50 protein-coding genes and 1 pseudogene (2 of these 51 cut by a window edge) are annotated in these 56006 nt (G+C 62.1%); 27 read left to right on the forward strand and 24 right to left on the reverse strand.

Going from position 1 to position 56006, the window contains the following annotated elements; genetic code table 11:
* From ACMDCR_RS04880 to ACMDCR_RS04895, 4 genes are all read right to left on the reverse strand, one after another.
* On the reverse strand, positions 1 to 1025 hold the 5' portion of the coding sequence (locus ACMDCR_RS04880) for a Gfo/Idh/MocA family protein (protein ID WP_413991439.1). It extends 13 nt beyond the left edge of the window; the window shows 1025 of its 1038 coding nt (coding positions 1-1025); the start codon lies at positions 1023 to 1025; its stop codon lies off the left edge, out of view.
* A 7-nt stretch (positions 1026 to 1032) separates the two neighbouring features.
* Positions 1033 to 1866: a carbohydrate ABC transporter permease gene (locus ACMDCR_RS04885; protein WP_413991440.1), complete on the reverse strand. Its 834-nt coding sequence runs from the start codon at positions 1864 to 1866 to the stop codon at positions 1033 to 1035.
* Positions 1867 to 1868: 2 nt separating this feature from the next.
* Entirely contained in the window at positions 1869 to 2786 is a 918-nt protein-coding gene (locus ACMDCR_RS04890) for a carbohydrate ABC transporter permease (protein WP_413991441.1), read from the reverse strand.
* A gap of 311 nt (positions 2787 to 3097) precedes the next feature.
* The gene (locus ACMDCR_RS04895) at positions 3098 to 4537 is read right to left on the reverse strand and encodes an extracellular solute-binding protein (RefSeq protein ID WP_413991442.1); all 1440 of its coding nucleotides are present in this window, start codon (positions 4535 to 4537) and stop codon (positions 3098 to 3100) included.
* A 386-nt stretch (positions 4538 to 4923) separates the two neighbouring features.
* On the opposite strand from ACMDCR_RS04895, the gene ACMDCR_RS04900 reads away from it, so the two are divergent.
* Positions 4924 to 6192, forward strand: a complete 1269-nt coding sequence (locus ACMDCR_RS04900; protein ID WP_413991443.1) for an ROK family protein — start codon at positions 4924 to 4926, stop codon at positions 6190 to 6192.
* A 197-nt stretch (positions 6193 to 6389) separates the two neighbouring features.
* Here the strand turns inward: ACMDCR_RS04900 and ACMDCR_RS04905 are convergent, their stop codons facing one another.
* Complete coding sequence (locus ACMDCR_RS04905) at positions 6390 to 7163, reverse strand: SDR family NAD(P)-dependent oxidoreductase (RefSeq protein WP_413991444.1); 774 nt, start codon at positions 7161 to 7163, stop codon at positions 6390 to 6392.
* Between the two features lie 319 nt (positions 7164 to 7482).
* On the opposite strand from ACMDCR_RS04905, the gene ACMDCR_RS04910 reads away from it, so the two are divergent.
* From ACMDCR_RS04910 to ACMDCR_RS04935, 6 genes are all read left to right on the forward strand, one after another.
* Positions 7483 to 8316 carry a DeoR/GlpR family DNA-binding transcription regulator gene (locus tag ACMDCR_RS04910; RefSeq protein WP_413991445.1) on the forward strand — a complete coding sequence of 278 codons (834 nt, stop codon included), beginning with the start codon at positions 7483 to 7485 and terminating at the stop codon, positions 8314 to 8316.
* Positions 8317 to 8328: 12 nt separating this feature from the next.
* Complete coding sequence (locus ACMDCR_RS04915) at positions 8329 to 9129, forward strand: BtpA/SgcQ family protein (protein WP_413991446.1); 801 nt, start codon at positions 8329 to 8331, stop codon at positions 9127 to 9129.
* Between the two features lie 93 nt (positions 9130 to 9222).
* Complete coding sequence (locus tag ACMDCR_RS04920; protein WP_413991447.1) at positions 9223 to 10722, forward strand: FGGY-family carbohydrate kinase; 1500 nt, start codon at positions 9223 to 9225, stop codon at positions 10720 to 10722.
* On the forward strand, positions 10719 to 11366 hold the full coding sequence (locus tag ACMDCR_RS04925; protein WP_413991448.1) for an HAD family hydrolase: 648 nt from the start codon (positions 10719 to 10721) through the stop codon (positions 11364 to 11366). The genes ACMDCR_RS04920 and ACMDCR_RS04925 overlap by 4 nt, the downstream gene beginning before the upstream one ends.
* A gap of 110 nt (positions 11367 to 11476) precedes the next feature.
* On the forward strand, positions 11477 to 11794 hold the full coding sequence (locus ACMDCR_RS04930) for a hypothetical protein (protein ID WP_413991449.1): 318 nt from the start codon (positions 11477 to 11479) through the stop codon (positions 11792 to 11794).
* 127 nt (positions 11795 to 11921) lie between these two features.
* On the forward strand, positions 11922 to 14186 hold the full coding sequence (locus ACMDCR_RS04935; RefSeq protein ID WP_413991450.1) for a N,N-dimethylformamidase beta subunit family domain-containing protein: 2265 nt from the start codon (positions 11922 to 11924) through the stop codon (positions 14184 to 14186).
* A 105-nt stretch (positions 14187 to 14291) separates the two neighbouring features.
* On the opposite strand, the gene ACMDCR_RS04940 is transcribed toward ACMDCR_RS04935, so the two are convergent.
* Positions 14292 to 15752, reverse strand: coding sequence for a PLP-dependent aminotransferase family protein (locus ACMDCR_RS04940; protein ID WP_413991451.1), 1461 nt, complete (start codon positions 15750 to 15752; stop codon positions 14292 to 14294).
* Between the two features lie 217 nt (positions 15753 to 15969).
* On the opposite strand from ACMDCR_RS04940, the gene iolE reads away from it, so the two are divergent.
* The 7 genes from iolE to ACMDCR_RS04975 all read left to right on the forward strand — a co-directional run bounded on the left by iolE (position 15970) and on the right by ACMDCR_RS04975 (position 23064).
* Positions 15970 to 16869, forward strand: a complete 900-nt coding sequence (iolE, locus tag ACMDCR_RS04945; RefSeq protein ID WP_413991452.1) for a myo-inosose-2 dehydratase — start codon at positions 15970 to 15972, stop codon at positions 16867 to 16869.
* A 15-nt stretch (positions 16870 to 16884) separates the two neighbouring features.
* Positions 16885 to 17784 carry a polysaccharide deacetylase family protein gene (locus ACMDCR_RS04950; RefSeq protein WP_413991453.1) on the forward strand — a complete coding sequence of 300 codons (900 nt, stop codon included), beginning with the start codon at positions 16885 to 16887 and terminating at the stop codon, positions 17782 to 17784.
* A gap of 170 nt (positions 17785 to 17954) precedes the next feature.
* Positions 17955 to 18944: a sugar ABC transporter substrate-binding protein gene (locus tag ACMDCR_RS04955; RefSeq protein WP_413991454.1), complete on the forward strand. Its 990-nt coding sequence runs from the start codon at positions 17955 to 17957 to the stop codon at positions 18942 to 18944.
* A 147-nt stretch (positions 18945 to 19091) separates the two neighbouring features.
* Positions 19092 to 20213 (forward strand): ABC transporter permease, encoded by a 1122-nt coding sequence (locus ACMDCR_RS04960; protein ID WP_413993536.1) that lies wholly within the window; start codon positions 19092 to 19094, stop codon positions 20211 to 20213.
* Positions 20213 to 21031, forward strand: coding sequence for an ATP-binding cassette domain-containing protein (locus tag ACMDCR_RS04965; RefSeq protein WP_413991455.1), 819 nt, complete (start codon positions 20213 to 20215; stop codon positions 21029 to 21031). The genes ACMDCR_RS04960 and ACMDCR_RS04965 overlap by 1 nt, the downstream gene beginning before the upstream one ends.
* A 207-nt stretch (positions 21032 to 21238) precedes the next feature.
* Complete coding sequence (locus tag ACMDCR_RS04970) at positions 21239 to 22342, forward strand: Gfo/Idh/MocA family protein (protein WP_413991456.1); 1104 nt, start codon at positions 21239 to 21241, stop codon at positions 22340 to 22342.
* 158 nt (positions 22343 to 22500) lie between these two features.
* Positions 22501 to 23064: a hypothetical protein gene (locus ACMDCR_RS04975; RefSeq protein WP_413991457.1), complete on the forward strand. Its 564-nt coding sequence runs from the start codon at positions 22501 to 22503 to the stop codon at positions 23062 to 23064.
* Between the two features lie 109 nt (positions 23065 to 23173).
* Here the strand turns inward: ACMDCR_RS04975 and ACMDCR_RS04980 are convergent, their stop codons facing one another.
* From ACMDCR_RS04980 to ACMDCR_RS05005, 6 genes are all read right to left on the reverse strand, one after another.
* Complete coding sequence (locus ACMDCR_RS04980) at positions 23174 to 24664, reverse strand: HAL/PAL/TAL family ammonia-lyase (protein ID WP_413991458.1); 1491 nt, start codon at positions 24662 to 24664, stop codon at positions 23174 to 23176.
* Between the two features lie 272 nt (positions 24665 to 24936).
* Positions 24937 to 25719: an ABC transporter ATP-binding protein gene (locus ACMDCR_RS04985; RefSeq protein WP_413993537.1), complete on the reverse strand. Its 783-nt coding sequence runs from the start codon at positions 25717 to 25719 to the stop codon at positions 24937 to 24939.
* 11 nt (positions 25720 to 25730) lie between these two features.
* Positions 25731 to 26453: an ABC transporter permease gene (locus ACMDCR_RS04990; RefSeq protein ID WP_413991459.1), complete on the reverse strand. Its 723-nt coding sequence runs from the start codon at positions 26451 to 26453 to the stop codon at positions 25731 to 25733.
* Positions 26454 to 26461: 8 nt separating this feature from the next.
* On the reverse strand, positions 26462 to 27115 hold the full coding sequence (locus ACMDCR_RS04995) for an ABC transporter permease (protein ID WP_413993538.1): 654 nt from the start codon (positions 27113 to 27115) through the stop codon (positions 26462 to 26464).
* Positions 27116 to 27514: 399 nt separating this feature from the next.
* Positions 27515 to 28372: a transporter substrate-binding domain-containing protein gene (locus ACMDCR_RS05000; RefSeq protein ID WP_413991460.1), complete on the reverse strand. Its 858-nt coding sequence runs from the start codon at positions 28370 to 28372 to the stop codon at positions 27515 to 27517.
* A gap of 41 nt (positions 28373 to 28413) precedes the next feature.
* Positions 28414 to 29808 (reverse strand): formimidoylglutamate deiminase, encoded by a 1395-nt coding sequence (locus ACMDCR_RS05005; RefSeq protein WP_413991461.1) that lies wholly within the window; start codon positions 29806 to 29808, stop codon positions 28414 to 28416.
* A 113-nt stretch (positions 29809 to 29921) separates the two neighbouring features.
* On the opposite strand from ACMDCR_RS05005, the gene hutC reads away from it, so the two are divergent.
* The 4 genes from hutC to ACMDCR_RS05025 all read left to right on the forward strand — a co-directional run bounded on the left by hutC (position 29922) and on the right by ACMDCR_RS05025 (position 34794).
* Positions 29922 to 30716 (forward strand): histidine utilization repressor, encoded by a 795-nt coding sequence (gene hutC, locus ACMDCR_RS05010; RefSeq protein WP_413991462.1) that lies wholly within the window; start codon positions 29922 to 29924, stop codon positions 30714 to 30716.
* A gap of 183 nt (positions 30717 to 30899) precedes the next feature.
* On the forward strand, positions 30900 to 32573 hold the full coding sequence (gene hutU, locus ACMDCR_RS05015; RefSeq protein WP_413991463.1) for a urocanate hydratase: 1674 nt from the start codon (positions 30900 to 30902) through the stop codon (positions 32571 to 32573).
* A gap of 307 nt (positions 32574 to 32880) precedes the next feature.
* On the forward strand, positions 32881 to 34038 hold the full coding sequence (locus tag ACMDCR_RS05020; protein WP_413993539.1) for an ATP-grasp domain-containing protein: 1158 nt from the start codon (positions 32881 to 32883) through the stop codon (positions 34036 to 34038).
* Between the two features lie 3 nt (positions 34039 to 34041).
* Positions 34042 to 34794 (forward strand): esterase family protein, encoded by a 753-nt coding sequence (locus ACMDCR_RS05025; protein WP_413991464.1) that lies wholly within the window; start codon positions 34042 to 34044, stop codon positions 34792 to 34794.
* 327 nt (positions 34795 to 35121) lie between these two features.
* Here ACMDCR_RS05025 and ACMDCR_RS05030 read toward each other — a convergent pair whose 3' ends face one another.
* On the reverse strand, positions 35122 to 35334 hold the full coding sequence (locus ACMDCR_RS05030) for a hypothetical protein (RefSeq protein WP_413991465.1): 213 nt from the start codon (positions 35332 to 35334) through the stop codon (positions 35122 to 35124).
* A 90-nt stretch (positions 35335 to 35424) separates the two neighbouring features.
* Between ACMDCR_RS05030 and ACMDCR_RS05035 the strand changes: the two genes are divergently transcribed.
* Positions 35425 to 36306, forward strand: coding sequence for a LysR substrate-binding domain-containing protein (locus tag ACMDCR_RS05035; RefSeq protein ID WP_413991466.1), 882 nt, complete (start codon positions 35425 to 35427; stop codon positions 36304 to 36306).
* A 15-nt stretch (positions 36307 to 36321) separates the two neighbouring features.
* Here ACMDCR_RS05035 and ACMDCR_RS05040 read toward each other — a convergent pair whose 3' ends face one another.
* Positions 36322 to 36753, reverse strand: a complete 432-nt coding sequence (locus ACMDCR_RS05040; protein WP_413991467.1) for a DUF1772 domain-containing protein — start codon at positions 36751 to 36753, stop codon at positions 36322 to 36324.
* A gap of 50 nt (positions 36754 to 36803) precedes the next feature.
* On the opposite strand from ACMDCR_RS05040, the gene ACMDCR_RS05045 reads away from it, so the two are divergent.
* A complete protein-coding gene (locus ACMDCR_RS05045; protein ID WP_413991468.1) occupies positions 36804 to 37268 on the forward strand; it encodes a MarR family winged helix-turn-helix transcriptional regulator in 465 nt (154 codons plus the stop codon).
* 166 nt (positions 37269 to 37434) lie between these two features.
* Here ACMDCR_RS05045 and ACMDCR_RS05050 read toward each other — a convergent pair whose 3' ends face one another.
* Positions 37435 to 38208, reverse strand: a complete 774-nt coding sequence (locus ACMDCR_RS05050; RefSeq protein ID WP_413991469.1) for a LuxR C-terminal-related transcriptional regulator — start codon at positions 38206 to 38208, stop codon at positions 37435 to 37437.
* Positions 38209 to 38785: 577 nt separating this feature from the next.
* Here ACMDCR_RS05050 and ACMDCR_RS05055 point away from each other — a divergent pair.
* The 3 genes and pseudogenes from ACMDCR_RS05055 to ACMDCR_RS05065 all read left to right on the forward strand — a co-directional run.
* Positions 38786 to 42037, forward strand: a pseudogene (locus ACMDCR_RS05055) (adenosylcobalamin-dependent ribonucleoside-diphosphate reductase); the annotation flags it as partial.
* 323 nt (positions 42038 to 42360) lie between these two features.
* A complete protein-coding gene (locus tag ACMDCR_RS05060) occupies positions 42361 to 43023 on the forward strand; it encodes a glutathione S-transferase family protein (RefSeq protein ID WP_413991470.1) in 663 nt (220 codons plus the stop codon).
* A 40-nt stretch (positions 43024 to 43063) separates the two neighbouring features.
* On the forward strand, positions 43064 to 45079 hold the full coding sequence (locus ACMDCR_RS05065) for a putative bifunctional diguanylate cyclase/phosphodiesterase (RefSeq protein WP_413991471.1): 2016 nt from the start codon (positions 43064 to 43066) through the stop codon (positions 45077 to 45079).
* A gap of 65 nt (positions 45080 to 45144) precedes the next feature.
* On the opposite strand, the gene ACMDCR_RS05070 is transcribed toward ACMDCR_RS05065, so the two are convergent.
* Positions 45145 to 46011 carry a helix-turn-helix domain-containing protein gene (locus ACMDCR_RS05070; protein ID WP_413991472.1) on the reverse strand — a complete coding sequence of 289 codons (867 nt, stop codon included), beginning with the start codon at positions 46009 to 46011 and terminating at the stop codon, positions 45145 to 45147.
* A 1185-nt stretch (positions 46012 to 47196) separates the two neighbouring features.
* On the opposite strand from ACMDCR_RS05070, the gene ACMDCR_RS05075 reads away from it, so the two are divergent.
* Together ACMDCR_RS05075 and ACMDCR_RS05080 are read left to right on the forward strand one after the other, a co-directional pair.
* Positions 47197 to 47568, forward strand: coding sequence for a hypothetical protein (locus ACMDCR_RS05075; protein WP_413991473.1), 372 nt, complete (start codon positions 47197 to 47199; stop codon positions 47566 to 47568).
* Complete coding sequence (locus tag ACMDCR_RS05080; RefSeq protein ID WP_413991474.1) at positions 47565 to 48557, forward strand: putative bifunctional diguanylate cyclase/phosphodiesterase; 993 nt, start codon at positions 47565 to 47567, stop codon at positions 48555 to 48557. The genes ACMDCR_RS05075 and ACMDCR_RS05080 overlap by 4 nt, the downstream gene beginning before the upstream one ends.
* Before the next feature lie 665 nt (positions 48558 to 49222).
* Here the strand turns inward: ACMDCR_RS05080 and ACMDCR_RS05085 are convergent.
* The 5 genes from ACMDCR_RS05085 to ACMDCR_RS05105 form a co-directional block, all read right to left on the reverse strand.
* Complete coding sequence (locus ACMDCR_RS05085; RefSeq protein WP_413991475.1) at positions 49223 to 49411, reverse strand: hypothetical protein; 189 nt, start codon at positions 49409 to 49411, stop codon at positions 49223 to 49225.
* Between the two features lie 175 nt (positions 49412 to 49586).
* Positions 49587 to 49904, reverse strand: a complete 318-nt coding sequence (locus ACMDCR_RS05090) for a hypothetical protein (protein WP_413991476.1) — start codon at positions 49902 to 49904, stop codon at positions 49587 to 49589.
* A gap of 327 nt (positions 49905 to 50231) precedes the next feature.
* Entirely contained in the window at positions 50232 to 50813 is a 582-nt protein-coding gene (locus ACMDCR_RS05095) for a hypothetical protein (protein ID WP_413991477.1), read from the reverse strand.
* A 286-nt stretch (positions 50814 to 51099) separates the two neighbouring features.
* Positions 51100 to 51372 (reverse strand): hypothetical protein, encoded by a 273-nt coding sequence (locus tag ACMDCR_RS05100; RefSeq protein ID WP_413991478.1) that lies wholly within the window; start codon positions 51370 to 51372, stop codon positions 51100 to 51102.
* 439 nt (positions 51373 to 51811) lie between these two features.
* Positions 51812 to 52489: a LuxR C-terminal-related transcriptional regulator gene (locus ACMDCR_RS05105; RefSeq protein WP_413991479.1), complete on the reverse strand. Its 678-nt coding sequence runs from the start codon at positions 52487 to 52489 to the stop codon at positions 51812 to 51814.
* A 301-nt stretch (positions 52490 to 52790) separates the two neighbouring features.
* On the opposite strand from ACMDCR_RS05105, the gene ACMDCR_RS05110 reads away from it, so the two are divergent.
* Entirely contained in the window at positions 52791 to 53081 is a 291-nt protein-coding gene (locus ACMDCR_RS05110; RefSeq protein WP_413991480.1) for a hypothetical protein, read from the forward strand.
* A gap of 270 nt (positions 53082 to 53351) precedes the next feature.
* Here ACMDCR_RS05110 and ACMDCR_RS05115 read toward each other — a convergent pair whose 3' ends face one another.
* Positions 53352 to 53996 carry a dihydrofolate reductase family protein gene (locus ACMDCR_RS05115; protein WP_413991481.1) on the reverse strand — a complete coding sequence of 215 codons (645 nt, stop codon included), beginning with the start codon at positions 53994 to 53996 and terminating at the stop codon, positions 53352 to 53354.
* Positions 53997 to 54106: 110 nt separating this feature from the next.
* A complete protein-coding gene (locus ACMDCR_RS05120) occupies positions 54107 to 54706 on the reverse strand; it encodes a TetR/AcrR family transcriptional regulator (protein WP_413991482.1) in 600 nt (199 codons plus the stop codon).
* Positions 54707 to 54771: 65 nt separating this feature from the next.
* On the opposite strand from ACMDCR_RS05120, the gene ACMDCR_RS05125 reads away from it, so the two are divergent.
* The gene (locus tag ACMDCR_RS05125; RefSeq protein ID WP_413991483.1) at positions 54772 to 55689 is read left to right on the forward strand and encodes a serine aminopeptidase domain-containing protein; all 918 of its coding nucleotides are present in this window, start codon (positions 54772 to 54774) and stop codon (positions 55687 to 55689) included.
* Between the two features lie 6 nt (positions 55690 to 55695).
* Here ACMDCR_RS05125 and ACMDCR_RS05130 read toward each other — a convergent pair whose 3' ends face one another.
* Positions 55696 to 56006, reverse strand: partial view of a YegJ family protein gene (locus ACMDCR_RS05130; protein WP_413993540.1) — the 3' portion only. 205 nt of this gene lie beyond the right edge of the window; the window shows 311 of its 516 coding nt (coding positions 206-516); its start codon lies off the right edge, out of view — the gene reads right to left on this strand; its stop codon occupies positions 55696 to 55698.

Here is a 56006-nt window from a genome sequence, read left to right on the forward strand (position 1 = left end):
GTCACGGTGCTCCCGCTGGCCGCCGCCTTCTCGATCGCCGCCAGCACGCGCGTCACCTCGAGCCCGTCCTCCGCATCGGCCAGCACGGGTGCACCGGTAGTCACCGCGTCGACGAAGCGGGCGATGGCTTCCATCACGAAACCCCCGATCCGCCCCCCGGCGGCCGGTGTGACGCCGAGCAGGTCGGCCGTCTTGAGGCCCGCCCCGGCATATTTGCGGAAAGTGCCGTTCTGGGCGGTGTCGAGCTGCAGCGAACCCTTCTCGCCGACGATCTCGGCGCGGAAGTCGAACACCAGCGGCAGGTCGCGCGGCAACACCCAGCTGTTCTCGAGCGTGGCGACGGCGCCATTGTCGAACTCCAGTAGCGAGACATGCACGTCGGCGGTATCGACGCCCTGCGATGCGAGATAACCGCGGCGCACCATGGCCTGCACCTTGACGACCTCGGCATCGAGCATGAAGCGGAGAGCATCGACGGAGTGGCTGCCGAGGAACCAAAGCGCCGAGGATTTGCTGGCCCAGGACAGCAGTTCGAAGGGCACGAACACCGTGTTGGAGAGCCGCGCTGAGGCATGCAGCACCTTGCCGATCTCGCCCGACGCAATAGTCTCCTTCGCGGCGTGCACGGCTGGGTTCACGCGGTTATGAAAGTCTACCATCACTTTCACGCCACTCCGGGCGGCTGCATTGGCGATCTTCTCGGCCTCGGCGAGTGTGGTCGCCAGCGGCTTTTCGCTCATCACATGCTTGCCGGCCTCGATCGCCGCCAGCACGATGTCGGCATGGGCGAAATCGGGGGTCGCCACCGTGACAGCCTCGACATCGGGATCGGCGACGAGATCGCGGAAATCCTGGTAGACCTTCTTCGCCCCGAACTCGCGCTGCATCTGTGCGCCACGCCCGGAATCGAGATCGCATACGGCCGCGAGCTCGGCACCCGGAATGGCATTCAGCGTCTTGCAATGAAAGGAGCCCCAAAGGCCGGCGCCGACGACCCCAAAACGGGCGGACTTGTGAGAAGACATCAACAGATTATCCTTTGACTGAACCGAAGGTGAGGCCGCGCACGACATAGCGGTCGAGCGCGAGGAAGATGATCATCGGGGGCACCATGGCCGCGAGCGCCGCTGCGCCGATGAAGCCCCAGGTGACGCCGGCCGTGCCGAAATATTGCAGCGTGCCGACAGGCAGGGTGGCGGTGGCGCGGTTGGCCAGCACCAGCGGGAAGGCGGCATTGTTCCAGGCGAAGACGAAGGCGAACATCGATGTCACGATGATGCCGGGCCTGACCAGCGGCAGCACGATCCTGAGGATGATTGCCGGGGTCTTGGCGCCATCGACGCGGGCAGCCTCCTCGATCTCCATCGGCACCTCGTCGATGAAGCTCTTCATCAGCCAGATCGAGAAGGGGATGGTCAGCGTCTGCAGGATCAGGATCATGGAGAAATAGCTGCCCTTGAGGCCGACCGAGCTCGCCAGGATCGAATAGGGGATGAGGAAGGCAACCGGCGGGGCCATCAGCAGGCCGAGATACCAGAGCATGATGTTCTTGCGCCCGCGGATGCGGAAGCGCGACAGCGCATAGGCCGCCGGCAGCGAGAAGGGCAGGTTGAGGAGCACGGCGCCGATGGCGACGATGAGGCTGTTGCCGAGCTGGGGCAGGTTGTTGCCGGGATCGCCGAAGGTGTAGTGCAGCGAATCCCAGTCCGGCTTGAAGACCACCACCGGCGGCATGGTGAAGAAAGTCTCGGGCGGGCGGATCGCCAGCAAGGCGAACCACAGGATCGGTCCGATGAAGAAGGCCAGCAGCAGGAAGGTGAGCGCGTAGCTCATGGCATGGCCGGCAAGTCGTTTTCCCCTGGCCATGGTCAATCCAGATCATTGAAGGCGAAGAACACGAAGAGCCCGATGATGGCGTTAACGATGATGACCATCATCCAGGTCATGGCGCTGGAGAGCCCGATATTGAAGTCGACCAGACCCTGTTGATAGAGGCTGTAGCCCAGCGTGCGGGAGGAGGAACCCGGGCCGCCCTTGGTCAGCACCAGCACGAGATCGAAGGTGTTGAAGAGCTGCATGAAGCGCAGCATCACCACGATCAGCGCGGTCTTGCGGATCAGCGGCAGCTTGATGCGCATCAGCATGGCCCAGGGCGAGGTCTTGTCGAGCCGCGCCGCTTCGATGATGTCCGATGGAACCGAGAGCAGGCCGGCATACAGCACGATGGCGAAGAAGGGCGTCCATTCCCAGATGTCGGCGAACAGGATGGCCCACAGCGCCGTGCTGCCGGAGCCGAGCAGTCCCTGGGGCGGCAGGGGAATGCCGGAAGAGGAGAGCAGCCAGGGAATGAGGCCGCCATTGGGGTCGTACATGTAGCGAAACAGGAAGCCCACCACGATCGGGGCGATGGTGGTGGGCATGATCAGCAGCGCCCGTGCGACATTGAGGCCCGGCAGCTGCTTCACCAGCAGGAGCGCGATGGCCAGGCCAAGGCAGAACTCGATGGCCGTGCCCACCAGCGTCAGAGCGAGCGTGTTCCACAGCGCTCCCAGGAAGAAGGAGTTGGAGAACGCCATCTGGTAATTGCCGCCGCCGATGTAGCCCATCGGCGTGGGGCTCATCTGCAGGTTCCAGAAATAGAAGCTGTTCTTGAGGGCGAAGAGCAGCGGAAAAGCGATGAGCGCCAGCAGCAGGATGACGGAGGGCGCGATCAGCACATAGGGCAGGAACGCAGGAATACGCCGCCGAGGGCGGGTGGGGATGGCTGAAACGTCGATTGCGGTCATAGTCGATATCCCTGGGTCCGGATAGCTCGACGAAGACGACAAGGCGCGACGCGATCCCTCCTCGGTTTCGGGGAGGGTGGACCGGCGAAGCCGGGACGGGTGGGGCAGGGTGGCGCGACCTGTCCGCAATCGGATTGGTCGCCCCATTCTCCCCCTTCCGTCATTTCTTCGAAATGCCACCTTCCCCGAAGCCGGGGAAGGATCAGGTCGCGCCCTATCCTGTCTGGATTAAGAGGCGGTCGTCTGTTCGCTTGCAAGCGCACAAAAAACAGAACGGCCCGCGCGTGGGAGAGGCGCGCGGGCCGTGTCGCTCAGGCGAGGGAGGCCATCAGGGCCTTGGTCGCGTCGAGCGTGTCGTCATAGCTGGGCTGCTTGTAGGGGATCAGGAAGTTGCCGGTGAGGATGTTGGTGAAGAAGGAGTCGGTGTCCTTCAGCGCGCCCTCGGGCGTGCTGTCGCCCGACAACACCTTGTTGAGGTTGAGGCCGTAAATGCCTTCCAGCGTGGTGTAGACCGGGCAGGGTGGGCGCACGATCTTGCCGTTACCGCGCTTGAGGTCGGCGATCTGCGCCGGCAGATAGGGATAGATCTTGATGAGGTCGGGATCGGCGTAGAGCGAGGGCCGGGCGAAGTCGGAGAACTGGTAGCCATACTTGGTATAGAGCGCCATGGCCTTCTGGGTCTTGGCCGAGGTCGCCCATTTGATGAAGGCCCAGGCTCCGTCCTTGTTGGAAGTGTTGGAGGGGATGCCCAGGCTGTGGCCGCCGATGGAGACGACCTGGTTCTTGCCGGGCGACTGGGGCAGGCGGGTAATGCCGATCTTGTCGGCGATCACCGAATCCTTGCCGGACATGTAGCCGTCCTTGCGGCAGAGATAGGAGTAGGGCGTCCACCAGTAGAACATGCCGATATCGCCCTTGGCGAAACGCATGCCGGCGTCGAACCAGTTGTAGCCGATCGCCTCGGGCGGAGAGTTCTTGTAGAGCTCAGCGAAGAGCTTCAGCGCCTCGACATTCTCGGGCGTGTTGATGGTGGGTGCAAAGTCCCATGCACTGCCAGTTGGGAACTGCTTGAACCAGCGCACGCCGGAGCTGGCGGCCAGCTGGGTGTACATGTGCACGATTGGCGCGGGCTGCTGGCCGGAGAGCACGGTGCCCACCATCTTCTTTCCGTCGAAATCCTGTCCGTTCAGCTTCTTGATGATGTCGAGATAATCGGACCAACTCCAGGAGCCGTCATCCGGGATCTTCACGCCGGCCTTGTCGATATAGTCCTTGCGGTAGAGCACGGCCTGGCCGTAAGTCGCCACCGGCAGCGTGCCGAACTGGCCGCGCCAGGTGTTCATGGAATAGAGCACCTCGGGGACGTAATCCTGGATGTTGACGTCCTTATCCCCCTTGATGAGATCATTGAGGGGCATGATCCACTTGCTCTCCAGATATTGTCCCAGCCACATCTGATCCACCGAGATGACGTCGGCATCCGGCTGGTTGGAGATGAAGGAGGAGGTGAGGCGGGCCTGCAGCGCCTCGAGCGAGATGCTTTCGATCTGCAACTCGATGCCGGTCTCCTTCTTGAAGTCGTCGGCCAGGCCCTGGATGGCATAGTAGAAGGGGTCGCCGGCAAGCAGCACGCGCAGGGTCTTGGCCTGCGCGGAGGCACGCCCTGGCGCAAGGCCGAGCGCAGCGGCGCCGGCCAGGGCAGCGCTGGTCTTCAGCACGCTGCGGCGGGAGACAAGGGAAGTCGTAACCATGCTCATTCTCCTCTGATGTGACGTCAAACTGCTGGTGGTGCGTTTTCTTGGGTGGTTTTCTTGATTGTCTTGTCGACTGTGGCCGATGGCGGGCCTTCAGCTCCACCGACGACCTGGGCGGTCCTGCGCGTCGGGCCAGTCGAACAGGGCCTGGACGAAACAGCGCATCGGAACGGGATCTTTGTGTTTTGCCGTTTTCTTGAGTATGTTTGATGCTCACACAAACTTACGATACCGTCAAGGCCGGGTGTGGGGTGCGGGGACAACGCGGCGGTCGCATCGCTGAGCCGGCCCAGCGGTGCTAGGCCTCGTGTAACAAGCGCTCGATTCGCCTGACTAAGGCTGCGCAGTCCGGCGGATCTCTCGAACTCGTGGGACCAGTCATCATGGCGTCCGAAGGAAGACCTTCCGACAGCGACAAGGGAAGCCTGGCGGCGATCAACGAGCTGTTCGACGAGCCGGTGCGGCCGCGCGGCCGCAACCGGGGCCTGATTTCCTCCTCCGCCATCGGCCTCGCCAATCGCGGGCGCGTGTTGCAGGTGCTGTTCGATCTCGGTCCGACCAGCCGCGCCGAGCTCGCCCGCCATGTCGGAGTGAACCGGGCTACCATCAGCGGCATCGTCCAGCCCCTGATCGACCAGGGCATACTGGTGGAGAACGATCCTCTGCCCTCCAAGGAGAGCGGAGGCAAGCCTGCGCGGCCGATGTGGTTCGCCCAGGATGCCGCGCCGATCTGCGCAGTCCTCCTGATGCATGATAGCGTGCAGTGCTGCCTGGTGTCGCTCGACGGCACCATCACGGCCGAGGCGAAGGCTGCCTTCCCGCCGGATGCCGCCAGCGTCGGAACCTTGGCTGAGACTATCTATGCCTCGATCGGGCAGACCCTGAAGCACGCCCACCGCCCGCCCCTTGGCATCGGCGTCGCCGCCGGCGGCATGATCGACACGGACAACGGCTCGATCGTGGCCGTGAACCTCGCGCCCTTGCTGGCCGGGTTCCCGCTTGGGGCGGAGCTGACGCGCCGCTTCGGCCTGACCACCCGGGTCGATCACCATCCGCGCGCCTTGCTGGTGGGCGACCGCTGGTTCGGCATCGGCCGGGGCAAGCGCAATTTCGCCGTCATCTATACGGGCGAGGTGCTGGGCGGCGCGCTGTTCCTCGATGGGCACCTCTATCGCGGTCCGGCCGGCGCCGGCGGCGAGCTCGGCCATACTTTCGTGCAGGTGGATGGCGGCGTCTGCCGCTGTGGGCGCCGTGGCTGCTGGGAGACCATTGCCACCCTGGGCTGGCTGCGCCGTGAGGCCGAAATCGCCGGCCTGCCATCGGCTGGGGCGTTGGATTCGCGCCAACTTGTCACCCTGGCTGAAGAGGGCGCTGCCGGCGCGGTCGACCTGCTCGACCGCTATGCCCGCAATGTCGCCATCGGCATCGCCAATCTGCAGCAGACCATGGCGCCGAACTTCATCGTCCTGCATGGCGATGTGGTCGGAGGAGGTCCTCGCTTGCTCGATGCGATCGCTGTGCATGTTCGCGAACTCGTGCCCTGGCGCCCTGGTGGCGATATCGAACTGGTGATGGGAGATCTGGAGGACCGCGCGGCGCTGAAGGGCGCGGCGGGTCTCGTTCTCTCCGAGTTGCTGCATTTCACGTTGTGAGGGAGCGGCCTGCTCGTCTTCGGAGCCTGACCAAAAAAAAATCGGCAGGACCTCGACTTTTGTCATTGCCGGACTTGTCCCGGCAATCCAAAGGGCTTCGGTATTGGCGGAAGTGGCGGCTGGATGCCTGGGACAAGCCCGGGCATGACAAAGCCCGAACCTCTTTCCGTTCGGTGCGGATTCCTGGATCAGGTTCTTCACCCCATGTACACACCCCCCGTCACGTTCACGGCCTGCCCGGTCATGAAGCCGGCTTCGTCGGAGGCGAGGAAGGCAACCAGCGGCGCGATGTCGTCGGGGGTTTCGATGCGGCCGAGCGGGGTCTGTGCGATGTAGTCGGCCTGGACGGCTTCGGGTGTGATGCCGCGCAGCCTAGCTTCCCATTCGATCTCGCGTTCCTGCATCGAGGTGCGCACAAAGCCCGGGCAGACGCAATTGACGCGGATGCCATGCGGCGCCATCTCGCGGGCGATGGCCTGCGTCCAGCCCACCACCGCGAATTTGCTGGCGGAGTAGTGGGCGAGCAGCGGCGCGCCGACCTTGCCGGCGAGCGAGGCCGTGTTGACGATTACGCCCTTGCGGCCTGTCTTCAGGAAATGGCGCACTGCGGTCTGGTTGGTGAGGAAGATGCCGCGGGCGTTGACATCGAAATTGAAGTCCCACTCCTCATCGGTGAGGTCGACGACCGGGTTCATGGTGGAGACGCCGGCATTGCCGATCAGGATATCGTAGCCGTCCCAGGCCTCGGCTATGGCGGCGAAGACTGCTTCCACCGAAGCACGCTTGCGCACATCGATGCCAATGCCGCGATGGCCCTCGCCCAGGGCTGATGCAAGGTCCGCCGCTCGCGGTGCATCGAGGTCGGCAATGGCGACCTCGACGCCAAGACCCGCCAGATGCCTGCTGATCGCGGCGCCGATGCCGGAGGCGCCGCCGGTGACGATGGCCCGTTTTCCAGCCAGATCCCGCATCCCGATACCCCTGCATGCTCTGCATTATCGAACATATTGAAACACAATCGATCGAGTTCGCACAAGTGCTAAATGATGAGCAAAGTGCTCAATTTGCGGCGGCGGTGCAGCCAGAATAACTCCGGCTGTCGGAGTTATTGGGGATGGTGGATCAAGGAATCAGATTGAGCCGCTGCCGGCCGGGCCATAAAGAGCTTGCCAGTTGATCGAATATGTTACACAGTTTGATCGAATATGTTCGTTTCCGCATGATGCATGCGGCCTGCGCGAGCGCTACAAAGGCAGGAACATGCAGCTGGCAGCGACGAAGAGAGTGCAGATGACCCCCGTGATGACGAACGCTTCCCGCATTCCGGCCACGGCGCGGCGTGACAGGTTGATCCAGATGATCGGCCAGCGCCGCTATATCAACGTGTCCGATGCCGCGGCGGAGCTCCAGGTTTCGGAGATGACCATCCGGCGCGATCTCGACCGCCTGGCCGAGAGCGGGCTGATCAGCCGCGATCACGGCGGCGCCACCGCACGAGCACCCGAAACGGCCTTCGATGCGGACGAGCCGAGCTTTGAGACGCGCGGCCGGCGTGAGGCCGAGGCCAAGCAGCAGATTGCGCAGGCCGCCGCCAGGCTGGTGCATGCGGGGCAGACCATCGGCATCGACACCGGCAGCACCACGCATCGCTTTGCGCGCGAGCTCATCGACATATCGGGCCTGCGTCTCTTCTGCAGCAATCTGCGCACCGCCGGCCTGCTCGCTGGCGGCAAGAGCCCGGTCTATGCGCTCGGCGGCCTGATCCGACCCAGCGAGTTCTCGGTGTGCGGCCCGCTGGCGAGTTCGCAGCTTTCCACTCTCTGGCTCGACACCGTCTTCCTCGGCGTCTCCGGCCTGACGGCGCAAGGCATCTTCGACTACACGCTGGAGGATGCCGAGATCAAACGCTCCTTCATGGAGCGGGCTGGACAGGTGGTGGTGCTGTGCGATGCCAGCAAGTTCGATCACCGCTCGCTGGTGCAGGTCGCCCTCTTTCGCCAGATCCATGTGCTGGTGACCAACAAGGCCCCGCCGGAACACCTTGCCGAACCGCTGGAACAGGCCGGCGTCAAGATCATCCTTGCCGGTCATGAGCCGGCTGCTTTTCTGGATCCGCTGAATTGACAGGAGTGTCTGATGGTTTTTGATTTCCTGGGCTCGCGGCGCAAGGCCGTGATTGCCATGGCCCATATTGGCGCCCTGCCGGGCGCTCCGCTTTTCGATGCTGAGGGCGGCATGGCCAAGCTCATCGACGATGTGGCCAGGGATATCGAGAACCTGCAGGACAATGGTGTGCACGCCATCATGTTCGGCAATGAGAACGACAGGCCCTACCGCTTCGCTGCGCCGATGGAATCGGCGGTGGCGATGACAGCCATCATCTCTGCCCTGAAGCCCATGCTCAAAGTGCCCTTTGGGGTGAACTTCCTGTGGGATCCAACCGCCTCCGTGGCGATTGCGGGTGCGACCGGCGCTTCCTTTGCCCGCGAGATCTTCACCGGCCTGTTCGCGTCCGACATGGGCCTCTGGCAGCCCAATGCCGCCGACGCCCACAAGCTGCGCACCGAGATCGGGCGCAAGGACCTGAAGCTGTTCTACAACATCAACGCCGAATTCGCGGCGAGCCTCGATGCGAGGCCCATCGAATTGCGCGCCCGCAGCGCCGTGTTCTCCTCGCTCGCCGATGCCATCCTGGTCTCCGGCCCGCTTACCGGCCAGCCAGCTGCGGCGGCGGATCTGCGCAAGGTGGCGGAGACGGTGACCGAAGTGCCAGTCTTCGCCAATACCGGCGTCAATCCCGACAATGTGCGGGACGTGCTCTCCGTGGCCTCCGGGGTTATCGTCGGGACTTCGCTGAAAGTCGACGGCAACACCTGGAATCCGGTCGATCCGGCGCGGGTGAAGCGCTTCATGGACAAGGTCGCGCCGCTGGTGTGATCCCGGGTGCGCGGACGTCCCATCCGCTCTTCCTCTCCAACAAGCGCCGCGCTTCCAAGAGCGGACGAGACATCCGCGCTCCCAGGAAATTCCATGCCCTGCGTCCTTGGCCTCGATATCGGCACGACCTCCACCATCGGCATCTTGATCCGCCTGCCGGATCAGGTGCTCGGCCTCGCCTCGCGGCCGGTGACGCTGTCCTCGCCCCATCCCGGCTGGGCCGAGGAGGATCCGAACCAGTGGTGGGACAATGCCTGTGCCATCACGCGCGAGCTGATTACGGTAAGCGGCATCGCACCCGGGGAAATCGCCGCCGTCGGCGTCACCGGCATGCTGCCGGCCGTGGTGCTGCTCGACGACAGGGATGCCCTCATCCGCCCGTCCATCCAGCAGAGCGATGGGCGCTGCGGTGCTGAGGTCGCCGAGCTTGCCGCCGAGATCCAGGAGGCCGAGTTCCTCGCCCGCGCCGGCAACGGCATCAACCAGCAACTGGTGACGGCCAAGCTCCGCTGGCTGGAGAAGCACGAACCAGGGGCCTTCCAGCGCATCGCCACGGTGTTCGGCTCTTACGATTACGTCAACTGGCGCCTGACCGGCATCAAGGCGGTGGAGCAGAACTGGGCGCTGGAAGCCGGCGTCACCGATGTCGCCACCGATGCCATCGCCGACGATCTCGTGGCGCTTGCCCATATTCCACGCTCTGCCGTGCCGCCGCGCAGCCTCTCCCATGCCATTCTCGGTACCGTCACGCCGGAGGCCGCGGCGCAAACCGGCCTTTCCGTGGGTATTCCCGTGGTGGGCGGGGCGGCCGACCACATCGCCTCGGCCCTCTGCGCCGGCGTGCTCGCGCCCGGCGATGTGCTCCTGAAATTCGGTGGCTCGGTCGACGTGCTGATTGCCTCCGACACGGTGGCGCCGGATCCGCGCCTGTATCTCGACTATCACCTCGTGCCCGGCCTCTATATGCCCAATGGCTGCATGGCGACAGGCGGCTCCGGCCTGAACTGGTTCGTCCAGACCTTCGCCGGTGGTGAGCGCGAGGCAGCGGCGAGGGCAGGCCTCACGCTCCACCAATATCTCGATCGCCTTGCGGCGGAGGTTCCCGCCGGCGCCGAGGGCGTGCAGGTCTTGCCCTATTTCCTCGGCGAGAAGACGCCGATCCACGATCCTGCCATCCGTGGCGCCTTCAGCGGCCTAAGCCTGTCGAGCGGCCTGCCACATCTGTGGCGGGCGCTGCTGGAGGCCTATGCCTATGCCATCCGGCACCACGTCGAGGTGCTCCAGGACATGGGCCACGCCACCACCAATTTTCTCGTTTCGGACGGCGGGTCCAACAGCGCGGTGTGGATGCAGATTGTCGCCGACGTGCTGCAGGCGCCGCTGCGGCGGCTCTCAGGCCATCCCGGCTCCTGCCTCGGTGCGGCCTGGACCGCGGCTGTCGGCAGCGGGCTTGCCGAGGACTGGGCCGGCGTGTCAGGGTTCATCAGCTTGCGCGACCGCATCGAGCCGCAGGCCTCGAACCGATCCGTCCATGCGCGTGGCTATGAGAGCTTTCGTGCGCTTTATCAACAACTTCGCGGAACGACAGCATGAGCGTAAAAGCCGTAGCCTGGGATATTGACGGCACCCTGGCGGATAGTGAGCCGTTGCATGAGAAAGTCCTGTTCGAGGTATGCCAGCACTTCGGCGCCGACATTTCCGATCTCCCGCAGGATCATTTTCGCGGCGTGCATATGGGGGACGTCTGGGCCGAACTGAAGGACCGCTTCTCCCCCGACACGTCTGAGGAAGCCTGGCAGAAGGCGATCATCGACACGTATGTCGCTCGGCGCGCGGAGGTGAAGGCGATGCATGGTGCCGTCGAAACGGTGAAAGCCCTCGCATCGGTGGGTATCCGGCAGGGCTGTGTCTCCAATTCTTCGCGCAGGATCGTCGATGCCAACATTGCGGCGCTCGGCATCGCCCCCTATCTCGATTTTTCGATCAGCCTGGACGACGTCGAGCATGGCAAGCCCGATCCCGAACCCTATGCACGGGCCTGCCGCCGCTTCGACCTGGCGCCCGGGCAAGTGCTGGCGGTCGAGGATAGCTTTGCCGGCTTCGCATCGGCGGTCGGCGCAGGCCTGGCGACAGCTTTCTACGCTCCAGCCGGCGGAGGCATCGAGGGTGCCGACCACGTCATCGCAGACCTGCGCAAGGTCCGCGATCTCATCGATGAAGAGACCGTCCCAGCCTGAGGGCATATTAGTTTGAAACGGAATCGCCAGGAATCGCAAAACGTCTATTTTTCAATGCGTTAAACTGGAAGAGCGCTTCAACCTGAATACATTTTGCTTAGGGGCATCCCATGTACAAGATCGATCCCGCGAGCGATCGCCAGTATATCGAGGAATTCCGGCAATGCCCGATCGGTCGGCACAGCCCGGGCCTGCAGCGCGTGCTGCACATCATGCGCCAGGATCCGAGCGGCAACCAGGTCATCCTGTTCTGCCGCAAGCCTTTCGCCGAATGGGTACTGGCGACGATGCCGCCTGACCGGCGCGATCCTATCGAATTCGAGGATACGTCTGTTTTCACCAGCCGCGAGGAGGCGGAGTGGGAAATCTTCCGTCGCCGCTGGCGGTTGCTCACGGGCGAAAGCATCAACCTGCCATTCAGGGATTGAGGCGGGATGGGTGAGATGGGCGCGTATAGGAGATCCGCGCCGCCGCCCCCATCGCCCCGCTTACTTCGACAGTGCAGCGTCTCGCACGACTGATTTTTACTTCTCTCCCTTTCCCGGAGCCTCCGTCATGCTGAAGATTACCGGCTATCCCGATCACTATTCGGTTGCTCCCGGCGAAACCATCGCCTTCAAGATCTCGCTGGAAGAGGGAGAGAGCTTCGAGGCGCGGCTTGTGCGTGTCGTGCATGGCGATTGCAATCCCGCCGGCCCCGGTCTCAAATTCCCGCATGTGCCCACCGCCATCGACGGACGCCATGCCGGCAAGCCGCAGCGCATCGACGTCGGCTCCTACATGAAGGCCGCGAGCGTGCCGCCGCTCGGCAAAGGCGCCTTCACTTTCTTCGCCATGCTCTGGCCGACCCTCCCGTCACGCGGGCCGCAGACCATCGCGGCGCAATGGGACCCAGCCTCGGAACGCGGCTTTCGCCTGTTCATGAAAGAGGGCGGCCAGCTCGCCGTGGCGGTCGCCGATGGCAGCGGACGCGAGGCGCAGGTCTCGCTGCATGATGCCATGCTGGTGCGCCAGTGGTATGCCGTTGTTCTCGCGATCGATCCGCATGCCAAGCGGGTGATGCTGTCCCAGCGCCCCGTGCTGCCTTATGCCCATACATTCGATGCCGGCTATGAAGAGGTCGACATCGATATCGCGCTGCCCGAGGTCGAAGCCCCTTTTTTCCTGGCCGGATGCCCCCTGAAGGACGGCACTGTAGGCAATCATTTCGACGGCAAAATAGATGGCCCGATCATATCGTCAGGCTTTCATCCACCGGAAATGCACAAGGCGTTCCTGCTCCCGCCACGGCCTGCAGCCCTCAAGGCCCATATCATCGCCGCATGGGATTTCTCCGAGGAAATCGACTCGACACGAGCCATCGATGTCGGTCCCTCCGGCCATCACGGCGATCTCGTGCATCTGCCGACGCGGGGCATGAAAGGCTGGAACTGGACGGGCGAGGAACATGATTTCAACCGCAAGCCCGAGCATTACGGCGCCATCCATTTCCACCATGACGACCTTTACGATGCAGGCTGGGAGACGTCCGTCAGCCTGACCATACCAAAGGACCTGAAAAGCGGCCCCTATGCCCTTCATGTCACCTGCGGCGAGAGCGACGAGACGGTGACAAGAGAGAACTATCTCGCCTTCTTCGTGCGCCCGCCCCGCCAGCCCAAGAGCGGCTCGCGCCCGAAAGTGGTGATGCTGGCGCCCACCGCCTCCTACATGGCCTATGCCAATCATGGCGAGCACGTCACGGCGCGCGGTGCCGAACTCGCCATGAACCGCCTGCTCACCTTCGGCCATTCCGACGTTTACCTCTACGAGCATACCGAACTCGGAGGCTCGCTCTATGACTGCCATGCCGACGGCTCCGGCGTCGCCTATTCGAGCCGCCTGCGCCCGGTGCTGAACTTCTCGCCGCGCTACCATTCCTGGCTCGGCGGCCATGGCTCCGCGCTCTATCAGTACAACGCCGATACGCACCTCTATGACTGGCTCGATCACAAGGGCATCGACTACGACGTCATCACCGACGAGGACCTGCATGCCGACGGCTATGAACTGCTGCGCCACTACCAGGTGGTGATCACCGGCACGCATCCCGAATATCATTCCACCCGCATGTGGGATGCCATGAAGGACTGGATCGATCGCGGGGGGCGGCTGATGTATATGGGCGGCAATGGCTGGTATTGGCGAATCGCCTGGCACCAGAGCCTGCCGGGGGTGATCGAGCTGCGCCGGGCCGAGGACGGCATCCGCACCTGGATCGCCGAGCCTGGCGAGTATTACCAGTCCTTCAATGGTGAGTTCGGCGGCCTGTGGCGGCGTATCGGCCGGGCGCCGAACGTGATGTGCGGCGTCGGTTTCATCGCTCAGGGTTTCGACATCTCCAGCCCCTATCGCCGAGCGCCCGATGCCGACAACCCGCGCGCCGCCTTCATCTTCGAGGGGGTGCCGGACGAGGTCATCGGCGATTTCGGCCTGATCGGCGGTGGCGCGGCCGGCATCGAGCTCGATTGCCTGGCCACCGACCTCGGCTCCCCGCCCCATATGCTGCGCCTGGCATCCTCCATCGACCATTCGCCGATGATGCTGCTGGTCAACGAGGAATTCGGCGTGGTGCCGCCCAATATCGGCGGCGACGTCAATCCACGCGTCCACGCGGATCTTGCTTTCGGCGAAACACCTTCCGGCGGCGCGCTGTTCGCCACCGCCTCGATCGCCTGGTGCGGCTCGCTCAGCCACAACAACTACGACAACAATGTCTCGAAGATCACCTGGAACGTGTTGAAGCGGTTTCTGAAGGACGAGCCATTCCCGGTGGCATGATGCCGGGTGCGCGGACGCATCTTCCTCTCATGCAAGCGGTGTCGTTTCCAACATGCGGACAGGATGTCCGCGCACCCGGGAGTGCCAGCGCCTCCCGGTCTTCGGTCAAGCCCTGCAAGCCTCGAACGTCTCGCGCAGGGTCAAGATACCCCGCCGCGTCGCGGACGCATCACTGGCGGCATAGCCCATCACCAGGCCCTGGCGCGGCGCGCCATGGCGGTAGTGCATCGACAGTGGCGAGAGGTTGACATTGCGCCGGCGCGCAGCTTCGGCGACCGCTGTATCAGCAAGGCCCTCGCGCAGGAAGGCGGTGAGCTGGATGCCGGCATCGCCGGATGCAAGGTTCAGCCAGTCGCCGAGATGGGCGCCGCACAACTCGTGGAAATAGTGCCGTCGGCTGGCGTAGATGCGCCGCATGCGTCTGAGATGCCGAGCCATATGGCCCTGATCGATGAAATCGGCGAGGGCTGCCTGCAGGAGCAGCGGCGCGAACTGGCCGGTGATGCTCACGGCATGCACGATGCCCTCTTGCAGGGAGGGGGGCAGCACCATGAAGCCGAGGCGCAGAGCCGGGAACAGGATCTTGGCGAAGGTGCCCACATAGATCACGCGCTGGGCGTGGTCGAAGCCCTGCATTGCCGGGACGGGCTGGCCCTGGAAGCGGTACTCGCCGTCGAAATCGTCCTCGATGATCCAGGCCTTGCGGTTCTCCGCGATCTCGAGCAGGCGCAGGCGCTGCTCCATGCGCATGGTGCCGCCGAGCGGGTGATGGCAGGAGGGCGTTACGTAGATGAGGCGCAGGCGCTTGTCCGCCGGCGGGTCGAGCTGCCAGTCTCCGCCCTCGACCGCGAGTGGCAGCAGGCGGGCGCCGGCGGCGATGAAAGCGGACTGGGCGCCGTAATAGCCGGGCTCCTCCATCCACACGCTGTCGCCGGGGTCGAGCAGGATGCGGGCCAGAAGGTCGAGCCCGGCCTGCGCGCCTGTGGTCACCACGATCTGCTCCGGGCTGCATCGCACGCCGCGTGCCGTCTTCAGATAGGCGGCGATGGCGTTGCGCAGGTCCGGATGGCCGGTGACGTTGTAGGTGCCGAACAGTGTGTCACGGGCAAAGCTTGCCCGGCGCGCAAGGAGACGGCTCCACAGGCCGAAGGGGAAATTGCTGGCGTCGGGCATGCCGGGATGGAAGGCCATGTGACCCGGCGAGCCATAATGGAAGGGCTGGCGCATCATCAAATCGCCGCGGCACGACAGGGGATAATGCGCTTCCCTGGCAGAGCCAGGGCTGGCCGCAAGGGGCACCGCGGGAAGATCGATCACCAGCGGGCGAGCTCCGGCGCGGTTCGCGAGATAGCCTTCCGTTACAAGCTGATCATAGGCAGCGCTTACCGTGTTGCGGGCGATGCGCAGGTCGTGCGCCAGGGAACGGGTGGAGGGCAGGGCCGTCTCCGGCGGCAGGGTGCGCTCCTGGATCAACGTCTTCAGGGCCAGATAGAGCTGGCGGTGCAGCGGCGCGCGCGAGGTCCGGTCGAGGGCAAGTGCATCGAGGGGAAAGGTCCTTCGGCTCATCCTGGCTGGTCCTGTGGTCTTCGCTGAGGTAAGGGGCTTTGGCGGCGCGCCTGTCTCTGCAGCGTCCCATCTCACCCTGCCGCAGTGCCGCGACGCATGATGTCATGAGTCATCGTGACACTCAAACTGGCTCCTTCAAAATCCCGCCAACTGGCTCTCGCGAAGGGGACAGCCTTGCCGCATCGTTGACGGCAGAACAAATCCGAGGGAGCCTGGCATGAGCGTCAAGATCGGAATCAATCCGATTACCTGGACCAATGACGACGTGCCCTCCCTGGGCGGCGACACGCCTCTGGAAGTCTGCCTTTCCGAAACGAAGCAGGCTGGCTATCGCGGCACCGAGTTGGGCGGCAAATTTCCCCGCCAGAGCAGGGAACTTCGCGCTGTCCTCGGCAATCACGGCCTTGAACTCGTCTCCGGCTGGTATGACGGGCGCATCCTCGAACGGGAGGTCGAAGAGGAATTTGAGGCGGTGCTGCCGCACCTCACTTTACTGCGCGACCTCGGCGCGTCGCGCGTCGTCTATGCCGATACCTCGCGCGGACGCCACGATGCCATCTTCGCGCCGATCTCCGATCGCCCGCGCCTCGCCGCCGACGAATGGCGCGCCTATGGCGCCAAGATCACGGCTCTCGCCGAGCGCATGGCGGAATTCGGCATCGGCATGGCCTTCCACCATCACATGGGCACCATCGTTGAAAGCGACGAGGAGGTCTCCGCCCTGATGAACCATAGCGGCAATGCCGTGGGCCTGCTCTTCGACACCGGCCATTGCGCCTTTTCGGGTGGCGATCCCGTTGCCCTGCTCAGCAAGCATGTCGGGCGGGTCGTGCATTTCCACTGCAAGGATGTCAGGCCCGAGATTCTCGCCAAGGCAAGGCGCGAGGATATGAGCTTCATGGGCGCGGTGGTGGAAGGCATCTTCACTGTGCCGGGGGATGGCGCCATTCCCTTCGGCGCCCTGCTGCCGCAGCTCGCCGAGCGTAACTATGCCGGCTGGCTGGTGGTGGAGGCCGAGCAGGATCCGGCAAAAGCGCATCCGCTCACCTATGCCACGCTCGGCTACCGCAATCTGATCGTCCTGGCGGCTGCTGCAGGGCTCGAGGTTGAAATCTAGATCGGGACATTCGCCATGACCGCCACGCCAGTCTCCGGTACCAGCCTGCCTGCCGTCGTCATCAATATCGACGATGTGGGCATGTGCCATGGCGCCAATGTCGCCTATGTCGACCTCGCCCGGCGCGGACGCTGCGACTCCGGTTCGGTGATGGTGCCGTGCCCCTGGTTCCTCGAAATCGTCGAACTCGGCGCCATGGATTCCTCGCTCAAGCTTGGCGTCCACCTCACAATCACCTCGGAGAAGAAGTATTACCGCTGGCGGCCGCTCACGGCCCCAGGCCCCAAGGCCGGACTCACCGATGGCGATGGCTTCCTGTGGCGCAGCGTTCCCGAGGTTCGCCGTCACGCCGTGCCCGAGGCGGTGGAAGCGGAGCTGCGCGCCCAGATCGATGCCTTTCTTAAGGCGGGCCTGAAGCCCTGCCATCTCGACGCCCATATGGGCGCTGTGCTCTCGCCGGAATTCGTCGACATCTATATCCGCCTCGGCCGGGAATATGGCATCCCCATCCTATTCCCGCGCGGCATCGCGGGCTACGGCCCGATCCACAATCTCGGCGTTCTCGATGCCGATCTCTATCCCGCGAGGGCGGGTGCCCTGGAGGCCGAAGGTCTCGGCCTGGTCGATCGCGTGCTGGAAACACCCTGGCATCAGGACCAGCCGGCCGAGGTACGCTATCGCGCCTTGTTCGGGGAGATCGGCTCCGGCCTCACCTTCATGGCGCTGCATGCCAATGCGCCCGGCGAACTCGAGGCGATCGAGCCAGCTTCGGCGGCGATTCGCATCGGCGAATACGACGTGCTGCGTTCCCCGGACTCGAAGGATTTCATCGACGACCTGCCGGTCCGGCGCGGCACGCTTGCCGACTTCTCCTCCCCTTCGTCCATCTCCCGGAGCAAAACCCATTCAGGTTGAATTGTGCTCTTGGCCTAACCCACTGGAAACAGGATATTTTTTGCGCGTCCTGGTGAGTTGGCCCGAATGTGCAGCGCTCTAGCGGATGGAACTTCCGATCCTGCTGCGGATGATCGGCAAGTTCAAGACAACCAATAAGCCGCAGACCAACCAGCAGATGAGGTTCGATCATGAGGAAGACTTTATTGGCCGGGATGGCCGGACGGTTTGCAGCCATCGCCGCCTTGTCCACCGGGATTGCCTTCGCGGCGCTCGCTCCCGCCACCGCCCAGGTCAAGAAGCCGGAGGATGTCCGTATCGTCTTCGTGACCCACGGCCAGGCCAACGACAATTACTGGACCGTGGTGAAGAACGGCATGATGGCCGCCTCCAAGGCGCTCGGCGTCAAGGTCGAATACCAGGCACCCGCCACTTTCGATGTGGTCAAGATGGGCCAGATGATCGAGGCGGCCACGGCCTCCAAGCCCGACGGGCTGGTGGTTTCCATTCCGGACGCCACGGCCCTGCAGGGACCGATCGGCGCCGCCAAGGCCGCCGGCATTCCGGTCGTCGTGGTCGATACCGGCGAGGAGCAGGTCAAGCCCTGGGGCCTCGACCTCTTCGTCGGTGGCGGTTCGGAATATGACAATGGCGTCAAGGCCGGCGGCATCCTCGCCCAGGCCGGCGTGAAGGAAGCGATGTGCGTCAACCATGAGGTCGGCAATGCGAGCCTCGACAAGCGCTGCGAGGGTTTGACGGACGGGCTGAAGCCGAGCGGCGGCAAGGTCGACATCGTCGCGGTCACGCTCGATCCCACCGATGCGCCGCGCCGGGTCGAGGCTTTCATGAAATCCCATCCCGGCGTCGACGGCATGGTGCTGCTCGGCACCACGCTGGCGGGCCCGATGCTCAGCATGATCGATGATCGCGGCTATGGCGGCAAGATCAAGATCGGCACCTTCGACCTGTCGCCGGAAGTGCTTGATGGCCTCACGCAGGGCAAGGTGTTGTTCGGCATCGACAACCAGCAATTCATGATGGGCTATCTGCCGGTGGTCTTCCTCACCTCCAAGGCGATGTACAAGACATTCCCTACCGAGAATGTGCGCACAGGTCCGAGCTTCGTCACCAAGGACGATGCCGCCGCCGTGAAGACACTCGCCGACCAGGGCATACGCTAAGCCATAAGGCATGAGAATGCTGAGATCCGGTCCCTCCAGTCCGGATTTCCGGCAGGGCGCCGGGGAGCCCTCCTGGTCCCCGGCGCCTCCCGATCCTGGCGGGATCGACACTCCAAGCCCCGTCACATCCAGCGAGGCCCGCTCATGATGACAGAAACCGATTCAGCCACGGCCCCCGCGGCGGATGCGGATGGCAGCCGACGCTGGCGCCGCATGCTGAGCCGTACGTTACGCCGCCCCGAACTCGGGGCCTTCGCCGCCACCATCTTCGTCTTTATTGTGTTCGGCGTCGCCGCCGGCGATAGCGGCATGTTCAGCGTGGCCGGCATCAGCAACTTCCTCGAGGTTTCGGCCCAGCTCGGCATCCTCGCCACCTTCGTGGCCCTCCTGATGATTGGTGGCGAATTCGATCTCTCGCTCGGGTCGATGATCGGCTTTTCCGCCATCATCATGGGCATCGGCGTGGTGCAGTTCGGCCTGCCGATCTGGCTGACCGTGCTGATCGCCTTCGGCATCGCCGTCCTCGTGGGCACGCTGAACGGCGTCCTGGTGACGCGTACCCGCCTGCCATCCTTCATCGTCACGCTGGCCGGCTATTTCGTCCTGCGTGGCCTGAGCCTCACCATCACGCGCCTGCTCACGGGGCGCACCCAGATCCCCTACATTACCAAGAACACCGACGAGACCGGCTTCGTCGCCTTGTTCGGCGGCAAGTTCGCCACGGGTCTGTTCAGCTGGATGGGTAGCATGGGCTTGATTCCGCTGCGCGCCGACGGCTCGCTCACCATCCAGGGCCTGCCGGTCTCGATCGCCTGGTGGATCGGCCTTACCGGCGTTGCGACCTGGATCCTGGTCAAGACGCGCTTCGGCAACTGGATTTACGCCGTCGGCGGCGATGCCCAGGCCGCACGCAACGTCGGTGTGCCGGTGACGCGCGTGAAGATCCTGCTCTTCGTCGGCACGGCCTGCGCCGCCACCTTGTTCTCGGTGATCCAGGTGATGCAGTCGGGCTCGGCGGACGTGCTGCGCGGCACCCAGAAGGAATTCGAATCCGTCATCGCGGCCGTGATCGGCGGCAATCTCCTCAGCGGCGGCTATGGCTCGGCCATCGGCGCCTTCTTCGGCGCCCTGATCTTCGGCACCGTGGAGCAGGGCTTCTTCTACACCGGCATCGACACCGACTGGTTCATGGTTTTCCTCGGCGTGATGGTGCTGGCGGCCGTGCTGTTCAACAATTACGTGCGCCGCAAGGCGACGGAGGCACGCTGATGCCCGATCCGCAAACAAGGCCTCTCATCGAGCTCGATCATGTCGGCAAGCGTTTCGGCACCGTCGTGGCGCTGCAGGACATCAGCTTCGCCGCCTTCGCCGGCGAGGTGCACTGCCTGCTCGGCGACAATGGCGCCGGCAAGTCCACCCTGATCAAGATCCTCTCCGGTGTTCACCAGCCTACCGATGGGGAAATGCGGGTGGACGGCGTGCCGACCACCTTCCGGTCGCCGCGCGAGGCGCTCGACCGCGGCATCGCCACCGTCTTCCAGGACCTGGCGATGATCCCGCTGATGAGCATCACCCGTAACTTCTTCCTCGGGCGCGAGCCACGCAAGGGCTGGTTCCTTACGCGCCGGCTCGACATGAAGCGCGCCGATGGCATCGTGCGGCAGGAACTCGCCGATATGGGCATCAATGTGCGCGATCCCCAGCAGGCGGTGGGCACCCTCTCGGGCGGCGAACGTCAATGCGTCGCCATCGCCCGGGCCGTCCACCACGGAGCGCGCATCCTCATCCTGGATGAGCCGACCTCGGCGCTCGGCGTGCATCAGGCCTCGACGGTGCTGCGCTACATCGCACAGGCCCGGGCGCGGGGTATCGGCGTGATCTTCATCACGCACAACATCCACCATGCCTATCCGATCGCCGACCGCTTCACTCTGCTCAATCGCGGCAAGTCGCACGGCACCTACGCCAAGAGCGAGATCACCGAGGCCGAGGTTCTCGAACTCATGGCCGGCCGGCGCGACCTGAAGATCCTGCAGGACGAGATCGACCGCATCGCCAGGGAAACCGCGGCGTCAGCCCGGCCCTGAAGAGAGCCGGAGGCGAACTGGGGCGCCTCCGGACCAGCCCCATCCCCTGCCTTACCGCTGGCCACCGGCTTGCGGCCCGCCCTGCCGTTGTCCGGAGCCAAACGCGTTCGGGCAGAAACGCTTTCTCAGCCTAACTCACTGGGAACAGGAGCGTTTCGCGAGTTTTGGTGACCAATCTGAAATAAGATGCACTGAAGGAAGAGTATCATGTCGGACCGCTTGCGGGTGGGTGTCATCGGCGGGGGGCTGATCGCCCAGGTCGAGCATCTGCCCAATCTCATGGGATTGCCGGACAAGTTCGAGGTGGAGGTGGTCACCGATCCCTCGCCCAGTGTGCGCGAGAGCCTTGCGGCACGCTTCGGCGTGAAGACCTGCGCCGAGGCCAGGGAGGCACTGGGCCTCAACCTAGACGCGCTTGTCATCGCCGCGCCTGATCCCTGGCATGCCAGCCTTGCCGAAGAGGCAATGGAAGCAGGCCTGCATATCTTTTGCGAAAAGCCGCTCTGCTATGGCCTCGCCGAAATCGACCGGCTCGGGGAAGTACAGAGGCATACGGGGAAGGTGCTGCAGGTCGGCTATATGAAGCGCTTCGATCCGAGCTACGAGGCTGCGCTCGATCTCGTCGCCGGCAAGGCTGGGAGCCTGCGTTATCTCTCGGTGGAGGTGCATGATCCCGACGCGTGGCCCTTCGTCGGCCACCACGAACTGGTGATTGCCCAGGGCGACGTGCCGGCTGCGCTGATCGAAGAAACGAGGCATCGCAAACGGCTACAGGTCGAGGCCGCGCTGGGCTTTGCGCCGGATGACGTGGTCTTCCGCGGCTTTGCCGGCTCCTACTGTTCGGCCTTGGTGCATGACGTCAACGCCGTACATGGCCTGCTGGACGCGCTCGGCCTCGAGACCGGGGCGGTGCTCGGCGCCGCTCTTTTCGCAGGCGGTGCCGGAGGCCAGGCCGCGGTGGATCTGCGCGGTGGCGAGGCGCTGTGGACGATGACCCATGTCGAGATCCCCGGTGTCGCCGATTATGCCGAACGCATCAGCCTCTATTTCGAGGATGAGATCGTCGAACTCATTTTCCCCGCCCCCTATCTCAATCACCATCCCACCCAGCTCAGCCGCCGCCGCTCGCAAGGCGGCAGTCTCGAGGCCACGGCGATCCGCCCCGGTTTCGGTGAGGCTTTCGTCCGGGAACTGGAAGGCTTCTGGGCCACGGTCGTTGGCAAGGCGCCGGCCCGCAACGGTATCGGCGAGGCGCGGCGCGATCAGGCCCTGCTGATCGCCATGGCGCGCAGGGCGGCAGGGGTTGCCTGAGGGATCCTCATGAGATCGCAAGATCGCTATACTCGGGTAACCGCCTGCCGTCACGACGTCGTCACTCGTGCGATCCTACAGCCAGCCGGGCCTCACGAGTCCCGGCGATCGTCAAAGTTCGGGCTCGATCATGAAATCTTCAAAGGCCGGAGGACCTCATGCCCAGCATCCCCCTGACAATCTACATCACGCCTTTTGCGGAGAAGGGTGTCACGGAGGCGGCGAAGTGGAGCTGTGATTCGGCCAAGGATGCCCTGGATGTCGTCAACGGAATCTGGGCGAAGGCGAATGTCGCATTCGTGATCAAGGAATGCATCGTCGATGCGCCGCTCGATATCGCAAAGGACTCGCGCAACGATGACAAGCGCTTGCTGGGCGTCCTCACCTATCGGCATTCGGAGGACCAGTCGATCCATATCTATCTCGTCAACTCGATCGAGAATCTCAACGCTGGTGGGGGCTCATATCAGAGCAGCGATCCCGAGGCCGCCAGCTTCGTCCAGTGGTACTACAACACCGCGGCCAATGGACGGGCCTGGGCCCATGAACTCGGCCATCTGATGACCCTCGATCATGTCAAGATCGACTTTACCAACGAGAGACAGGCGGCGGCGCTGCGCAGCAACCTCATGGTCGAGGGATTGAGCACCGGCAGGGATCTGTCGGCCAAGCAGATCGCCCAGGCCAAGGGCTCGCCGTTGGTCAAGCGCTTTGCCGGATGATGCCCTGCCAGCGCGTCTTACCTGCAGATCGAATCACCAAGAATCGCAAAATGCTTTTGATGCCAATGCGATAATTTGGAAATCCGCTCCGGCCTCAACGCATTTGGCTTTAGGCGCTGCCAGCATCTCCCCGCTGCAAAATGCCCCGAGCCGCGGCAATATCCCCCGCAAGCGGGCGGTCGTCGCGGTAGGGCGGGATGGCGCTGCGGATATCGCGATAGAAGATTTCAGTGCCGGGCGCGCGGGCGTGCTCGCCTTCCTGCAGGTCATAGGCCTGGGCGTTGGCGAGCAGTTCGATGGCGAGGATGTGCTCGGCATTGTCGAGTATCTGCAGGGTCTTCAGCGCCGCCGGCGTCGCGTGGGTGAGGTGGTCCTCCTGCAGGCCGGAGGTGACGCCGCCGTCGAGGCTGGCGGGGCTGGCGAGGCGGCGATTGTAGCCGACCAGCGAGGCAGCCGTGTATTGGGCGATCATGAAGCCCGAGGCAACGCCGCTGTCGGCGGCGAGAAAGGCGGGGAGGCCCGACACATGCGGATTGACCAGCCGATCGAGGCGCCGCTCGGCCATGGCGGCGAGTTCGGCGACGGCGATGCCGGCCTGGTCCATGGCAAGCGCGATGTGGGGAGCCACGGCATGCGCTTCGGAATAGACCTGCGGCGCTTCGGGCGTGCCCATCACGGCCGGATTGTCGCTCACGGAGGCGAGTTCCCGGTCCACCGTGGCGCCGATCGTGGCGAGGGCGTCGCGCACGGCGCCATGCACATGCGGCACCGCCCGGAGGCTGAGCGAATCCTGGGTTTGCCTGCCGGCCGCGGCAGCGAGGATGGCGCTGCCTTCGAGCAACGCGCGCATGCGCTGCCCGGTCTCCTGCATGCCATCGGAGACGCGCAAGGCGAGCGAGACGGCATCGAAAGCCACAGGCTGGCTGCGCAGGTTCTCGAAGCTCATCGCCGCCGCGACATCGGCCCAGCCGATGAGGCGATGCGACCGGCCCATCGCCAGTGCCGAGAGACCCGTGACGCAGGGTGAGCCGTTGACGAGACTCAGCCCCTCCTTGGCCTCCAGCACCAGGGGGTCGCGGCCGATGCGGGCGAGCGCCTCGGCGCCGGGGAGGCGTTGGCCTTCATGCATGGCGAAGCCCTCGCCGATGAGCACGAGGGCGATATGGGCCATATGGCTGAGATAGCCGACCGAGCCGAGCGAGGGCACTTCGGGAATGCAGTCATGCGCTAGCAAGGCGAGCATCTGTTCGACCAGCGCCGGGCGCACGCCGGAATGGCCATGGGCGTAGTTGTTGATGGCGGCGGTGATGATCGCCCGCGTCTCCACCCTGCCGAGCGGGGCACCGACGCCTACGGCGTGGCTCATGATGATATTGCGCGAGAGCTGGCGCTGCTTCGGCCTGTCGACGATGACATTGGCAAGGCCACCGACGCCTGTGTTCACACCATAGGCGAGGATGCCGCGCTCGACGATGGCATCGACGATGGCGCGGGCATGCGCCAGACGCTGCCAGGCGGCATCTGAAAGGAGGAGAGGCTCGCCAGCGGCGACGGCGGCAGCCTGCTGCCAGGTGAGGGGACGATCGAGGGTGACGGACATTGGTAACTTACTGAAAAGAGGCGTTACTTGAGCCTCCCCCACGAAGCTGGGGGAGATGGCATTGCGAAGCAGTGACGGAGCGGGTGTGGCCCGATGGGCTCGACTTCTAAGGAAAAGGCTCGGGTCCCTTATGAATCAGGGCCTTATTCTCTTTGTTTATTCGCAAGCGGCCCACGCCCCTTCCGAGCCGGCTTCGTCGGCCCCAGCGCACAAACTGAGTGCGCGATACCCCAGCTTCGTGGGGCGAGTCGCGCCAACTGGGAACTCACCTCCTAATGATGCTGCTGGTTCGAGATGAACTGCTTGAATCGCTCCGACTTCATGTGCTTGAACAATTCGTCCGGCGATCCGTCCGCTTCCACCTCACCTTTGTGCAGGAAGAGCACGCGGTTGGAGACGTTGCGGGCAAATCCCATTTCGTGAGTGACTACCAGCATGGTGCGGCCTTCCTCGGCAAGGCCGCGCATGACGCGCAGCACTTCGCCGACGAGTTCCGGGTCGAGTGCCGAGGTCGGCTCATCGAACAGCATGACCTTGGGCTTCATCGCCAGGGCACGGGCGATGGCAGCGCGCTGCTGCTGGCCACCCGACAGATGCGAGGGGTAGTAGTTACGCCGCTCGGCCAGGCCCACGCGCTGCAGCAGTGCCTCAGCTTCCTCGATGCATTCGGCCTTGGGGCGCTTGAGCACATGCACGGGGCCTTCGATCAGGTTCTGCAGGATGGTCATGTGCGACCAGAGATTGAAGCTCTGGAACACCATGCCGAGTTCGGAACGGATGCGATCCACCTGCTTGCCGTTGGCGGGCGCGAGGTGGCCCGTCTTGTTGCGGCGCATTTCGAGTTTCTCGCCGGCGACAACGATCTCGCCCTCGTCCGGCGTTTCGAGCAGGTTGATGCAGCGCAGGAACGTGCTCTTGCCCGAGCCGGAGGCACCGAGGATCGAGATCACGTCGCCTTCATGCGCATCGAGCGAGATGCCCTTGAGCACCTCGTGATTGCCGAAGGACTTGTGGATATTCTTGACGCTGAGGGCGATTTCGCTGGAGGCGGCCATCATGGTTCCTTTCAGCCGACGATCGTGCGGGGTGTCTGCGCACTGGGCGGCATGACGCGAAGATGGGGAGAGAGCAGGCGCTCGAACCAGCCGAGCAGCAGGATGACGAGGAAGCCGATCACAAGGTAGACGATACCGGCAAGGCACAAGGTCAGCACTTCATGCAAGGTCTGGCGGCCGATCTTCTGGGCGATACCCGTCATTTCGACCACGCCAAGCAGGCCGGCGAGCGAGGTGGATTTGAGCATCAGCACCACTTCGGTGGAATAGGCCGGCAAGGCCTGGCGCAGAGCGCTGGGCGCGATGATCCGGCGCAGCAGCTTGAAGCCCGACATGCCGATGGCGCGGCCGGCTTCAATTTCCTTGGATGGCACAGCCAGCAGGCCGCCGCGGAAAATCTCGGCCGAATAAGCGGCCGTGCAGAAGGCCAGGCAGATCACGGCCGTCCAGAAGCGGTTCGCCAGGATGACCCAGAACACCGGCAGGTGGAAGAACTGGAACTGGGCCAGGCCGAAGAAGATGAGGAACATCTGGATCAGCAGCGGCGTGCCGCGGAAGAAGAAGATGTAGGTCTTCGCGATGCCGGACAGGATCGGGTTGGCGCTCATCCGCATCCACAGGATGAAAACCGCAAACACAGCGCCGATGGGCACGGACAAGGCGAAGAGCCCTAGAGTGGTGGGGAGCACCGCGAGGATCTGCTGGAAGGTCGTGATGAGAAAGTTGCTATCCATGGCGGCACCTACATCCCCACCGGGCGGCGGAAGCTCTTGCCGACATAGCGCTCACCGGCATTGAAGAACCGGGTCGAGAAGCTGGTCAGGACGAGATAGAGACAGGCGCCCACGATGAAGAACAGGAAGAACTGCTTGGTCGAACCCGCCGCCTTGTTGCTGGCATTCATGATCTCGACCAGGCCGGTGACGGAAATCAGGGCCGAATCCTTGACGCTGAGCTGGAAGACATTGCCGAGGCCCGGGATGGCGAAGCGCATGATCTGCGGCGCGATGATGCGACGGAAGCGCATGAAGCGTGGCATGCCGATGGCGCGTGCCGCCTCGATCTCGCCCTTGCCGATCGCCGTGTAGGCACCGCGAAAGACCTCGGTCTGATAGGCGGCCGAGATCAGGCCGACACCCAGCGCTCCGGCGAGGAAGGAGTTGATGATGTTGCTGTCACCCAGGCCGAAGGCACCGAGCGTGTTGCCGATGATGTCGACCACCCCGCCGAAATACACCATGTAGATGATGAGCAGTTCCGGCGCGCCGCGCAGGATGACGGTATAGGCATTGCCGAGCAGCTTCGCCGGCAGGTTGTCCGAGAGCTTGGCCCAGGTCACGAAGGAGCCGACGATCGCGCCGATGACCATGGCGGTCAGCGTGACCGCAACCGTCATGATTGCGCCGCCGACCAAATAAAGGCCCCATCCGTTCTGGCCGAAGCCAAGTAGGGAAACGAGATAGGTCACCCTTTCGATCAGGGTGCTGAAGATATCCACGGTTGGGCTCTCCTCTAAGGCGCTTTGCGATTTGGCCGCATCGCCAGGAATCGCAAAGACGCGTCGAAACAAAGAGTCTGAGCGAAGCAACGTTTCTGCCTAAACGCGTTTTGCTCAAGGGCAGGCCAGCGAAGTTAAGCAGCTCAGCCAGTCATGCGATTTGGAAAGCAAGATATGGGCCGATCCACCCCATGGGGTGTTGTATCGGTCATCGCTGTCCTCATCCCAGAGAACCGAATTGAGAGCCGACATTGCCAAGAGGCCCTCCCCGGACGGGAAGGGCCCTGAGCCCGGACCTTAGTTGGTCGCGACGGGCGTCACGTCCAGCTTGAACCACTTCATGCTGAGCTTCTTCAGCGTGCCGTCGGCAGTCGCTTCGCCGATGGCCTTGTCGAACATGTCGCGCAGGTCTGTATCGGACTTGCGGAAGGCCGGGCCGATGCCCTTGCCCCAGATCACGCCGGCGATCTGCGGGCCGACCAGCGTCATCTGGTCATTGCCCGGCTTGGAGAAGGCCGAGGTGAAATAGGTGTCGTCGTCGAAGGCGACGTCGATGCGGCCGGCTGTGACATCGAGGTCATGCTCGGGCGAGGTCTTGTACTCGGTGATGGTGGCGATATCGCCGAAGTTCTTCTTGATGAAGTCGGTGTAGACGGTGGCGGTCTGGATGCCGATGGTCTTACCGGTCAGGGCCTTGCGAAGCGCGACGATCGCCGGGTTGTCCATGCCGACATCAGCCGAGAGCGTCACGGTGGTGCCCGTGCCTTCCATCTTGGCGAGGTCGCTGCTCTTCAGGCCGGCAAAGCCGGCGGGGGTCTGGGCATAGGGACGCGAAAAGCCGACCTGCTGCTCGCGCTCGGGCGTGATCGACATGGCGTCCATGATCACGTCGAACTTGCCGGCATTGAGGCCGGCGATCATGCCATCCCAATCCTGGGCGATGAATTTGCACTCGACCTTCATGCGGGCGCACAGATCGTTGGCCAGATCGATTTCGAAGCCGTCCATCGTGCCGTCGGGCTTGGTCAGGTTCCAGGGCTCATAGGCGCCTTCAAGACCGATGGTAACGGTCTTCCAGTCCTTGGCCTGCACGGCAGGCGCAGCCACGAAGGTGGCGAGCGCCAGCAGTGCGGTGGATATGAGGGTCTTTCTCATGGTTTGGTCCCCTGTGGGTTCATGTTGTCTTTCTAGTACGCCTAATGGCGGGCCAGATTCCTGATCGCGGTCTTGAACGCCGCGTTGATGGTTTCGTCCTGGTCGTGACGCCCCTCGCGGATGCGCCACTGCCCCGCCACCATGACATCCCTCACCGCACGATCGCCGAGTGCGAACAGCCACCGGTCGAGTATGGCGTCATTTTTGGCGGTGTCCATAAAAGCGTCATCGCCGTCCAGAACAACGAGACTGGCGAGCTTGCCGGGTGCGATCGCACCGATCGGCTGGCCCAGCGCCTGGGCGCCGCCAGCGAGCGCAGCGTCGTAGATGTCGCGGCCAACGGAGCGGTGCGGGCCATCGGCGAGGCGGTTGCGGCGCTCGTCGCGCAGGCGCTGCGAATATTCGAGCGTGCGCAGTTCCTCGGCGACACTGGTCGAGATATGGCTGTCGGTGCCGACGCCAAGGCGCCCCTGCCTGCCTCGATAGGCGACCGCCTCGAAGATGCCGTCACCGAGATTGGCTTCCGTTGCCGGGCAGAGCCCTGCCACGGCGCCGCTCTCCGCCATGCGCTCGACCTCGGACGGATTGGCGTGGGTCGCGTGGATCAGGCACCAGCGCTGGTCCACAGGCATGTGGTCGAACAGCCATTGCATCGGCCGCTTGCCGCTCCATGCGATGGAATCGTCCACTTCCTTCTGCTGCTCGGCGATATGGATGTGGAGCGGGCCGCTCTTGGGCAGGCTTGCCAGCAGCGCATTCATCTCCTCCGGCGTGGCGGCGCGCAAGGAGTGGAAGGCATAACCGAGCGTGGCGCCGGCTTGCCCGCAAGCGGGGCCAAGTTCGCCCATCAGCCTCTCGAAGCCGTCGATATCGTGGATGAAGCGGCGCTGGCCCTCATGCGGGGCGATGCCGCCGAAATTGGCGTGGGCATAGAAGACGGGCAGCAGCGTCATCCCTATGCCGCTGGCCTCGGCGGCGGCGAGGATGCGCTTCGACATCTCGGCGCGGTCGGCATATGTGGCGCCGGACTTGTCGTGGTGGAGGTAGTGGAACTCGGCGATCGCGCCGAAGCCGGATTTCAGGAGATCGACATAGAGCCGCGTGGCGATCGCCTGCACATCCTCGGGCGTGACCTCGCCGACTGTGCGGTACATCTCCTCGCGCCAGGTCCAGAAACTGTCATTGCCGGCGCCGGAAACCTCGGCAAGGCCGGCCATGGCGCGCTGGAAGGCGTGGGAGTGGAGGTTGGGCAGGGTCGGCACCACCGGTCCGGCGGCGATCTCCGCCCCCTCGACCTGCGCATTTGGCCTCACCGTGGTGATCAGGCCCGCCGCGTCGATATCGATCCGCACGTTCGCCGCCCAGCCATCCGGCAGAAGGGCCCTGCTTGCATGCAGGACATGAGCGCTCTGGAGTTGTGGACGGGAATCGGGCATATTTGGTACCGATGTGTGCGCAACTTGTATGTATAAGCTCTATACATAATTTTTCAGAAGGTGCAAGCACGGAGCGATGCTGGCGTGACTCTTTTTTGAAGGATGCTGCAAATATGAGCATGGTGCCGGAAAAGAAGCCGGATATCGCCCCCACACCGCTCTATGCCGAGGTGAAGCAACATATCCTGACGCGTGTGCGCAGTGGCGAATGGCCGCCGGAGCATCGCATTCCCTCTGAAAGCGAGCTGGTCGAGCAGCTCGGCGTCAGCCGCATGACGGTCAACCGGGCGCTGCGCGAGTTGAGTCTGGAAGGCGTGCTGGTGCGCATGCAGGGCCGGGGTTCCTTCGTGGCTGGCGGCAACAGCCGCTCGGATGTCTTCGCCGTCAGCAACATCGCCGACGAGATTCGCGGTCGCGGCCATGACTACAGTGCGCAGGTACTGCTGCTCGATACGCTCAAGGCGACGCCGGATGTGGCCGATCTCCTCGAATTGACGCTCGGCAGCCCGGTTTTTCACTCAATCATTGTGCATTGCGAGAATGATGTGCCGATCCAGCTCGAGGATCGCTTCGTCAATCCGCTGGTGGTGCCGGACTATCTCACGGCGGATTTTTCGAAACTGACGCCCAACGAGGTGCTGAGCGCCGTGGTGCCCTGGAGCGAGGCGGAGCATCGGATCGAGGCGGTGCTGCCCCAGCCCTGGGAATGCAAGCTGCTGGCGATTTCGCGCGCCGATCCCTGCCTGCTGATCCGGCGCCGCACCTGGGCGACGGGCTGGATTGGCGCGCCGGCGCCGGAGGGCGAGGATATCGAGCCGCCGGATCACGTGGTGACCTCCGTGCGATTGCTGCTTCCCGGCGGGCGATACAGGATCGAGAATAGAAGGCAGTCCAACAGGGTGGGGTAAGCTGGGAAGCGTTCCTGGGACCGCAGGCGTCTCGCCTGCTCTTGGAAACGAGTTGCCTGCAGGAGAGGAAGATGCAGGCGAGACGCCTGCGGTCCCAGGAGCGCCTCGAATGTCGTCTCTCCTCTTGACAACGCCCCAATTTTTCGCCTTACTTGTATATACAAATCATGAGAGGCTCTATACATGCTTAGCAACGCTCGTTTCCGTGATGTCGAAATCCGCGCGCCGCGTGGGACCCAGCTCAATGCCAAGAGCTGGTTGACCGAAGCGCCGCTGCGCATGCTCATGAACAATCTCGATCCCGACGTTGCGGAGAACCCCAAGGAGCTGGTTGTTTATGGCGGTATCGGCCGCGCCGCCCGCGACTGGGAGAGCTTCGACACCATCGTGCGCACGCTCAAGACCCTGAACAATGACGAGACGCTGCTGGTCCAGTCTGGCAAGCCGGTCGGCGTGTTCAAGACCCATGCCGATGCTCCGCGCGTACTCATCGCCAACTCCAACCTCGTGCCCCATTGGGCGACCTGGGAGAAGTTCAACCAGCTCGATGCCGAGGGACTGATGATGTACGGCCAGATGACGGCCGGTTCCTGGATCTATATCGGTTCGCAGGGCATCGTGCAGGGTACTTACGAGACCTTCGTCGAAGCCGGCCGCCAGCATTATGGCGGCGACCTCGCGGGCCGCTGGGTGTTGACCGCGGGCCTTGGCGGCATGGGCGGCGCCCAGCCGCTGGCCGCAACCCTCGCCGGCGCGGTTTCGCTGAACATAGAGTGCCAGCAGCAGAGCATCGATTTCCGTCTGCGCACCCGCTATGTCGACAAGCAGGCCAAGGATCTTGACGACGCGCTCGAGCTCATCAAGCATCATTGCGATCGCAAGGAGGCGGTCTCGATCGCCCTGCTCGGCAACGCTGCCGAGATCCTGCCCGAGCTGGTACGCCGCGGCGTCCGTCCCGACATGGTCACCGACCAGACCTCCGCGCATGACCCGCTGAACGGATACCTGCCGATCGGCTGGACCTGGGCCGAGTACAAGGAGCGCGCCCGCACCGAGCCGGCTCATGTCGTCGCCGAGGCCAAGAAGTCGATGGCCGTCCATGTGCGTGCCATGCTCGCCTTCCAGCAAATGGGCGTCCCGACCTTCGACTACGGCAACAATATCCGCCAGATGGCCCAGGAAGTCGGCGTCGACAACGCCTTCGATTTCCCCGGCTTCGTGCCCGCCTATATCCGCCCGCTGTTCTGCCGCGGCATCGGCCCGTTCCGCTGGGCCGCGCTCTCGGGCGATCCGGCCGATATCGCCAAGACCGACGCCAAGGTCAAGGAGCTGATCCCCGACGACAAGCACCTGCACAACTGGCTCGACATGGCCAGCGAGCGCATCGCCTTCCAGGGCCTGCCGGCCCGCATCTGCTGGGTGGGCCTCGGCCAGCGTCACCGCCTTGGCCTCGCCTTCAACGAGATGGTGCGTACTGGCGAACTCTCCGCCCCGATCGTCATCGGCCGCGACCATCTCGATTCAGGCTCGGTCTCCTCGCCCAACCGCGAAACCGAATCCATGCGCGACGGCTCGGACGCCGTGTCCGACTGGCCGCTGCTCAACGCCTTGCTCAACACCGCTTCGGGTGCGACCTGGGTGTCGCTGCACCATGGCGGTGGCGTCGGCATGGGCTTCTCGCAGCATTCGGGCATGGTCATCGTCTGCGACGGCACCGAAGACGCCGACCGCCGCCTCGCCCGCGTGCTGGTCAACGATCCCGGCACCGGCGTGATGCGTCATGCCGACGCCGGCTACCAGATCGCGATTGATTGCGCCAAGGAGCAGGGCCTGAACCTGCCGATGGTAAACAAATAAGCTGGAAGAGCCGGCTTTTCAGCCGGCTTCTTTGCCTGGGATCGCATGCATCCCTGCCCATGGGCTGCAACTTTGGGTGGGAGGGCACTGGCTTGGAGCGGCGATCTCTGATCGCCGATCTTGGAAACGATGTGTTTGCCGGTGAAGAAGATGGCGATCGGAGATCGCCACTCCGCGTTCCGTGCGCCACTTTCTGCAAGGTTAGCGCCTACGGCAAGGTTGCCTGGGATCCCACGCTTCAATTTCCCCAGCTCTTGTTGTAAGCGGGTGCAACTTCTCCCGCCTGGAGCTTCCCTCCTTGAAGTTCGTGTTCTTTTCCCCGCATTTTCCCGTCAATGGCGCGGAATTCTGCGACCGCCTGCGGCAGGCTGGCGCCACTGTTCTGGGCATAGGCGATGCACCCTATGAAGGGCTCAGCCCCAAGCTCAAGGGTGCGCTCAACGAATATTATCGCATCGCCGACATGGAGAACGAGGACCAGGTGCTGCGCGCCATGGGTCATTTCATCCATCGCTGGGGACGGATCGACCGTTTCGAATCCCTCAACGAGCATTGGCTCGAGCAGGATGCCGGCATCCGCACCGACTTCAACATTCCCGGCATCAGGCGCGATTTCGTCGAGAATTTGAAGCACAAGTCCAAGATGCGCGACTTCTTCGACAAGGCGGGCATCGAGACCATCCGGCAGGAAAAATATCTCGACCGCGCCGGCGTCGAGGCCTTCATCGCCCGTGTCGGCTATCCGATCGTGATCAAGCCGGACCAGGGCTCGGGCGCCAGCAACACGACGAAGATCGCCGCGGCCGAGGATATCGATGCCTTCGAAAGGGCGAAGCTGCCCGGTGTCAGCTATGTCTGCGAACAGTTCATCGATGGCATCATCCTCACCTATGACGGGCTGGTCGATCGCGACGGGCGCATCGTCTTCGCCGCCAGCCACCGCTTCGAGCAGAGCATCATGGGGGTGGTGAATGCCGACTACCACCTCAATTACTACTGCCTGCCCACTATCGATCCCGAGGTGGAGAAGGCCGGGCGGGCTGCCATGGCCGCCTTCGACATCCGCGAGAAATTCTTCCATATCGAATTCTTCCAGACCCGGGCCGACCAGCGTATCGTGGCGCTGGAGATCAACATGCGCCCGCCTGGCGCCTGGATGACTGACGCCATCAACTACGCCTATGACATGGATGTCTATCGCGAATGGGCCGGGATGGTGGTGCACAACAGGGCCGGCGGGCCGTTCAAAGGGCGCTATTTCGTCGGCTATGCCAGCCGCAAGAAGCATATCCGTTATGTCCATGATCATCGGGCCATCCTCGCGGCTCACGGCGACAGGATCGTGCATTTCGCGCCGATCGAGGATGTGTTCAGCCGGGCGATGGGCAATTTCGCCTATCAGTTCCGCTCGGAAGATTTCGACGAGGTGAAAGCGATCGTGCGCTTCATCCAGGCTACGGAGTAGGCGTTGCAGATCGAGTATCACAAAAGGTTCAGCCATCACCTTGGCAGGGAGATGGAGTTCAAGACCTATGGCCATGCCGGCCGCCCGGTGCTGATCTTCCCCACCTCGAATGGCCGCTTCTACCAATATGAGGATTCCGGCGGCATCGGCGCGCTGGCCGACCGCATCGAGGCAGGCGAGCTCAGGGTGTGGACGGTTGACGGCGTCGACGGCGAGAGCTTCTTCTCGAAAAGCCACGATCTGCAAGGCCGCATTGGCCGTCACGAGGCCTATTTCCGCTATCTGCGCGAGGAACTTCTGCCCGAGATCCTGCATGTGGGCGGGCGCAAGCCCATCCTTTCCGGCTGCTCGATGGGCGCCTTCCACGCCAGCAATTTCCTGTTCCGCTTCCCAGACTGGGTGGCCGGCGTGGTGGCGCTGAGCGGCGTCTATTCCACGCGCCATTTCTTCGGTGCTGCACTGGATGGGCAGATCTATTTCAACTCGCCGGTGGACTATCTGCCCGGCCTGCCCGATGGCGGGACGCTGGATCTCCTCCGCTCCCGCCGCCTGTTCTTCTGCTGCGGCCAGGGCGCCTGGGAACAACCGATGGTCGAGGACCTGCAGCGCCTGGAAGCGGTGCTGCGCGACAAGGCCGTTCCCGCCTGGGTCGATCTCTGGGGCCAGGACGTTAGCCACGACTGGCCCTGGTGGCACAGGCAGATCGCCTATTTCTTCGACAAATGGCTGGAGGCGGATCGATCGAGGCCGATCTAGCCCGGCGCGCGGAGGTCTTTTGGCAGATCGTGTCCACCGTGCTCGGCAAGCTGTTTGCCGATGCCGACCGCCAAGGCGACTTGGGGGATGGACGTGCCCGTGCAGATGATGACGCCGGATATAGTTCAGCTAAAGAAGGTGTATGACTCGGTGTGAGCCTTGGGGCCCGTCCATCGACGCCAACTTGGCAATAGGGAACACAGGCCCAACCCATCAGTGCTTCGCTGCGCTCAAAGGGACGATGTTTCTGTCGCCTTCATCGACCAAAGTCCGCGCCGATGGGCGCTCCGCCTGCGCTTGAACTGATGTGCTCAAGAAGTGAGGCGCCTACCCTCTCGATGCCCTTTTTTCGCAAACTGCGGCTTCCGAAGGCGGGTGGGCATGTACGCGCTCCCATCGTTCGAGCGGTAGATCCGCCAGTTCCCGTGGGCTCATTCCCCGCAGGCTGGGATGGTCGAGCGGCTCCGGCGCCTCGTCGTAGAAGGCAGCCACGCCGAGCCAGCGGCTGCGAATGATCTGCAGGATCCTCGATGTCTGCATGGTTCTCTCCTTTCTCTGACGATCGGACCTTCTTCCCGCGGAGCCTCGAAAGAAATGGAGTTTTGCACTGCCTTCCTTTAGTAAAACTATATGGACAGCCTTTTGCGATATCAGTTGAACGCCCTGCGGGCGGTCGAGGCGGCCGGGCGGCTAGGCTCGATGGCCCGGGCGGCGGAGGAACTCGGCGTGACGGTGGGTGCGGTAAGCCAGCAGGTGCTCAAGGCCGAACAGCGTCTGGGACGGCCGATCTTCAGCCGCACGCCCAGGGGACTGGAGCCGACCGTGCTGGGCCAGCAACTCCTGGCAGGACTTTCGCGCGGGTTTGGCGAGATCGCGCAGGCGCTGACGGTCGCGGAGGCTCGTGCCGAGCATGTGCTGACGGTGACGGTTGCACCGGTTTTCGCCTCGAAATGGCTGGTGCCACGGCTTCATCGCTTCCACGAAGCGCATCCCGACCTGCAGTTGCGTATCGATGCCTCGGTGGGGCTGGTTGATTTCACCGCCTCGGATGTCGACGTCGGGGTGCGGGTCGGCGCAGGCCCCTGGCCGAATGTTCGGGCGGACTATCTGCTCGACCAGGCGCTCTTTCCGGTCTGCTCGCCGGCGCTGGCGGGTGCCGTCCGCCGGGTCGGCGACCTCTCCCGCATCCCGGTCATCCACGATTACGGCTCGCCGCAGAATTGGGAGATCTGGCTTGCCGCCCAGGGTCACCCTGGCTTGCCGCTCGGCGCCGGACCGACCTTTTCGGATGCCGCGCTCTGTCTGGATGCCGCTATCGCCGGGCAAGGCCTGATGATCGGGTGGCAAACCCTGGCCCAGGATGCACTGCGAGACGGCAGGCTGGTGTCGCCCTTCCCTACGCCTGTGCCGACGGGGCTTTCCTATTGGCTGGTCGGCTCGGCGCGGGAACGCCCGCCGGCCAAGGTGAGGGCCTTTGGTGCCTGGCTCAGACAGGAGCTTGAGTGCTCGTGAGAGGCGGGTTCGGCTTCACTGTGCCGCCCACAGATAGGCCAGCGTCGCGGCGATCCCCAGCCCGGTGCGGCCGGCATGCAGCCTGCCCCAGCGTTCGATCAGGGCGCGCGAGGCGGGGCCGGCTTCCTCGGCCGCCGTCCCCTCCAGCCGCTTGTTGGTCGGCATGATGCCGAGCAGCGTGTAAGGCCAGTTGGCGAGGATCAGCACAGCGCCAAGAAGCCAGCGCCAGTCGCCACCGCTCTGCCAGGCTGCGACGAGGCCGAAGATGCCCGCGATCACGGCGAGGCTGGCCTGCATGGCGAAGCCGCGGGCATAGCTCGGCTTCCATTGCGCGAGGAGAGCCTCGTCGCCCAGCCGAAGCCGGGCGGGCTGCTCCGCCACGTTGACATAGAAGGCGGCGCCCGCGAAGGCGGCCGCAAGGATGAGCGCAATCTGTCCGGTGATCATCTCGACCTCCCATATTGACAAGATATTGTCAACTTGGTTATTCATTGTCAATGATGCCAGAGCAAGCGACTCAATCTGTCGAGGCGATCACCGCCCTTATCCTCGAGATCTTCCGGCTTAATGGGCGCCTGCTTGCAGCGGGCGACAAGCTGGTAGCCGGCCTCGCCCTTACCAGCGCGCGCTGGCAGGTGCTGGGCGCGATCGCCCTGGCGCAGGCTCCCGAACCTGTCGCGCATCTCGCCCGCTCCATGGGGCTGAACCGCCAGGGCGTGCAGCGCATCATCAACGAACTGGCGGAGGAGGGCATCGTTGCCTTCCGCGACAATCCCAATCATCGCCGCGCCCGGTTGGTCGTGCTCACGCAGAAAGGAAGCGAGGTCTATGCGGCTGCATCCCGCCTGCAGCAGCCCTGGGCGCAGGCGCTCGCCGCGTCGATCGACGTAGAGGACATGCGCGAGGCAACGCTGCTGTTGGGACGATTGCGCCGCCGTCTTGAAGTCGATAACGGCGAATGAAGGCAATGGGAACCTGAAGTCCGGTCACGCGACCGGCCGTCCGCGGGGCAGGCCCATGCGCCGACGCCGGGTTGAAGAGGCGCAAGGAGTATCGTCGTCGCTTCGTGGCGCTCGAAATGGCAGGCAATAGAGGTCAGGGCGGAATGTACTGCTGCAAGGGGAAACCCTAAAGCCCGAGTAATTTGTTTGTAAGGCAGACCAGTTCCGTCCTGTTTTTTGCCTTCAATTTTTTCATCATATTGCGAACATGGATTTTCACGGTCGCCTCGCTCATGTTCATCTTGTGAGCGATGATCTTGTTTTGATCTCCTCTCCGCAGGTGTTCCAGGACGGCGACCTGCCGATCCGTGAGCAGCTCGCTGCTCATCCGCGCCTCAGGTCTTGGCTGACTGACGGGCCTTGCCGACAGGAGACCGCTGGCCGGAATGAAGGTGCCTCCCACCGCCACCAGCTTGATCGCGCCGGTGGCGATTTCCAGATCAAGGCTGATCGGCACATAGCCTTTCGCGCCCTTGTTCAGGGCCGCAATCATCTGGCTGGGCTGGTCGACATCGGAAATGAGGACGGGCCGTGCGCGAGCGTCAAACTGAAGAATGGCATCCAGTCCTTCGTTGATGAATTTTTCAGTTTCCTTCTGGCCGTTCGCACACAGAAGTATGATCTTCGCCGGCCCCTGATCTGTATTTTTCGACCATTCTTCGATATTTGCAAACGAGCTTACAGTAAATTCTGTCATTGCTGATGTTAAACAGCGCGCCAGACAGGTTCTGAAGAGCATGGTCTCGGAGATTACACAAATCTCCGACTTGACAGCTTCCGGATATTCGGAAAAACTCGTTGAGTAATCCGAAGTATTTTCGTGTCCAATGTTCTCCAGCGGCGAGTCCAACACCTGACCGGAGCGAGAAGTATAAGAAAGCTCTGCAAAAGGGATGTTCATATTCAATCCAGACAGATCGCGAGAACCAACTGGACGGACATAGCGTGGCATACCTAATTTGGTCGTTAGCTCGGAATCCTAAGACATGGCTCAGCGTCCAGAATTGCACGCAACCGCAGATTTCCACCTACCACCAAAGGTAGGGGTGCATAGCGCCAGATATTTCGTCTGGCAGCGAATTCCGGGCCTATAAATAGCGGAATCACCGCCGAAGGGAGGGGATTTACGCCGCTTCAGGGAGGTCGGCGCGCTGAAAGCAAAAAATAGCAATATCCGAAGAACGGCTGCTGCCTGCGTAAAATGGTTATGCGTGTCGCTTATGAAGAGGCTTCATCGCATCCGGTTTCCGTGCGCGAGCTGATACCTGGGAGTTGATATGACGCCAATAGATCGCTTCTTGTCAGGGGACTTGAACTGCACATATTCGAGGCAGGCATAGGCTAAATAATGACATTTGCATTCTATGGCATTGGGTCGCGGAAATTTGATGCTAGGATGGCCACGAGGCGACAAAACTTCACAGCGCGGAAAGCGTGAATAGATCGCCTAATTGATACTGATTGCTGGCGAGGTTGTTATGAAAGTTCGTGCTGTGTATACTTCTGGTGTCGTGGATCCGTACGCACTTCTTTCCTTTAGGAAAGCAGCAAGTGAAATTCGGAACTCGGACGGATCTGTCGCCTTCGGTCATTCAGAGATGATCGCACCGGAAGGATGGAGCCAAATAGCTGTCGATGTCGCCGCAAAGAAATACTTCAGGAAGACTGATGTTGCGGCGTGCCTCAAGCAGGTTCCCGAGGAGGGAGTGCCTGCCTGGCTCTGGCGCTCGATTCCCGATCTCGACGCATTGTCCCGCTTGCCGGTCGCCGATCGCTACGGATGCGAGGCCGATTTGCGCAAGGTTTTCGATCGAATTGCGGGAGCTACCACTTATTGGGGATGGAAGTATGGATACTTCCAGACCGAGGATGACGCGAGCCATTTCTTTAATGAACTGCGCTTCATGCTTGCCACGCAGAAAATTGCTCCTAATTCACCTCAATGGTTCAACACCGGCCTGCACTGGGCTTACGGTATCGAGGGACCGAGCCAAGGGCATTTCTACGCCGAGCGGAATGGTGAGATTCGGGTATCCCGGAACGCTTATGAACGGCCCCAGACCCATTCCTGCTTCATCCAGGAAGTCGTCGATGACCTCGTGAACGAGGGCGGCGTATTGTCGCACATCGCGGATGAGGCGCGCATCGCCAAGTATGGATCGGGCACGGGCGCCAACTTTTCCAACATTCGCGGCGCCCAGGAATCCCTGTCTGGCGGCGGCAAGGCCTGTGGGCTGATCGCCGTCTTGCGCGCCGGGGACAGGGCGGCCGGCCTTGTCACCGCGGGAGGCTCTACGAGAAAGGCCTCCAAGATGGTGATCGTCGATATGGATCACCCGGACGTCGAAGAATTTGTCGAATGGAAGGTGAGGGAGGAGCAGAAGGTCGCTTCGCTCGTGACGGGCTCCAAGCTCTGCGCGCTGCACCTCAACGCGATCATGCGGGCCTGCATCCATTTCGATGGTCCCGATGCCTTCGATTCGCATACGAACCTGGCGCTGCGCCGGGAGATGCGGGCGGCGCGCAAGGCCCAGATTCCGGAAAACTACATCCGCCGGGCCATCGAGTTCGCACGTCAGGGTTATCTGTCGATGGAATTTCCTGTCTTCGATTCCGATTGGGATTCGGAGGCCTACCTCACCGTCGCCGGCCAGAACTCGAACAATACCGTTCGCGTGCCCGACGCCTTCCTCGAGGCCGTGGAACGCGATGCCCTGTGGGACCTGAAGGCCCGCAGGGACGGCCAGACCATGAAGACCGTGCGCGCCCGGGACTTGTGGGAGAAGATCGGCCACGCCGCCTGGGCCTCCGCCGATCCCGGCATCCACTACCAGACCACTATCGCCGACTGGCACACCAGCCCGGCCGGCGGTGAGATCCGGGCCTCGAACTCCTGCTCCGAGTTTCTCTTCCTCGACAATACGGGCGCGACCCTTGCCTCCGTAAACCTGCTGCAGTTCCGGACCAAGGATGGCCGGTTCGACGTCGAGGCCTTCGAGCACACCTGCCGGATCGGCACGCTGGCCCTGGAGATCTCGGTGGCCATGGCGCAGTACCCGTCCCGGGCGATCGCCCGGCGTACCTATGAATATCGTCCGCTCGGTCTCGGCTTCGCCAATATCGGCGGCCTCCTGATGACATCGGGAATCCCCTATGATTCCGATGCCGGCCGTGCCATCTGCGGCGCGCTCACGGCCATCATGACCGGTGTCGCCTATGCCACTTCGGCCGAGATGGCCGGAGAGGTCGGTCCGTTCGCCGGCTATGAACCCAATCGCGACACCATGCTCCGGGTCATGCGCAATCATCGTCGTGCGGCCTATGGCGAGAGCGAGGGCTATGAGGGCCTGTCGACCAATCCCGTGCCCCTGGACGGGATGACCCTCGACACGCTCGGAGCGCTGGGCACCGGCCTTGCTGCCCATGCGCGCCAGGTCTGGGATCGGGCGCTCGATCTCGGGGAGAAGCATGGCTACCGCAATTCGCAGGCCAGCTGCATCGCTCCCACCGGAACGATCGGCCTGGTGATGGATTGCGATACCACTGGCATCGAGCCGGATTTCTCATTGGTGAAGTTCAAGAAGCTGGCCGGTGGTGGCTACTTCAAGATCATCAACCGCGCCGTGCCGGAGGCGCTCCGCACGCTCGGCTACGGTGAGGCCGAGATCTCGGAAATCGAATCCTACGCCATTGGCTACGGCACGCTCGAAGGAGCGCCGCGCATCAATCCCGAGTCGCTCAGGGCTCACGGCTTTACGGACGAGAAGCTGGCTCTGGTCGAGAGATCCCTCAAGGCGGCCTTCGATATCAAGTTCGTGTTCAACAAGTGGACGCTGGGCGAGGATTTCCTGACCGACGAGCTGGAGGTCCCCGCAGAACGGCTCGACGATCCGAAGTTCGATCTGCTGACCTTCCTGGGATACGGCCAGGACGCCATCGAGCGCGCGAATACCTATGTCTGCGGCTCGATGATGCTGGAAGGGGCGCCTCACCTGAAGGAGGAGCACCTGCCGGTGTTCGACTGCGCCAATCCCTGCGGACGCCATGGCAGGCGTTACCTCTCGGTCGAGAGCCATATCCGCATGATGGCGGCTGCCCAGCCCTTCATCTCCGGTGCGATCTCCAAGACCATCAACATGCCGAACGATGCCACGGTCGAGGATTGCAAGGCGGCCTATCAGCTGTCCTGGCGCCTGGCTCTGAAGGCCAACGCCCTCTATCGCGATGGTTCAAAGCTCTCGCAGCCGCTCAACTCGCAGCTCATCGCGGATGAAGCGGACGACGAGGCGGTGGAGGAATTCGTCGAGCAGACGCCGGCAACCCGGATCCGCGTCGTTGCGGAAACGGTCGCGAACCGGATGAGCCAGGCGAACTACCGCGCTCATGCGGGCGAGGCGGCTGAGAGTGGCGTCCATCACACGGCTGTCATCGCAGGCCATCGTGTCTCCCTGCGCACCAAGAACAACGAGGAAGGCCAGCCATCCCAGATCTCGATCGACGCGGTGCTGGCGGATGGCAGCCGGAACCAGATGGCGAACGACGTCGCCGTGGCGGTTTCGCTCGGGCTGCAACATGGCGTGCCGATCGAAACCTTCGTTTCGGCCTTCACCGCTCCCGCCTGGGCCCAGCGGCACCTGCTGCCGGCCCGACAGGACGGCACCTTGTCGTCGCCCATTGTGGATCACGTCTTCCGGCAGCTCGCGGTCGACTATCTTGGTCGGCACGACCTGCAGCAGGATGTCGCAGCCGCAAGCATGCAGACCGCTTGAGGCTTTAACTTTCGAAGGGCGACCAGTGTTATCGGTCGCCCTGAACTCCTGGTGATGAGAGGCGAGGGGCTGCCTATTGAGCTTGTCGCAGTGCCCGAGGCGGCCTCGCGCCGCCCATTCCGGGCTGATCGCTCGTCGCAGGACATCCGCAATTGCTCCCGTGGGTGTATTTTACCTTTAGTGGGAGCAGAGTTCTCTTTAGTATCAGAGTCTCGACGGCAAGTTTCTCTGCCCTGATGTTAGCTCAACGACTTGCCCAAAAGGTTCAACAAGAGTGTAGTGTGATGAATACACTTTATGCTACCCGCGGATCTGGAAACAGCCTGAAGCCATTTCTGACGATGAAGCAACTTGGCATTCCTTTTCGTCTTGTGTTCGTCGATGTCGTCAGTGGCGAGACAAGACAGGAGAAATTCCTGGCGATCAATCCTGCAGGGACGGTTCCCTACCTGGTAACGTCCGATGGGCGCCGGCTGGGCGAGTCGAATGCGATCGCCTGGTATCTCGCCGAGGACACACGCCTTGCACCCGGAACGTGTTATGATCGTGCGCGAGCCCTGCAATGGATGTTTTTCGAGCAGGGCAACCTCGAACCCTTTATTTCGCCGGCTCGATTCTTTATTTCAATTGTCCCTCATCGCCGCGCCGAGCGCGCGGAGGAGATTGCGCGTTGGCAGGCCCGCGCCTGTCAGGGCCTGAGAATTCTCGACGGATATTTGAGTGATCGCGATTTTATTACCGACAGCGGATATTCCGTCGCTGATATAGGTGTATTTGGATACACGCATGTCGCAGCAGGTGCCGAGATCGATCTGGGGCAGTATCCTGCCGTGCAACGATGGATGCATCGTGTCACAGAGACTTCGGGATTTGTGTCCCTGTCGGACATGAATGACCATGCCTCCATCAGGTTGGCTGATGACGGAATTCAAGCGCATGCCTCATAGGGTTGTTTCAGAGACGAGCAGAGAGACTTTCGAACTGCCCTTGCTTGAGTTGACGTCCGATCTCGACCACCAGCTGGTGCTTCTGGATCGGCTGCGGACGCCGACCTGGATCTTCGACATCGACAGCAGCCGGATCTACTGGGCCAATACGGCGGCGCTGGAGGTATGGCGCTCGACTGAGCTGAATGAACTTACGATGCGGGACATGAAGGCGGACATGTCCGCTTCGGTTTCCAGGCGCTTGCGGCAATATCAGGAGGATTTCGAACGCAGCAACGCGACATTCTCGGAATTGTGGACGATCTATCCGGGTGGCAAGCCAACGACATTGAGGGTCAAGTATACGGGCATCCGGCTCCCCGATGGACGCATGGCGATGTTCTGCGAGGGGCTGGCCGTGGTCACGGAAACGCCCGAAACGCTGCGCAGCGCCGAGGCCCTGCTCCATACACAGATGATGATCTCTCTTTATGATGACGGCGGGGCACTGCTGTACCAGAACCCCGCCGCGCGCAGCACGTGGGAAGCCGCGGATACCTCCCTGGCCTCGCGCTTCGTCGATCCAGAAGACTTTCGGCAACTGCGCCGGACCCTGGTGCGCAAGGGCGAGGCGCGGACGGTCATCCGTGTCCGGACGACCCGAGGCATCCGTTGGCATGAGATAACGGCCAGAGAATGCCGTGACGCCGTGACGGGTTCGCCCGCCTTCCTGACCAGCGAAGTCGATATCACCGACCTGAAAGATACCGAAGAGAAGGCGAAGTTCCTCGCTTATCATGATGTTCTCACCGGCCTGCCGAACCGCACCGCCGTGCTGCGCGACTATTCGGCGCGCCTCGAAGCCGCGCGGGCGGCTGGGGAACAGGTGGCCATCCTTTTCGTCGACCTCGACCGTTTCAAGACCATCAACGACTCCCTCGGCCATTTCGTGGGCGATGAAGTGCTCATCGAAGTCGCCCAGCGCCTCAAGGCCGTCGTGGGAAGAAAGGGCTTGGTCGCCCGTCTGGGTGGCGACGAGTTCCTCATCCTGATGAACCAGAGCAGCAGTGCCAGCCGGTTTGCGGCGGTGGCATCGGGAATCGTCGAAGCGCTGGGCGAACCGCTTCGAATCGCCGGCCGCGCCCTCGTCGTCACGCCCAGTATCGGCATCAGCTTCTTTCCCGAGAGTGGCGACGATATCGATACGCTGATGAAGAGCGCTGACCTTGCAATGTACAAGGCAAAGGAGGACGGGCGTAACTGCTTCCGCTATTTCTCGATGAACCTCCAGGAGCAGGTCCAGAAGCGGATGGAGCTGGAAACCGACATTCAGAGAGCCTTGCGCGATGGGGAATTCGAGATCTTCTACCAGCCACGCGTCTCCGCCGATGATCTGCGCATCGTCGGGGCGGAGGCGCTTATTCGCTGGAACCATCCGACCCGCGGGGTGATCGAGCCCTCCGAGTTCATCCCGCTATGCGAGGAGACCGGGCTGATCGAGCAGGTGGGGGATTGGGTGCTCGGCGTCGCGGTCGACCAGCAGGTCCACTGGCGCAGCATGGGCTTTCCGCTGGTCGTTTCGATCAACCTGTCGCCCCGGCAATTCAAGAACGAGGACATCGTCTCGAAGGTCGCGAAGGCGATCGAGCGGACCGGGTGCTTGCCGAACGAGCTGGAACTCGAAATCACCGAATCCATGATCATGGAGAAGGATCACACCGTCGCGCGGGTTGTCTCCGAGCTGACCAAGCTCGGGGTGCGCCTATCCATCGACGATTTCGGCACGGGCTATTCGAATCTCGCTTCGCTTCAGAATTTTCCGGTCGATTCGCTGAAGATCGATCGCTCCTTCATCGAGAACATGAGAAGCAATCAGGCCATCACCGAGATGATCATCTCCTTGAGCAAATTGATGGGAATGAAGATCGTCGCTGAAGGCGTCGAGACCTATGAGCAGTTGAACTGGCTGCGTGAGAAGGGCTGCCAGGAGTTTCAAGGTTTCTATTTCAGCAAGCCCGTACCGGCGGCGGAATTCGACACATTGCTTATACCGGCCGGCAAGCGGGACCGGGCCTGACGAAGAAAGTCAGAGCCTTGGCCGGGCCCGGAGCGGGCCGCGTCTTTCGAAAACATGCCGACTGATCAGCTTCCCAGGCTCTTGAGCCAGCCTTCGAAGGAGCGAGTCTCGGACGGCGTCGTTGAGCCGGTCGTGCGTGTGTTGTTGGCCGGAGCGACCAGGTTTCTGGCTTCGCGGGGGCTGTAGCCGAACTCCCGGCTGAAGGCACGGCTGAAATCGGCCGACGAACTGAAGCCCAGGGAGTCGGCGATCACCGAAATTTGTCTCCTGTCGCCGGGATCGCTGAGCGCGACATGGCCGGCGAGAAGGCGCTGCTTCTGGATATAATGCACGACGCCGCCGCTTGGCTCGAACAGTTGGTAGAGATGGGTCCTGGAGATGCCGAGCTCCTTGCACAGGACATCCGGCGTCATCGTGTTCGACTTCAGATTGCTCCGAATGAACCGGCGCGCGCGCTCCATGGGCGCGATCGTCATCTGCTGCGCCGTCACCGGAGCACGGTCCTCCGAAGAGGAAACACAGGCAATGAGCAGATCGCGGGTCGCCTTGACCACGCCCGGCAAATCCTCCTGGGTGAATTCGTTCAGGCGGGCCTCGATGCTGGTGATGTAATTGGAGATCACACCGGCCAGATTCTTGGAGAGCACGAAATTGTTGTTGGCGTCGAGAATGCCGACGGAATCCGCGAAGAGGTCTCGCGGCAGATAGAGAGTGACATATTCGGAATCGAGCATGCGGCCGCGGAACGGATGGCCGAGCGAGCGGATTTCTATGCTCTCAGGCTGTGCCTCGGCTACCACGCCGCCGACTTCCGTCCATGACTTGCCGGTGCGCCGAAAAACGACGGACCAATGATCGATCAGGCTCGAGCGCAATTTCGCTTCGGAACGCGCATAGCGATGGGCGGGCACGCGCTGCTGGACGACGAGCATGCCCCCCAGATTCCAGGCAGTGTGACTGGTGACAAACCCATCGTCCGCAGAAACATTATCGGGCAACCGTACATCAGCGATACAGGCCGCATAGGCTTCCCACGCACCAAATTGTTCGTTTGGGGGCAGATCCGCAGTCGAGAAAACCAGAGGCTTTAGTGCGCGCGGCACAGACTGGCCGTTGTCCGCATGTGGGCGCTGCTGCCGCGCCCAGCGGCGGCGTTCCCTGAATGGGGGAGTGGGTGGATCCTTAACTGTCAACTTTCGGCCCTGCGGAAAGCATCATCATATTCACGACTTCCAATATATCCCTCTCTACACAAGCAGCGCAAAGTGCCAGCTGTATTCCTTGTCGAGTCGGCGCGATAACTGTTGGTCAATAGCATGATTTACGGTTGTCGGCTTTCGTTCAAGTAGATTTCCATCAAATAAATTCTGACGCGACAGGCTCCTTGAAAGTTTCTCACCCGGCAAACTTACGTTGCGTTGCGCGTCAATCTCCAAAATGCAAGCCTCAAAGAGATAATCTTCCATCATATACGCATATACAGGAAATCAGATCGTCGTCCAACCTTATCAATCGCTTGTGTTGCTGTCTCTGTCTCTCCACTTGGAGCCGGTACTCTCCTCTCCGCATGATGGCCTGCGGGCAGAGCACTGCCGTCTCGCGTCTGCATCTGCTCTCACCGAACTACTCCGTCAGACGGCCGCCTTGACTTCGAAGCGTCGTCTCGAAAGGTCTTGCTGTTGCATGCGCGGTGACGGTCTCTAGCGTCGAATAGAGGCGATACCGGCATCTTATACGGAAGACGCCATTATTTTGATAAGAGGACATCTGGCTTTCCACCGATTGCCTGTTAGGTGTAGCAGTTTAGCATCTATATTGGATATTTCCAGATAGCACACTGTTCAGTTTCGTCAGAAAAGGCTTAAAAGCCGGCCTTTAAATCGAAACTCCATCTATATTCAACATATTTGGCGTGACATCGCGATGTTATCTTCGCATTCCGCTGTGTAAGAAGGGCGGAGAGGGTCAAAGGCGGCCACTTCATTTTTAGCATGACGAAGAGGGAGGTAAGCCTCAATTTTGTACGGCGAGCCATATCTCGGGACATGGTGCTAACGACCGAAGCGGTGATGTCGACTATCGTTCTCCGCATTCGCGTCGTTTCGCCTGGATGTGTCATGGACTTCAACTCCGCAGAATCTGACTCTGGTCTATTGAAAGGGCAGGCACTTGAACCCCTTGTCGCCGGAAAAGTTCCTCCTGCGGCCGACGGGGACAGTGTGGCTGCCTCGAACCCGCGCCTTTTGTCGAAGTTGTCCGTCAACGTGGTTGCCCAGAATGCCTTCTTTCATGGGTGCCTGGAGCGTCACCTGGATCGAGAGGACCCTGAGTTTGAAGTCACTGCCTATGAACATGTCGATGCATGGCGGCAGGCCGCAAAGCCCGATCCGAAATCCATCGTGGTTCTGGCACACGTCAGAGGCATCACGAAGAGAGTCAATGCCAGGAATCGGACGGAGCTGGTGCGCATGAGGGGTGATCTGTTTTGAGACCTCATCGTTTCTTGTTCCGGTCGCGCAACCCCTTGCAAGGGCCATCTCCGGAGATCGAATTCTGGGAATATTTCGGCGAGAAGACGCTCTCCAGGGAGGACATTCGTTGGATCGGAAATGGCGTTACCTTGCATGTGCAAGACATGATTGATCGCCCGAACGACCACGTTGTGGTCGGCGAAGCTCTCAGGGAGGCGCTCGCCAACGGCTGGCTGACTCTGTGCTACCAGCCGCAGGTGAATCTGTGCGACGGAAGCCTCCACGCTGTGGAGGCTCTGTTGCGTTGGTCGCATCCTGTGCTGGGTGATGTCTCGACCGGCCGCTCCATTCATGTCGCGGAGCAGATCGGCCTTATCGAAGAGATCGGCATCTGGGGGCTGCGCGAAGCCTGCCGCCAGATGGCGGAGTGGCGCGCGGCTGGACGGAACGTTCCGGCGGTTTCGGTCAACTTGTCACCTACGCATTTCTGCGACCGCGAACTACCGGCTACTATTGCATGTCTGCTGGATGAGTACGGCATTCCCGCCCATACTTTGACGTTGGAAATCACCGAAGGCGTCAAGCTGGACGACGATCCCATGACGTTTGCGACAATAGATGCCATCCGGGAGCTCGGGGTGGGGTTGTCGATGGACGATTTTGGCACCGGCTATTCTGACCTGAGTCGATTGACGCAAGTGCCGTTTTCCGAGTTGAAGATCGATCGCAGCTTCATAAGCCGGCTTTGCGAGGATGGCGGAGCGCGTGCGGTGGTGATGGCGGTGAATGAGATCGGGCGCGGCCTGGATATTGTCGTGGTCGCCGAAGGGGTGGAGACCGAGCAGCAGCGCGGCATGCTGGAAAGGCTCGGCTGCCGTATCGGGCAGGGGCATCTGTTCGGCCGCCCCATGAAACCGAGCGAACTGGAGGAGTGGCTTGTTTCCTCCAGGCAAGCGCCGCTAATGATCCTGCCCTTAGAAGACACTGCACTGTATCAGCCTGCCTGATGCGGAATTCTCGCTTGGGCGTCGGCTCGCAGTGTGGCGATCTGTCACGTGCTGCGAGATTTGGTCAGGAAGCTTCGGAGAATAAGCGGCTCGCTTTCAGGGGCGTCATTCCCCCAGCCTTATAGGCACTGTCTTTGCCAGCCATAGCGTGTCAAAGGTGCAAAACAACGTCCTAAACTTCTGGTTGAGATGGGTTGTCGGAGCGTAGGCTCGGGGACTTTCAAGGGAAGCCGAAAGTAAAAGGGGAAGGATCGATCGATCCCTCCCCACTAATAGAGCGTGCAATGCACTAATTTGTCAGCGTGACTGCCAGTTTTCACAAGCGAAATCTACACCGGCCGCTAAACGAAGCAACGCTTGGTAGTTGACGCCCACAAACCCAGTCAGCCATCCAACAATGTCTTATATTAGTATGGTTTCCCGAACTGTCTAGTCCTTTGGGGCCTGGATAAGTAGGTCTTTCTCCAAAGTATGCAAATAAGATATACCTCTTTGGAGGTATTAACATAAGGAGTTTGTAAGTTGCTCGCCAAAATGGCTGATGGGTCGCGATAGAGGGTTTTCAGGCGCAGCGAGTCTAGGGTTGCCCATTCCGAGCTGGCAGGACATGGAGGCTGGCGATCAGGGCTCACCCGCGGCATCGGAAGGCGCCTGGGAGCCCGCTCTCAATCACAATCGAGCGGTTCGACAAGGATGCTTTCGCCATCGCAGAGAACGTCCCCATCGCCGGTTATGACGATCTGGATGTGGCCCGTCGCCACCACGTCAATTATGACGTCACCAGTGGTTTCGTCCACGATTACGGAGGGGCGCTGCAGGGATCGAGAGGGGGGCGCCGGCATAACCTTCCGCATGGGCCGTGCTTCTCCTCAAGAGGCAGCCGTTCAGGCGGCGCCGGCCAACATTTCAGGCACTGAATTCTCAAAGAGTTTGGTATATATGTATACTTATAATTTCAGTCTGTAGAAATAAGTTAACATCTGATCAATTTGTAAGCTATGCAAAGAAATTTTTCAGGAGAAGATGGCCTCAGGCTCTCTGTCTTGTATCTCGATTAAGCCAATAGGGACCCAAAAGCTTCAAGAGCTTATGGATCTTGGAGGCCGTATCCATGGCCCAGTTGAAATCCTGTCCTTCGCTCGTCTGTGCAAGGCTCCAGCTGCGGCTGCTTTCATCAGCACCAGCCAGTTGCACTAGTACAACATAACGCTCCTTGCCGAACCTGCGCGAGCGTTCAACATGAACGGTTGCGCCATCCACTGATTCCGAAATCCAAACCGGTTCGAAATCAACGGCCGGGAAAAGCTGGCGAACGTTGCCACGATACTCAAATGCTTGGTTATTCATGCGGAGGCCTCACTGATCGTGTTAAATTTTAATTAAGAAATGAATTTTCTTCAACTTGTAACTCTTGTGCCGTCATTTTAAATCGAATTAATGCTTATTTTGGTTGTGAGTGTGTGGATTTAAGCACAGTGCGAAAGGAGTACAGAGTGGGCGGAAGATGATGCCGGGATCCATGACAACCGATCGGCAGCTTCCGACTCCAGGGTCCATGGCAGAAGCGACATGGACTCTCCATCTTTAAGACAAAGTCGGCAATCGGTCGATATTGCCCTAGCGGCAGATCACAGTGTAGAATTGCCGCAGGCAAGACCAGGCGCCTGGAGATGCTCAACTCAGTTCTTCGAAGCGGCCGTCATGGAATTCGGCGACCGGTCGAGCCCATAGGGTGCCGTCCTTGTCGTCGCGATAAATGGTCACGGAGGCCATGTCCTCGACTGGGGATGATGTTTGCAGGCGACCTTCGCCGAGTTCGGTGTAGGTCGATCCCCGCTTGCGATGGCGGAAGCGGCGCTGTTTCTGGGGTTCCTCCGCGCTTGCCTCGCCGGAGCTCGGCGGCGGAAGCTGGATGTATTTCCAGACGCCCTCGTCTTCGGCATGCGTGCGCTCGACATCTTCGCGCCGTGCATAGCGGGTAGCGAGGTTCGGGTCGCCGGTCCACACGAAGCAGGTCCCGCCCCAGGTCCGGTAGGCGGTCTCGGGAGCGTTGGTCGCGACCCAATGGCCGTTCAAGGCTTCGGCCTCGCCGGCTGGAGAGGCGTTTAGCGTGGCAAGATATTCCGAGATCAGCAAGGCTGCCTGCCTTACTGTCTGGCTGAACTCCGGGCTATCGGGCGAGAGGGCGCGCCCTTCGCGCATGGCCAACGCGAGAACCGTCGCCTTGATGGTTTCCTCATCCAACCCACGCTTCATCAACTGCTCCATTCATGGCGCTGCCCGGTCGCAGGCGCACAGGTGTAGAGGGCAAGCTCAGTTCCCCAGAACACTGCGGCTGTGAAATGTCTATACGTCAATCGAAGTAGGCGATTTTACGGAGAAGTGATTCAGCGGCGTCGGTCAGCCGGGCTTGCGAGAATGTTGGAAGCTGGCGTCCTGCGAACTTCGCTGCAGCATCACGCTCCAGGCGGACCATCTTTGTGAAGCGGCGCCATGGCACCGGTGAGCTGGCGAATATCCGGTCATCGGAGTCGGTACTATCTTACTGGCCGTCGGGGCCTGGGAAATCGGCTCGCTCAAAGATCTGCCGGATCTCCTCCAGCTCCAGGAGAGGCATTCCGCCCTTGGGCACGATCTGCGCGGTCTTCTGGCGCACGGAGTCGGGCTCCCAGTCCGTCAAAACAATTCTCACCGCCTTCCAGAGGGGCAGTGTCGCAACCCGGACACCGCTGACCTTGCCGTCGCGCGGAGCCAGATCCCCGTGCTCGCCGAGGGTCCAGAGCTCCACAAGTTCGTCATAGTCGATACTGCCCACTGGGACCTCGGATCGTTCTTCGACCGGGAGATAAACGACCAAATTCAATTGGATACAACTTCTCCGATAGGGGATGTCGACGCCTTGCCAAGCGCCGACGCTCACTTGTTTCCGTGAGTGTTCGCTCATGAAATGGTATTCGAGTGGGTTACTGTCATCCGCCAAACGCATAGGCGAGCGTGCGGCCCGTCGCGGATATCTAACCCCACGCAACCTGGTTACTTCTCCACACGGTGTATGAAGGCCGTGGTTTCAGCAACGCGCATAGCCCGAATCAACAAGGCACGCTGACGGACATTGCCGTTCCCGTCTGTTGCGGAGGTTACGCATCAGCGGGCCGATCATCACGGGCAGGCGCCGAGAAAGGCACAGGCCCCCCTGTCCTAGAACGGCGGGGGGAATGCCGGTACCCAGGTATGCCTCCCGCCTGGTCGTAGCCTCATTGCAGACCCAGCAACTCGTTGCTCTTGCAAACCAGTTCGGTCCTGTTCTTGGCCTTTATCTTCCTCATCATGTTGCGGACGTGGATCTTAACCGTCGCCTCGCTCATGCTCATCTTGTGGGCGATGATCTTGTTGGGATCGCCCCGGCGCAGATGCTCGAGCACCTCGAGTTGGCGCTCGGTGAATATCGATTTGTCCGCCCGGGCGACCTTGGCTTCACCGCCTGCTGGCGCCGTGCTCCGCATCGACATCAGGCTGCTTGCCGGAATGAAAGTTCCGCCCACATTGATCAGCCTGATGGCGCCCAGGGCGATCTCCAGATCGAGGCCCATGGACACATAACCCTTGGCGCCTTTTGACAGAGCCTCGATCATGGGGCCGGGCTGATCGACATCCGATACAATGATCACGCGCGCATCGCTCGAAGCCTGCACGATCGTATCCAGGCTATGGAGTACCGCGTCTTCCGTCGCCCGTTCGCCGGTTGCGCACAGCAGAACGATCTCGGTGGATGCGTGATCCGAACTCTCGAGCCACTCCTGATGGTTGGCAAAGGAATGGATCTCGAACTCCACCGCCATCTGCATGAGGCAGCGCGCGAGGCAGGTTCCAAAGAACCTGTTCTCCGATATCACCGCGATGGGGGGCTTGGCTGCTTCCACATCAGAGGGCAAGTAGGCATACTCGCTCGCGAAAGGACCCTGAAAGTCTTCGGAAGGATTAGCGAAGATGGCTCCAGCCGCGGATTCTGCGGAGGGCGCCGGTACGAAAACGTTCATTTTCGATCCACGGAATTGGTAGCTGATGATGTGTATTGAGTATCGCACCTCGCCCCGATTGGTCGTTAGCAGTCAGTCCTAAGACGTAACAGGCCGTACAAAAAATAGATCAAAGGCGACGTGCCGATGCGCTTCGGCAGTTCCGGGCCATCCTGGCCAGCCGGTCCGCACCCATGGACCGTCACCGGGGATGGCCATGAGTCCGGTGTATTTTGCCGATACAGCGCACTTTGGTGCGGTATTTTCCTCATTCGCCGTGTTTTCCGACGCTTGGTATCGCCCCGCAGCATTCGCAGCAGCGACGGATCTTCATGCAGGTGTGGTGGCAACAAAAGCGTTGGAACGGCACGTCTTGCTTGCTCCGCGCGCGAAGCGGGCATTTGTTTCTAGCCACTTCAGCTACGGGTCTCGCTGGCTGGGAGGCCTGACGGGACTCGAATCAGCGGACCGTTTACGCCGAATGGAGTACCAACAGCGTTTGCCATGACCCGTCTCGTGGGAAACCAGCGCGGCGACAAAACTGACGAAACGACCTGCTCCGCCCACCGCGCTACAGGTCCGCAGGAGAAACTGAGGGCGTTCGAACCCGTGACCTGGAGAGTGATGAGCGCCAGTTCCGCCAGTTTTCGCCTTCGCGATTCTTGCCGATTCCGTCAGTTCGCAAAACGCCATGATGTAGTGTCGGACGATCCGATTCTTGTTCTCCTGAAGGCGCGGCCGTTTCCAGAATGCCGGCTGGAAAGCCGGCGCTCCCAGCCTACCTCTTCATGATCATCAGATGCGTCGTATTTGCCGTTGGCACTCGCTCCGTGCAGTGGTAGCCGAGCGCCGGCAGGTCGATCCCGGCGAACAGGTTCTCGCCCTTGCCGAGCAGCACCGGCGACATGGCAAGGTGCATCTCATCGATCAGCCCTGCGCGCAGATATTGCTGGATGGTGGAAACACCGCCACCCACGCGCACGTCCTTGCCTCCGGCCGCTGCTCTTGCCTGCTGCAGGGCCGCTTCGATGCCATCGGTGACGAAGTGGAACACCGTGCCGCCCTTCATCTCGATCGGCGCGCGGGCGTGGTGGGTCAGCACGAAGGTCGGCACGTGATAGGGCGGGGTATCGCCCCACCAGCCCTTCCAGCTTTCATCGGGCCACGGGCCGCGCACCGGCCCGAACATGTTGCGGCCGAGAATCCAGGCACCGATGTTCTCGAAGCTGCGAGCGGCAAAGTCTTCGTCGATGCCGGTCTCGCCCCCATCCATGCCGAACATCTTCTGGAAGGTTCGAGTGGCGAAGGCCCATTCATGCAGCTTCTTGCCGTTCACCCCGAGAGGATTGTCGAGGCTCTGGTCGGGGCCGGCGCCATAGCCGTCCAGTGAGAGGGAGAAGGCGCGGACAACGAGCTTGGACATGGCGGTTTCCTCTTCAAGTGCCGATTATGATGGATTTTCTGCTTGCAAGCTGAAAGCGGCTTGAAGCTAACGAGACCGCTTTCAATATGCAAGTGGTTTTGACGCCGAGCTCAAGCTGCCACCGAAGGGTTTCGAGCTTCGCCTCGTCTCGCTGCTTCAACCAGTGTAAATGCCGCCTCGCCCGCGTCCTCCATGTAGCTGGCGTCGCGGTGCAGCAGCACCACTGCGAAGGAACCGTCGAGCAGAAGCACGATCTGCCGCGCCAGCAGGGCGGCATCGGCGATGGCTTCGGTTTCGAAAACATGCCGGAGCCAGTTCTCGAACGCCTTCTTATGGGCGGCCCCGATGCGGATGGCCGGGTGACCCGGGAGGTTGGCAAGTTCCGCCGAGGTGCGCAGGAAGCCGCAGCCCCTCCATTTCGGGTGGCGAGCCGATCGCGCGAGGTTCAGGAAGATGGCTCGCATCTTCGCAGCCGTGCCGCCCTCAGCCTCCTCGAACCAGCGCCGGAATAGCATGAGATTGGGCTGGTCCCGCGCTGCGAGATAGGCGGCGATCAGGTCGTCCTTGCTGGCGAAGTGGTAATAGAGCGTTCGTTTGGTGACGCCGGCCTTCTCCGCCACGGCATCAACGCTCACGGCGCGAATGCCCTGCGCGTAGAACAGGCTGGAGGCGGCGCCGACGATGCGTTCGCGCGTTGAGAGCTCGGCCATGACAGTTCCCATGTATACTGCCTAGTGAGTATAAGGGGTGCCGCTCTTTCTGTAAGCTTCGGCCCATGCAAGAGCCTGCTCGAAAAGCCGCGCCCGCCGAGGCAGCCGAACCGATCGCTATCACCTGCGATGACGGCGTGGTCCTTGGCGCGCATCTGTGGAAGGCGGCAGCAGGGACGAGGACCGGCACAGTGATCGTCAATCCGGCGACCGGCGTGCTGGCGCCCTATTATCATTACTATGCATACTTCCTCTGGGAGCATGGTTTCGATGTGCTCACCTATGATTATCGCGGCATTGGCCTGTCGCGCCCCGCCGATCTCAGGCGCTGCGGGTATCGCTGGTTTCAATGGGGCGAGCTCGATTTCCAGGCCGTGCTGCGCTTTGCCCGTGCCCGCGATCCCCATGGCTTCCTCGGCGTGGTCGGCCACAGCATTGGCGGCTTCATGCCGGGTTTCGCGCTCTCGGCACCCGCCATCGACCGGATGCTGACCATGGGCGCCCAATATGCCTACTGGCCTGATTACGCGCCCCGCCAGCGCGCCGGCCTCGTGCTGAAGTGGCATGTGGCGATGCCGCTGTTGACGACGTTCTACGGCTATTTTCCGGGGCGCCGCCTCGGCTGGCTGGAGGACTTGCCGGCGGGCGTAGCCCATGAATGGAGCTTCCGCCGTGCGCGTATGGAGCTGAGCTATCCCGCCGGCCGGCGCGCCGAGATCCTGGCGCGCTTCGCCGCCGTGAAGGCGCCGATCCTTGCTATTTCCATGTCCGACGACATGTTCGGCACTCCGCGGGCCGTCCGTCGCGCCCTGGCCTATTACAAGGGCAGCCAATCGAGCGTCGCGGAACTTTCACCACAGACCTTCGGCTTTGACGAGATCGGTCATTTCAGCCTCTTCCACAGCCGCCACGCCGCTGGCTTCTGGCAGGACACGCTCGAGTGGCTGAGGCACGGCCGCAATCCATGGGAGGGCCCGCGGTAGGAGCCCTCAGGACCCGTGATGCTCGCAGGTCAGTTTCATCTGGTTCATCAGTTCCTGGGCCTGGGCAGGATCCTCGCGGCTCAGCAGCACGCAGGTGGTGAAGTTGCCGAGCGTCTTGCCGTGATCGACATACATCCAATCGCGGATTCGACTGCGTGGGAAGGTGACGAGCTGGCCATACTGGATGTTCTGCACCACTTCGGGCCGGTTTTTGATGCGGCCGCTGAACTGGTTGCCCGTGCGGGTGAGCTCGTTCACCCAGAAATATTCCCGCTTGTCGCCGTCGCTGATCGGGATCTTGACCAGGAAGCTGCCGG

It is taken from the genome of Labrys okinawensis, from assembly GCF_047345005.1.
Lineage (GTDB): Bacteria > Pseudomonadota > Alphaproteobacteria > Rhizobiales > Labraceae > Labrys > Labrys okinawensis.

What these genes read in the sequence shown, in the direction of transcription:
- ACMDCR_RS05005 (WP_413991461.1), bottom strand. Translation starts at nt 29,808, where the DNA reads ATGCCCGATTCCCGTCCACAACTCCAGAGCGCTCATGTCCTGCATGCA.
- ACMDCR_RS05050 (WP_413991469.1), bottom strand. Translation starts at nt 38,208, where the DNA reads ATGAACATCCCTTTTGCAGAGCTTTCTTATACTTCTCGCTCCGGTCAG.
- ACMDCR_RS04960 (WP_413993536.1), top strand. Translation starts at nt 19,092, where the DNA reads ATGACAGAAACCGATTCAGCCACGGCCCCCGCGGCGGATGCGGATGGC.
- ACMDCR_RS05095 (WP_413991477.1), bottom strand. Translation starts at nt 50,813, where the DNA reads ATGAAGCGTGGGTTGGATGAGGAAACCATCAAGGCGACGGTTCTCGCG.
- ACMDCR_RS05035 (WP_413991466.1), top strand. Translation starts at nt 35,425, where the DNA reads ATGGACAGCCTTTTGCGATATCAGTTGAACGCCCTGCGGGCGGTCGAG.
- ACMDCR_RS04990 (WP_413991459.1), bottom strand. Translation starts at nt 26,453, where the DNA reads ATGGATAGCAACTTTCTCATCACGACCTTCCAGCAGATCCTCGCGGTG.
- ACMDCR_RS04995 (WP_413993538.1), bottom strand. Translation starts at nt 27,115, where the DNA reads ATGACGGTTGCGGTCACGCTGACCGCCATGGTCATCGGCGCGATCGTC.
- ACMDCR_RS05060 (WP_413991470.1), top strand. Translation starts at nt 42,361, where the DNA reads ATGAATACACTTTATGCTACCCGCGGATCTGGAAACAGCCTGAAGCCA.
- ACMDCR_RS05115 (WP_413991481.1), bottom strand. Translation starts at nt 53,996, where the DNA reads ATGTCCAAGCTCGTTGTCCGCGCCTTCTCCCTCTCACTGGACGGCTAT.
- ACMDCR_RS04955 (WP_413991454.1), top strand. Translation starts at nt 17,955, where the DNA reads ATGAGGAAGACTTTATTGGCCGGGATGGCCGGACGGTTTGCAGCCATC.
- ACMDCR_RS05085 (WP_413991475.1), bottom strand. Translation starts at nt 49,411, where the DNA reads ATGCGGAAGGTTATGCCGGCGCCCCCCTCTCGATCCCTGCAGCGCCCC.
- hutC (WP_413991462.1), top strand. Translation starts at nt 29,922, where the DNA reads ATGAGCATGGTGCCGGAAAAGAAGCCGGATATCGCCCCCACACCGCTC.
- hutU (WP_413991463.1), top strand. Translation starts at nt 30,900, where the DNA reads ATGCTTAGCAACGCTCGTTTCCGTGATGTCGAAATCCGCGCGCCGCGT.
- ACMDCR_RS04980 (WP_413991458.1), bottom strand. Translation starts at nt 24,664, where the DNA reads ATGTCCGTCACCCTCGATCGTCCCCTCACCTGGCAGCAGGCTGCCGCC.
- iolE (WP_413991452.1), top strand. Translation starts at nt 15,970, where the DNA reads ATGAGCGTCAAGATCGGAATCAATCCGATTACCTGGACCAATGACGAC.
- ACMDCR_RS04895 (WP_413991442.1), bottom strand. Translation starts at nt 4,537, where the DNA reads ATGGTTACGACTTCCCTTGTCTCCCGCCGCAGCGTGCTGAAGACCAGC.
- ACMDCR_RS04925 (WP_413991448.1), top strand. Translation starts at nt 10,719, where the DNA reads ATGAGCGTAAAAGCCGTAGCCTGGGATATTGACGGCACCCTGGCGGAT.
- ACMDCR_RS04985 (WP_413993537.1), bottom strand. Translation starts at nt 25,719, where the DNA reads ATGGCCGCCTCCAGCGAAATCGCCCTCAGCGTCAAGAATATCCACAAG.
- ACMDCR_RS05030 (WP_413991465.1), bottom strand. Translation starts at nt 35,334, where the DNA reads ATGCAGACATCGAGGATCCTGCAGATCATTCGCAGCCGCTGGCTCGGC.
- ACMDCR_RS04915 (WP_413991446.1), top strand. Translation starts at nt 8,329, where the DNA reads ATGGTTTTTGATTTCCTGGGCTCGCGGCGCAAGGCCGTGATTGCCATG.
- ACMDCR_RS05070 (WP_413991472.1), bottom strand. Translation starts at nt 46,011, where the DNA reads ATGCTCGTCGTCCAGCAGCGCGTGCCCGCCCATCGCTATGCGCGTTCC.
- ACMDCR_RS05045 (WP_413991468.1), top strand. Translation starts at nt 36,804, where the DNA reads ATGATGCCAGAGCAAGCGACTCAATCTGTCGAGGCGATCACCGCCCTT.
- ACMDCR_RS04975 (WP_413991457.1), top strand. Translation starts at nt 22,501, where the DNA reads ATGCCCAGCATCCCCCTGACAATCTACATCACGCCTTTTGCGGAGAAG.
- ACMDCR_RS04935 (WP_413991450.1), top strand. Translation starts at nt 11,922, where the DNA reads ATGCTGAAGATTACCGGCTATCCCGATCACTATTCGGTTGCTCCCGGC.
- ACMDCR_RS04910 (WP_413991445.1), top strand. Translation starts at nt 7,483, where the DNA reads ATGACCCCCGTGATGACGAACGCTTCCCGCATTCCGGCCACGGCGCGG.
- ACMDCR_RS04885 (WP_413991440.1), bottom strand. Translation starts at nt 1,866, where the DNA reads ATGGCCAGGGGAAAACGACTTGCCGGCCATGCCATGAGCTACGCGCTC.
- ACMDCR_RS04920 (WP_413991447.1), top strand. Translation starts at nt 9,223, where the DNA reads ATGCCCTGCGTCCTTGGCCTCGATATCGGCACGACCTCCACCATCGGC.
- ACMDCR_RS05120 (WP_413991482.1), bottom strand. Translation starts at nt 54,706, where the DNA reads ATGGCCGAGCTCTCAACGCGCGAACGCATCGTCGGCGCCGCCTCCAGC.
- ACMDCR_RS04965 (WP_413991455.1), top strand. Translation starts at nt 20,213, where the DNA reads ATGCCCGATCCGCAAACAAGGCCTCTCATCGAGCTCGATCATGTCGGC.
- ACMDCR_RS04905 (WP_413991444.1), bottom strand. Translation starts at nt 7,163, where the DNA reads ATGCGGGATCTGGCTGGAAAACGGGCCATCGTCACCGGCGGCGCCTCC.
- ACMDCR_RS05000 (WP_413991460.1), bottom strand. Translation starts at nt 28,372, where the DNA reads ATGAGAAAGACCCTCATATCCACCGCACTGCTGGCGCTCGCCACCTTC.
- ACMDCR_RS04890 (WP_413991441.1), bottom strand. Translation starts at nt 2,786, where the DNA reads ATGACCGCAATCGACGTTTCAGCCATCCCCACCCGCCCTCGGCGGCGT.
- ACMDCR_RS04950 (WP_413991453.1), top strand. Translation starts at nt 16,885, where the DNA reads ATGACCGCCACGCCAGTCTCCGGTACCAGCCTGCCTGCCGTCGTCATC.
- ACMDCR_RS05110 (WP_413991480.1), top strand. Translation starts at nt 52,791, where the DNA reads ATGAGTCCGGTGTATTTTGCCGATACAGCGCACTTTGGTGCGGTATTT.
- ACMDCR_RS04900 (WP_413991443.1), top strand. Translation starts at nt 4,924, where the DNA reads ATGGCGTCCGAAGGAAGACCTTCCGACAGCGACAAGGGAAGCCTGGCG.
- ACMDCR_RS05075 (WP_413991473.1), top strand. Translation starts at nt 47,197, where the DNA reads ATGGACTTCAACTCCGCAGAATCTGACTCTGGTCTATTGAAAGGGCAG.
- ACMDCR_RS05040 (WP_413991467.1), bottom strand. Translation starts at nt 36,753, where the DNA reads ATGATCACCGGACAGATTGCGCTCATCCTTGCGGCCGCCTTCGCGGGC.
- ACMDCR_RS04940 (WP_413991451.1), bottom strand. Translation starts at nt 15,752, where the DNA reads ATGAGCCGAAGGACCTTTCCCCTCGATGCACTTGCCCTCGACCGGACC.
- ACMDCR_RS05125 (WP_413991483.1), top strand. Translation starts at nt 54,772, where the DNA reads ATGCAAGAGCCTGCTCGAAAAGCCGCGCCCGCCGAGGCAGCCGAACCG.
- ACMDCR_RS04930 (WP_413991449.1), top strand. Translation starts at nt 11,477, where the DNA reads ATGTACAAGATCGATCCCGCGAGCGATCGCCAGTATATCGAGGAATTC.
- ACMDCR_RS04970 (WP_413991456.1), top strand. Translation starts at nt 21,239, where the DNA reads ATGTCGGACCGCTTGCGGGTGGGTGTCATCGGCGGGGGGCTGATCGCC.
- ACMDCR_RS05090 (WP_413991476.1), bottom strand. Translation starts at nt 49,904, where the DNA reads ATGAATAACCAAGCATTTGAGTATCGTGGCAACGTTCGCCAGCTTTTC.